This is a genomic window from uncultured Allobosea sp. (genome assembly GCF_945957345.1).
GTDB lineage: Bacteria > Pseudomonadota > Alphaproteobacteria > Rhizobiales > Beijerinckiaceae > Allobosea.
Window position 1 is genome coordinate 1 of record NZ_CAMFKW010000006.1, and the last position, 54,920, is coordinate 54,920.

General features: G+C 66.5%; 58 protein-coding genes (1 of these 58 running past the window's edge). 26 read left to right on the top strand and 32 right to left on the bottom strand.

What is annotated here, in order from left to right; translation table 11 throughout:
• Positions 1-163: 163 nt before the first annotated feature.
• The 8 genes from Q0Q36_RS04295 to Q0Q36_RS04330 all read left to right on the top strand — a co-directional run bounded on the left by Q0Q36_RS04295 (position 164) and on the right by Q0Q36_RS04330 (position 5,685).
• A complete protein-coding gene (locus Q0Q36_RS04295) occupies positions 164-712 on the top strand; it encodes an SCP2 sterol-binding domain-containing protein (RefSeq protein WP_293795808.1) in 549 nt (182 codons plus the stop codon).
• On the top strand, positions 703-1,680 hold the full coding sequence (locus Q0Q36_RS04300) for a peptidase U32 family protein (protein ID WP_293795810.1): 978 nt from the start codon (positions 703-705) through the stop codon (positions 1,678-1,680). Before Q0Q36_RS04295 ends, Q0Q36_RS04300 begins: the two co-directional genes overlap by 10 nt.
• A gap of 13 nt (positions 1,681-1,693) precedes the next feature.
• Positions 1,694-2,599 (top strand): U32 family peptidase, encoded by a 906-nt coding sequence (locus Q0Q36_RS04305; RefSeq protein WP_293796066.1) that lies wholly within the window; start codon positions 1,694-1,696, stop codon positions 2,597-2,599.
• A 29-nt stretch (positions 2,600-2,628) separates the two neighbouring features.
• Entirely contained in the window at positions 2,629-2,994 is a 366-nt protein-coding gene (locus Q0Q36_RS04310; protein WP_293795812.1) for a hypothetical protein, read from the top strand.
• A gap of 117 nt (positions 2,995-3,111) precedes the next feature.
• A complete protein-coding gene (locus Q0Q36_RS04315) occupies positions 3,112-3,564 on the top strand; it encodes a pseudoazurin (RefSeq protein ID WP_293795814.1) in 453 nt (150 codons plus the stop codon).
• A gap of 62 nt (positions 3,565-3,626) precedes the next feature.
• A complete protein-coding gene (locus Q0Q36_RS04320) occupies positions 3,627-4,832 on the top strand; it encodes an NnrS family protein (RefSeq protein WP_293795817.1) in 1,206 nt (401 codons plus the stop codon).
• A gap of 120 nt (positions 4,833-4,952) precedes the next feature.
• Positions 4,953-5,384 carry an Rrf2 family transcriptional regulator gene (locus tag Q0Q36_RS04325; RefSeq protein WP_293795820.1) on the top strand — a complete coding sequence of 144 codons (432 nt, stop codon included), beginning with the start codon at positions 4,953-4,955 and terminating at the stop codon, positions 5,382-5,384.
• A gap of 130 nt (positions 5,385-5,514) precedes the next feature.
• Positions 5,515-5,685, top strand: a complete 171-nt coding sequence (locus Q0Q36_RS04330; protein WP_293795822.1) for a hypothetical protein — start codon at positions 5,515-5,517, stop codon at positions 5,683-5,685.
• Between the two features lie 69 nt (positions 5,686-5,754).
• On the opposite strand, the gene Q0Q36_RS04335 is transcribed toward Q0Q36_RS04330, so the two are convergent.
• The 15 genes from Q0Q36_RS04335 to Q0Q36_RS04405 form a co-directional block, all read right to left on the bottom strand.
• Positions 5,755-6,447: a Crp/Fnr family transcriptional regulator gene (locus Q0Q36_RS04335; protein ID WP_293795824.1), complete on the bottom strand. Its 693-nt coding sequence runs from the start codon at positions 6,445-6,447 to the stop codon at positions 5,755-5,757.
• A gap of 99 nt (positions 6,448-6,546) precedes the next feature.
• Positions 6,547-6,816 (bottom strand): cytochrome C oxidase subunit IV family protein, encoded by a 270-nt coding sequence (locus Q0Q36_RS04340; RefSeq protein ID WP_293795826.1) that lies wholly within the window; start codon positions 6,814-6,816, stop codon positions 6,547-6,549.
• 1 nt (position 6,817) lies between these two features.
• Positions 6,818-7,369 carry a cytochrome c oxidase subunit 3 gene (locus tag Q0Q36_RS04345; RefSeq protein WP_293795828.1) on the bottom strand — a complete coding sequence of 184 codons (552 nt, stop codon included), beginning with the start codon at positions 7,367-7,369 and terminating at the stop codon, positions 6,818-6,820.
• Positions 7,366-8,253, bottom strand: a complete 888-nt coding sequence (locus tag Q0Q36_RS04350; protein ID WP_293795830.1) for an SUMF1/EgtB/PvdO family nonheme iron enzyme — start codon at positions 8,251-8,253, stop codon at positions 7,366-7,368. Before Q0Q36_RS04350 ends, Q0Q36_RS04345 begins: the two co-directional genes overlap by 4 nt.
• A gap of 58 nt (positions 8,254-8,311) precedes the next feature.
• A complete protein-coding gene (nirK, locus tag Q0Q36_RS04355; RefSeq protein ID WP_293795832.1) occupies positions 8,312-9,439 on the bottom strand; it encodes a copper-containing nitrite reductase in 1,128 nt (375 codons plus the stop codon).
• A gap of 112 nt (positions 9,440-9,551) precedes the next feature.
• Positions 9,552-9,836: an iron-sulfur cluster assembly protein gene (locus Q0Q36_RS04360; RefSeq protein WP_293795833.1), complete on the bottom strand. Its 285-nt coding sequence runs from the start codon at positions 9,834-9,836 to the stop codon at positions 9,552-9,554.
• Complete coding sequence (locus Q0Q36_RS04365; protein ID WP_293795835.1) at positions 9,833-10,375, bottom strand: DUF2249 domain-containing protein; 543 nt, start codon at positions 10,373-10,375, stop codon at positions 9,833-9,835. Before Q0Q36_RS04365 ends, Q0Q36_RS04360 begins: the two co-directional genes overlap by 4 nt.
• On the bottom strand, positions 10,338-11,735 hold the full coding sequence (locus Q0Q36_RS04370; RefSeq protein WP_293795837.1) for a hypothetical protein: 1,398 nt from the start codon (positions 11,733-11,735) through the stop codon (positions 10,338-10,340). Before Q0Q36_RS04370 ends, Q0Q36_RS04365 begins: the two co-directional genes overlap by 38 nt.
• Positions 11,736-11,760: 25 nt before the next feature.
• Entirely contained in the window at positions 11,761-12,069 is a 309-nt protein-coding gene (locus tag Q0Q36_RS04375; RefSeq protein WP_293795838.1) for a DUF2249 domain-containing protein, read from the bottom strand.
• Between the two features lie 102 nt (positions 12,070-12,171).
• On the bottom strand, positions 12,172-12,327 hold the full coding sequence (locus Q0Q36_RS04380; protein WP_293795839.1) for a hypothetical protein: 156 nt from the start codon (positions 12,325-12,327) through the stop codon (positions 12,172-12,174).
• Positions 12,328-12,338: 11 nt separating this feature from the next.
• On the bottom strand, positions 12,339-14,231 hold the full coding sequence (locus Q0Q36_RS04385) for a VWA domain-containing protein (protein WP_293795841.1): 1,893 nt from the start codon (positions 14,229-14,231) through the stop codon (positions 12,339-12,341).
• 9 nt (positions 14,232-14,240) lie between these two features.
• Positions 14,241-15,059, bottom strand: coding sequence for an AAA family ATPase (locus Q0Q36_RS04390; protein ID WP_293795844.1), 819 nt, complete (start codon positions 15,057-15,059; stop codon positions 14,241-14,243).
• Positions 15,060-15,122: 63 nt separating this feature from the next.
• Positions 15,123-16,469, bottom strand: a complete 1,347-nt coding sequence (locus tag Q0Q36_RS04395; protein ID WP_293796068.1) for a nitric-oxide reductase large subunit — start codon at positions 16,467-16,469, stop codon at positions 15,123-15,125.
• A gap of 40 nt (positions 16,470-16,509) precedes the next feature.
• A complete protein-coding gene (locus Q0Q36_RS04400; protein WP_293795845.1) occupies positions 16,510-16,962 on the bottom strand; it encodes a cytochrome c in 453 nt (150 codons plus the stop codon).
• Positions 16,963-17,151: 189 nt separating this feature from the next.
• The gene (locus Q0Q36_RS04405) at positions 17,152-17,862 is read right to left on the bottom strand and encodes a Crp/Fnr family transcriptional regulator (RefSeq protein WP_293795846.1); all 711 of its coding nucleotides are present in this window, start codon (positions 17,860-17,862) and stop codon (positions 17,152-17,154) included.
• Positions 17,863-18,270: 408 nt separating this feature from the next.
• Here Q0Q36_RS04405 and napE point away from each other — a divergent pair, with 408 nt between their 5' ends.
• Genes napE through Q0Q36_RS04435 form a run of 6 tightly spaced genes read left to right on the top strand, consistent with a single transcriptional unit; the run spans position 18,271 to position 22,958 of the window.
• Entirely contained in the window at positions 18,271-18,465 is a 195-nt protein-coding gene (gene napE, locus Q0Q36_RS04410) for a periplasmic nitrate reductase, NapE protein (RefSeq protein WP_293795848.1), read from the top strand.
• 9 nt (positions 18,466-18,474) lie between these two features.
• Complete coding sequence (gene napF / locus Q0Q36_RS04415) at positions 18,475-18,984, top strand: ferredoxin-type protein NapF (protein ID WP_293795850.1); 510 nt, start codon at positions 18,475-18,477, stop codon at positions 18,982-18,984.
• A complete protein-coding gene (locus tag Q0Q36_RS04420; RefSeq protein WP_293795852.1) occupies positions 18,977-19,264 on the top strand; it encodes a chaperone NapD in 288 nt (95 codons plus the stop codon). Before napF ends, Q0Q36_RS04420 begins: the two co-directional genes overlap by 8 nt.
• On the top strand, positions 19,261-21,762 hold the full coding sequence (napA, locus tag Q0Q36_RS04425) for a periplasmic nitrate reductase subunit alpha (RefSeq protein ID WP_293795855.1): 2,502 nt from the start codon (positions 19,261-19,263) through the stop codon (positions 21,760-21,762). Before Q0Q36_RS04420 ends, napA begins: the two co-directional genes overlap by 4 nt.
• The gene (locus Q0Q36_RS04430) at positions 21,729-22,232 is read left to right on the top strand and encodes a nitrate reductase cytochrome c-type subunit (RefSeq protein WP_293795858.1); all 504 of its coding nucleotides are present in this window, start codon (positions 21,729-21,731) and stop codon (positions 22,230-22,232) included. The genes napA and Q0Q36_RS04430 overlap by 34 nt, the downstream gene beginning before the upstream one ends.
• Before the next feature lie 12 nt (positions 22,233-22,244).
• Positions 22,245-22,958: a NapC/NirT family cytochrome c gene (locus Q0Q36_RS04435; RefSeq protein ID WP_293795860.1), complete on the top strand. Its 714-nt coding sequence runs from the start codon at positions 22,245-22,247 to the stop codon at positions 22,956-22,958.
• A 72-nt stretch (positions 22,959-23,030) separates the two neighbouring features.
• Here the strand turns inward: Q0Q36_RS04435 and Q0Q36_RS04440 are convergent, their stop codons facing one another.
• The 9 genes from Q0Q36_RS04440 to Q0Q36_RS04480 all read right to left on the bottom strand — a co-directional run bounded on the left by Q0Q36_RS04440 (position 23,031) and on the right by Q0Q36_RS04480 (position 33,505).
• Positions 23,031-23,780, bottom strand: a complete 750-nt coding sequence (locus Q0Q36_RS04440) for a 5'/3'-nucleotidase SurE (RefSeq protein ID WP_293795862.1) — start codon at positions 23,778-23,780, stop codon at positions 23,031-23,033.
• Between the two features lie 2 nt (positions 23,781-23,782).
• Entirely contained in the window at positions 23,783-24,928 is a 1,146-nt protein-coding gene (locus Q0Q36_RS04445; protein ID WP_293795864.1) for an MBL fold metallo-hydrolase, read from the bottom strand.
• A 10-nt stretch (positions 24,929-24,938) separates the two neighbouring features.
• Entirely contained in the window at positions 24,939-26,030 is a 1,092-nt protein-coding gene (locus Q0Q36_RS04450) for an ABC transporter ATP-binding protein (protein WP_293795867.1), read from the bottom strand.
• The gene (locus Q0Q36_RS04455; protein WP_293795869.1) at positions 26,018-27,730 is read right to left on the bottom strand and encodes an iron ABC transporter permease; all 1,713 of its coding nucleotides are present in this window, start codon (positions 27,728-27,730) and stop codon (positions 26,018-26,020) included. The genes Q0Q36_RS04450 and Q0Q36_RS04455 overlap by 13 nt, the downstream gene beginning before the upstream one ends.
• Before the next feature lie 16 nt (positions 27,731-27,746).
• Positions 27,747-28,751: an ABC transporter substrate-binding protein gene (locus Q0Q36_RS04460; RefSeq protein ID WP_293795871.1), complete on the bottom strand. Its 1,005-nt coding sequence runs from the start codon at positions 28,749-28,751 to the stop codon at positions 27,747-27,749.
• Between the two features lie 132 nt (positions 28,752-28,883).
• A complete protein-coding gene (locus Q0Q36_RS04465; RefSeq protein WP_293795873.1) occupies positions 28,884-30,119 on the bottom strand; it encodes a dihydrolipoamide acetyltransferase family protein in 1,236 nt (411 codons plus the stop codon).
• Positions 30,119-31,141: an alpha-ketoacid dehydrogenase subunit beta gene (locus Q0Q36_RS04470; RefSeq protein WP_293795874.1), complete on the bottom strand. Its 1,023-nt coding sequence runs from the start codon at positions 31,139-31,141 to the stop codon at positions 30,119-30,121. Before Q0Q36_RS04470 ends, Q0Q36_RS04465 begins: the two co-directional genes overlap by 1 nt.
• Entirely contained in the window at positions 31,131-32,072 is a 942-nt protein-coding gene (locus Q0Q36_RS04475) for a thiamine pyrophosphate-dependent dehydrogenase E1 component subunit alpha (RefSeq protein WP_293796069.1), read from the bottom strand. The genes Q0Q36_RS04470 and Q0Q36_RS04475 overlap by 11 nt, the downstream gene beginning before the upstream one ends.
• Positions 32,073-32,143: 71 nt before the next feature.
• The gene (locus tag Q0Q36_RS04480) at positions 32,144-33,505 is read right to left on the bottom strand and encodes an SAF domain-containing protein (RefSeq protein WP_293795876.1); all 1,362 of its coding nucleotides are present in this window, start codon (positions 33,503-33,505) and stop codon (positions 32,144-32,146) included.
• A 154-nt stretch (positions 33,506-33,659) separates the two neighbouring features.
• Here Q0Q36_RS04480 and Q0Q36_RS04485 point away from each other — a divergent pair, with 154 nt between their 5' ends.
• The 12 genes from Q0Q36_RS04485 to Q0Q36_RS04540 all read left to right on the top strand — a co-directional run bounded on the left by Q0Q36_RS04485 (position 33,660) and on the right by Q0Q36_RS04540 (position 47,816).
• Positions 33,660-34,676, top strand: a complete 1,017-nt coding sequence (locus Q0Q36_RS04485; protein WP_293795877.1) for a sugar-binding transcriptional regulator — start codon at positions 33,660-33,662, stop codon at positions 34,674-34,676.
• 4 nt (positions 34,677-34,680) lie between these two features.
• Positions 34,681-35,037, top strand: a complete 357-nt coding sequence (locus tag Q0Q36_RS04490; protein ID WP_293795879.1) for a hypothetical protein — start codon at positions 34,681-34,683, stop codon at positions 35,035-35,037.
• Between the two features lie 656 nt (positions 35,038-35,693).
• Complete coding sequence (locus tag Q0Q36_RS04495) at positions 35,694-36,635, top strand: ABC transporter permease (RefSeq protein WP_293795881.1); 942 nt, start codon at positions 35,694-35,696, stop codon at positions 36,633-36,635.
• Positions 36,635-37,516, top strand: a complete 882-nt coding sequence (locus Q0Q36_RS04500; RefSeq protein WP_293795883.1) for an ABC transporter permease — start codon at positions 36,635-36,637, stop codon at positions 37,514-37,516. Before Q0Q36_RS04495 ends, Q0Q36_RS04500 begins: the two co-directional genes overlap by 1 nt.
• Before the next feature lie 11 nt (positions 37,517-37,527).
• A complete protein-coding gene (locus tag Q0Q36_RS04505) occupies positions 37,528-39,129 on the top strand; it encodes an ABC transporter ATP-binding protein (protein WP_293795884.1) in 1,602 nt (533 codons plus the stop codon).
• A 37-nt stretch (positions 39,130-39,166) separates the two neighbouring features.
• Positions 39,167-40,753 carry an ABC transporter substrate-binding protein gene (locus Q0Q36_RS04510; protein WP_293795885.1) on the top strand — a complete coding sequence of 529 codons (1,587 nt, stop codon included), beginning with the start codon at positions 39,167-39,169 and terminating at the stop codon, positions 40,751-40,753.
• Positions 40,754-40,825: 72 nt separating this feature from the next.
• Entirely contained in the window at positions 40,826-41,992 is a 1,167-nt protein-coding gene (locus Q0Q36_RS04515; protein WP_293795886.1) for a Xaa-Pro peptidase family protein, read from the top strand.
• Between the two features lie 680 nt (positions 41,993-42,672).
• Positions 42,673-44,118 carry a UbiA family prenyltransferase gene (locus tag Q0Q36_RS04520; protein WP_293795888.1) on the top strand — a complete coding sequence of 482 codons (1,446 nt, stop codon included), beginning with the start codon at positions 42,673-42,675 and terminating at the stop codon, positions 44,116-44,118.
• A complete protein-coding gene (locus Q0Q36_RS04525; protein WP_293795890.1) occupies positions 44,115-44,546 on the top strand; it encodes a GtrA family protein in 432 nt (143 codons plus the stop codon). The genes Q0Q36_RS04520 and Q0Q36_RS04525 overlap by 4 nt, the downstream gene beginning before the upstream one ends.
• Positions 44,540-45,862 carry an FAD-binding oxidoreductase gene (locus Q0Q36_RS04530; RefSeq protein WP_293795891.1) on the top strand — a complete coding sequence of 441 codons (1,323 nt, stop codon included), beginning with the start codon at positions 44,540-44,542 and terminating at the stop codon, positions 45,860-45,862. Before Q0Q36_RS04525 ends, Q0Q36_RS04530 begins: the two co-directional genes overlap by 7 nt.
• Positions 45,859-46,596, top strand: coding sequence for an SDR family oxidoreductase (locus Q0Q36_RS04535; protein WP_293795892.1), 738 nt, complete (start codon positions 45,859-45,861; stop codon positions 46,594-46,596). Before Q0Q36_RS04530 ends, Q0Q36_RS04535 begins: the two co-directional genes overlap by 4 nt.
• A complete protein-coding gene (locus Q0Q36_RS04540; RefSeq protein WP_293795893.1) occupies positions 46,593-47,816 on the top strand; it encodes a glycosyltransferase family 87 protein in 1,224 nt (407 codons plus the stop codon). Before Q0Q36_RS04535 ends, Q0Q36_RS04540 begins: the two co-directional genes overlap by 4 nt.
• A 181-nt stretch (positions 47,817-47,997) precedes the next feature.
• On the opposite strand, the gene Q0Q36_RS04545 is transcribed toward Q0Q36_RS04540, so the two are convergent.
• The 8 genes from Q0Q36_RS04545 to Q0Q36_RS04580 all read right to left on the bottom strand — a co-directional run.
• Positions 47,998-48,771 (bottom strand): amino acid ABC transporter ATP-binding protein, encoded by a 774-nt coding sequence (locus Q0Q36_RS04545; RefSeq protein WP_293795895.1) that lies wholly within the window; start codon positions 48,769-48,771, stop codon positions 47,998-48,000.
• Between the two features lie 144 nt (positions 48,772-48,915).
• Positions 48,916-49,752: a transporter substrate-binding domain-containing protein gene (locus Q0Q36_RS04550; RefSeq protein WP_293795896.1), complete on the bottom strand. Its 837-nt coding sequence runs from the start codon at positions 49,750-49,752 to the stop codon at positions 48,916-48,918.
• Between the two features lie 46 nt (positions 49,753-49,798).
• Positions 49,799-50,449 (bottom strand): amino acid ABC transporter permease, encoded by a 651-nt coding sequence (locus Q0Q36_RS04555; protein ID WP_293795898.1) that lies wholly within the window; start codon positions 50,447-50,449, stop codon positions 49,799-49,801.
• Positions 50,450-50,458: 9 nt separating this feature from the next.
• On the bottom strand, positions 50,459-51,127 hold the full coding sequence (locus Q0Q36_RS04560) for an amino acid ABC transporter permease (protein WP_293795899.1): 669 nt from the start codon (positions 51,125-51,127) through the stop codon (positions 50,459-50,461).
• Positions 51,128-51,238: 111 nt separating this feature from the next.
• On the bottom strand, positions 51,239-52,000 hold the full coding sequence (locus Q0Q36_RS04565; protein WP_293795901.1) for a 3-ketoacyl-ACP reductase: 762 nt from the start codon (positions 51,998-52,000) through the stop codon (positions 51,239-51,241).
• A gap of 1 nt (position 52,001) precedes the next feature.
• Positions 52,002-52,775: an enoyl-CoA hydratase/isomerase family protein gene (locus Q0Q36_RS04570; RefSeq protein WP_293795903.1), complete on the bottom strand. Its 774-nt coding sequence runs from the start codon at positions 52,773-52,775 to the stop codon at positions 52,002-52,004.
• Positions 52,772-54,364, bottom strand: a complete 1,593-nt coding sequence (locus Q0Q36_RS04575; protein WP_293795904.1) for an acyl CoA:acetate/3-ketoacid CoA transferase — start codon at positions 54,362-54,364, stop codon at positions 52,772-52,774. Before Q0Q36_RS04575 ends, Q0Q36_RS04570 begins: the two co-directional genes overlap by 4 nt.
• Before the next feature lie 25 nt (positions 54,365-54,389).
• Positions 54,390-54,920, bottom strand: the 3' portion of a protein-coding gene (locus tag Q0Q36_RS04580; RefSeq protein ID WP_293795906.1) for a LacI family DNA-binding transcriptional regulator. Its footprint extends 522 nt past the window's final position; 531 of the gene's 1,053 nt are visible here — the last part of the coding sequence; the start codon falls outside the window, past its right edge; the stop codon is at positions 54,390-54,392.

Here is a 54,920-nt window from a genome sequence, read left to right on the forward strand (position 1 = left end):
ATGGGTGAGGAAGGCGCTGAGATCGCGGAAGCGGGGCAGGTCGCGGATCGGCAAGTGCAGGGGCTCCGGTTGCCGGACCATCGCTGCTGTGATTGCAGCCGTCTTTGCGCCTGCGCAACGAGTGCGGCGTCTGCCTGCCTAATCTTGGGACCGGAGGTGAGTGATGCCGGAACCGGAGACGACAGGATTGCTGGCGATGCCGCCGCGATTGCCGCCATGGCTGTCGCGCGCGATGGAGCCTCTGCCGCTCGCACCCTTGCAGCCGGCTCTGGCGCTGATGCTTGCCTGTGTCGGCCGCAGCTATCCCGATCTCTACGATCGCCTCGGCGAGCATGCCGAGAAGCGCTTCGGCGTCGATCCGACGGATCTGCCCCTGGCCTTCGTGCTTGAGCCGCGCCCGGGCCGGCCAGTGGCACGCGCCGTGCGGACCCTGCCGGCGGGGCTCGATACCTGCATCCGCGGCCCGCTCGCGGGGCTGATCGGCATGGCCGAGGGCACGCTCGACGGCGATGCTCTGTTCTTCTCGCGAGTTCTTTGGGTGGAGGGCGACGTCGCGGCTTCGCTTGCGTTGCGCAACGCGATCGACGACGCGCGCATCGATTTCGGCAAGCTGCTCCTGGGCGGTTTCGGGCCGCTTGGCGCCCGTCTTGCCGAATTCATACGGGTTCGCATGCGCGCGCGACCCGTCGCGGGAGGCTCCTCATGGAACTGATCTGCCCGGCAGGAACGCCGGCCAGTTTAGAGGCCGCCGTCGAGGCGGGAGCCGATGCGGTCTATTGCGGCTTCCGCGACGAGACCAACGCGCGCAATTTCCCCGGCCTGAATTTTTCGCGCCATGAATTGAGAAAAGGCATCGCTTTAGCCCATCGCCACGGCGTCAAGGTGCTGGTCGCGATCAATACCTTCGCGCGGGCCGGCTCTTTCGGGCTTTGGCAGGCGGCGATCGACGACGCCGTCGCGGCCGGGGCTGACGCCCTGATCCTTGCCGATCTCGCGACGCTCGACTATGCCGCGCGCCACCATCCGACGCAGCGGTTGCATGTCTCGGTCCAGGCTGGGGCCGCCAATCCCGATGCGATCCGCTTCTATGCCGAGAGCTTCGGTACCCGCCGGGTCGTACTGCCGCGCGTGCTCAACGTCATGGAGATTGCCTCGATCGTGCGTGAGAGCGCCTGCGAGACCGAGGTTTTCGTCTTCGGCGGCCTCTGCGTGATGGAGGAAGGACGCTGCTCGCTTTCTTCCTATGCCACCGGCCAGTCGCCGAACATGAACGGCGTCTGCTCTCCGGCAAGCCATGTCGCCTATACCGAGCGCGAGGGGCAGATCGTCTCGACGCTTGGCGGCTTTACCATCAACAGTTTCGGCAAGGACGAACCGGCCGGCTATCCGACCCTGTGCAAGGGCCGCTTCAATACCCCAAAGGGCTCGGGCTACATCTTCGAGGAGCCCGTCAGCCTCGATGCGGCGGTGATGCTACCGGCGCTCCGCGAGGCCGGCGTCACCGCGCTCAAGATCGAGGGCCGACAGCGGGGCCGTGCCTATATCGCCGGCGTCGTCCGTTCCTTCCGCAACATCCTTGCCGCGCTCGACGAAGGGCACCGGGCGCCGATTTCCGGTCTTGCCGCCATGGCGGAAGGACAGGCGAGCACGGTGGGCGCCTATCGCAAGGGTTGGCGCTGAAGGATTGATGACGATGCAGATCACCCTCGGTCCCGCGCTCTATCATTGGCAGCCGGAGCGCTGGCGCGATTTCTATTTCCGGATCGCCGACGAGGCTCCGATCGACACGGTTGTGGTCGGCGAGGCCGTCTGCTCCAAGCGCATGCCTTTCAAGCAGGACGACATCCCGGCCGTTGTCGAGCGGCTGGAGGCGGGGGGCAAGCGCGTGCTGCACGCGTCGCTGATCCTGGTCTCGCTGCCGCGCGAGCGCCGCCAGACCCGTGAACTGATGCAGGCCGCCGAGGTGGAGGTCGAGATCAACGACCTGACCTGTCTCGCCTCGCTCCGCGAAAGGGCCTTCGCAGTCGGCCCCTTCGTCAATGTCTACAACGAGGCGACGGCGGGCTTCCTGGCTGCGCGCGGCGCGACGCGCATCTGCCTGCCACCGGAATTGCCACTCCCTGCTGTGGCGGCGATCGCTGCTGCGGTGCCGCAAATCGCGGTTGAAGTCTTCGCTTTCGGCAAGGTGCCGTTGGCGATCTCGGCGCGCTGCTATCATGCCCGTGCGCACAAGCTCACCAAGGACAATTGTCGCTTCGTCTGCGAGAGGGATCCTGACGGCATGCCTGTCAAGACGCTCGACGGCGCCGGATTTCTTTCGGTGAACGGAGTGCAGACCCTTTCGGACAGCTGCGCCAGCCTGCTGTGCGACCTTCCTGCGCTGGGTCGAGCCGGAGTGGCTTCGCTGCGTCTGTCCCCGCAATCCTGCGACATGGTGGCGGTCGCGCGGTTGTTCCGTGAGGTCATCGATGAGCGGATTGCTCCTGCGGATGCTGAAAGACGGCTCGGGGAAATCTATCCGGATGTGCCGTTCTCCAACGGGTTCCTGCATGGAGCCCCCGGCCACATTCGATGGGAAGCGAGCGGCGCGCTGCGCTGAAGCACTGCCAATAGGGGGAGGAACCTCTGATGACGGCATGGCATGACGGAGATCAAGGTTTCGGGGGAGAGGCCGCAGCGAGTTCGGCAAGCCAGTTGATCGGTCGTCTGCGACGGGTTCTGCGTCCGGAAGAGTTGAATTGCGACTGCCGCGAGACGCTGAACGGAGCGCTCGCCCGCTTCGACGAGCAGGAACGCCGCCGTGAGGTGCGCCGGAGGCTTGCCGCCGCGCGCGAGCACAAGGAGCGCATCACCTCGATCCTGCATTTCCTGTCTGAGCTCGACGCGCTGACGGAAGCCGAAAGCGACCGGACCGTTTTCGAGGAATTCGCGCTGCTGTTCGTGGAGATCGCGCGCAGCGGGGAGGCCGCGGTCTCGGCGCTGCGCGGCCTGTAGGGCCCGTCCGCTCTCTCCTCGCTCTTTGCGCTGGCGCAACAAGCCGGCGGCCCGCTCCCGCTAGTGTTGCGGTGCAGCGAGAAACCGATGCGTTCGCTGCGGTGATGGAGAAGTCAGATGTTCAGGACCATTCTTACCGGCGCGCTGATGGCGCTGGCGATCGCCGGCGCCAATGCGGCCGAGGTCGAAGTGAAGATGCTCAACAAGGGCGCTGCCGGCGCCATGGTGTTCGAGCCTGCACTCGTGAAGATCGCGCCGGGCGATACCGTGAAATTCGTGCCGACCGACAAGAGCCACAATGCGGAGAGCATTCCCGAGATGCTGCCGGCTGGGGCGGAGCCGTTCGCGGGCAAGATGAGCGAACAGATCGAGGTCACCTTCAAGGAAGCCGGTATCTACGGCATTCGGTGCAAGCCGCACTACGGCATGGGCATGGTCGCGATGGTGGTGGTCGGAGAGCCGACCAATATCGACGCCGCCAGCGCCGGCGCCGCCAAGGCTCCCGGCAAGGCGAAGCAGGTTTTCGCCGATCTCATCGCCAAGGCCGGCCAGCTCGCCAAGGCGCAGTAGTTCGACACCCGGCAAATGGGGCGCTGCCGGATCTTGCCCGGCCGCCGGAAGGACGGAAGCCCATGGCACCCATACCGCGACTGCGGGCCTATGACGGGCCCGCGCTTCTGTCCTACGGCTTTCGGCCGTTCTTCCTTCTGGCGGCGCTCCAGGCCGGCCTGACCATCCTGGTCTGGCTGCCTTTCGTCGCCGGTCGCCTCGCCGTTCCGACGGCGTTCGCGCCGGTGGACTGGCATGTTCACGAGATGCTCTTCGGCTACCAGTCGGCTGCGGTCGGCGGCTTCCTGCTGACCGCGATCCCGAACTGGACAGGTCGCCTGCCCGTGCAGGGCAGGCCGCTTCTCGTCCTCGTCCTCGCCTGGCTCGCCGGGCGCTTCGCCGTCTCAGCTTCCGCCTCTATCGGCTGGCCGATGGCCATGGTGATCGACGCGCTTTTCCTCACGCTGCTCGCCGGGGCAGCGGCGCGCGAGATCGTGGCGGGGCGCAACTGGCGCAATCTCAAGGTCGTGGCGCTGATCGGGCTGCTGCTGGCGGCGAATCTCGCGTTCCATCTGGAGGCGGGGCTGACCGGAAGCGCCGATTTCGCCCGCCGTTTCGCGATTGCCGTCGTGCTGATGCTGGTGATGCTGATCGCCGGGCGCATCGTGCCGAGCTTCACGCGCAACTGGCTGGCGCAGCGTGGTGCGGGGCGCATGCCGGTTCCGTTCGGCATCTATGACAAGGCCGTCCTCGCCATCAGTGCCCTCACGCTCGCCGGCTGGGTCATCGTGCCGGATAACGCCGCGACCGGTGTCGCTCTGATGCTTGCCGCGGGGCTCCACCTCGTGCGGCTGGCGCGCTGGGCCGGCGATCGGACTCTGCGCAATCCCCTGCTCGTCATCCTGCATGTCGGCTATCTCTTCGTGCCGGTCGGCTTCGCGCTGACGGCCGCGGCGAGCTGCGGCTTGATCGCCGCTGCGGCCGGAAGCCATGCCTGGACAGCCGGAGCCTTCGGCACCCTGACGCTTGCCGTGATGTCGCGCGCCAGCCTTGGCCATACCGGCCGCGCGCTCATCGCGACGCCCGCGACGCAGCTTTGCTATGGGCTCGTCGTCATCGGGACCGTGGCGCGCCTCTGTTCCGCGCTCGGCCATGGCCCGGCGATGCTGCTGCATGTGGCCGGATTGAGCTGGTCGCTGGCGTTCCTGGTCTTCGCATCGGCCTATTGGCGCGTGCTGACGGGCGCGCGCATCGCTGCGAGAGCGGCGTCGCCCGCTCAGCGCGCCTGATTCCAGGGCAGCCTGGTGCGTCGCGCTGGGGAGCATTACCTGCCGGTCGGGGCGATCGCGCCGTATCCCCGCCAAATTGCTGGGAGAAGGCTGGAGCCCGGCAGGGGATGGATGTCCGGAATGCGGTTGACACAGTTCAGCGAATACGCGCTGCGGCTCCTGATCTTTGCCGCCGCCCATCCGGGCCGTCTGGTCACCGTCGAGGAAGCTGCGGCCTCCTACGATATTTCGCGCGCGCATCTGATGAAGGTGGCGAACCTCCTGGTTCGCCATAGCTTCCTCAAGGGGGTGCGCGGCCGCTCGGGCGGGCTGGCGCTGGCGCTCGACCCAGGGGAGATCTCGCTGGGCGCGGTCATCCGTGCGACGGAGCCGGGCTTCTCCATCGTGGAGTGCTTCGGGGAGGCGGAGGGGCGCTCGCTGCTCAGCCTGGACCGGTGGCGCGGCATCCTGTCCGGGGCGGTGGAGGCTTTCCTGGCCGAGCTCGACAGGTATTCGCTGCGCGATCTCGCTGCCGATCCGGAGCGTTTCGGCATCGACCGCCCGGCCGCCTGAGCGGCTCCATGTGATATGCGACGGTTGCCAGATGATTGCGTCGACGCAAAAAGCGGCCCAGCGGAACCTGTTAGACCGAGGCCGTCTTTCGGATGGTCCCGCCAGGGGAGCTGTGCCGCATTCCGGTGAGATGACGGCTCTCCTGCCGCGGGCCGTTGCAGGGAAGGCTGATGAAGCCGGCCTCTCCACCTTCGGCGCGCTATGGCAGGATCGCGTCCGCCGCATGCTCACCGAGCATGCCGACGATCCTAAGCTGATCCATCTCCACGACTGGGAGCAGGACGACGCCTCCAAGGCCTGAGAGGCGTGTGGCCCGGCCGGCTCGTTCATGGCGTTCCGCAGGCCGCAATGATCCTGGCCGGCCGCGCCGCTATTTGATGGTCTCGGCCAGCCGTTTCAGGCCTGGGGCGTCGCAGACCACCAGCTTCTGCCGGCCGCCCTCCACCAGCCCCTGCGTCTCCCAGGCGCTGAGGATGCGCGAGACCGTGTGCAGGGTTGTCCCCGTCATTTCGGCGATGTCGCGGCGCGAGATCGGAAAGTCGACGCGGGTGCCGGTTTCGTCGGGCTTTCCGGCCTGGTCGATCAACCTCAGCACGGCATGGGCGACGCGGCGCTCGACCTCCTCGGTCGACATCTCGCGGATGCGGGTATGAGCTTCGTCGAGGCGCTGGCCGATGGTCCGTATGGCGTTCATCGCCAGGTGCGGATTGTCTTCGACGAAGCTGTCCCAGGATTCGCTCGGCCATGCCGCGACAAGGCTGTCCACGGCCGCCGTGGCGGTTCCCGGATAGTCGGGGCGGCTGAGCGCGCGGGTGAAGCCGAACAGGTCGCCGGGATGGACGACCCTGACGATGATCTGCTGGCCGTCGCGCGTCACCTGCGTCACCTTCAGCCGGCCATGCAGCAGGAGATAGAAGGCCTTTGCCGGATCGCCCTGCTCGAAGACCGCCTCGCCCTGGGGGATGCGCCGTGCGCTGGATTGCGCGGTCATGCGGTCGAGCTGGGCATCGCTCATGGCCGCGAAGAGCGGGATGCTGCGCAGCACGCTGCGATCCAATGCCACGATGCTGTTTCCTATGGTGCTTTGAAAAGTGCTCGCGCCCGGCTCTTGCGCGGGCGGGGCGCACGATAAGACCGCAATCGTCGTGGCGGTTCAAGTGCGTCACGATAGCCCGGCCAGCGCGATCCGGGCGCCCGCCAGCAGGCAGACGACCGTGGCATAGGCGATAAGCGCGCCAGCAAGCACGGGGCTTTCGCGCCGCAGCCGCATGAAGCCCAGCACGATGAGCATCGCTTTCGTCAGACTGAGGGCCGCGATCGCGGGACCACGAAGGCCGGAGGGCAGGACGGAGGCTGCAACGAGGCTCAGGCCCGTTGCTACGAATAGACTGGCAAGGACGGCCGGGAGGGGGAGAACAGGGGGAAAGCGCATGTCAGCCGAGGTAGACGACGGGGAGGATCAGCAGCCAGACGAGGTCGATCAGGTGCCAGATCGTCGCGACGCCGGCGACATGGCGTGGAGTCGGCCGAAAGGCGACCAGCAGCAGCAAGCCGGAGACAAACAGGACATGGGCGAAGTGGAAGCCGACGATGAGCATGTAGAGCTCGCCCAGGCGCCCTTCCATCGCCGCCAGCGCCGGCAGCTCATGGGTGAACGCCGCGATCTTGAGGGCGCAGAAGATGAAGCCACCGAGAGCCGCGGCAAGGAGGTTGCCACGTGGTTGCCGCCCAAAGGCGGCCCTGGCCGCGAAGAAGCCGCTGGAAACGAGGACGACTGTCGCCATGCCTGCGAGAGGGAGATCGAGCGTCTCGCGCAGTGCGGCCAGCGCCACCGGATCGAGCCATTCGAGCAGTAGGAAGGCGCCGAGCAGGACGCCGAAGACGATGAGCTCGCTCCAGACGAGAATCCAGAGCAGGAGCTCCATGCCGGCTTCGGGAACCGGCTTCGCGCCATCAAGGCTGCGGTTCGTGACCGCGACGGTCATGCCGGCAGAAGCCGGTTCAGACCGGCAGGCAGGCGATCGCGCCAGCTCCGCTCGCGAACCAGCCGGAAGCCGAGATTGTCGGGCGGTGTCGCCACCGAGCAGCCGCCGGCCTTCGGGTTGCGGATGAAGAATGTCATCGGCGCCCTGTGCTGGCCTTCGACGAGATAGATGCCGCAATTGCTGGTCTCGCCGGTCGTGCGGCCGGCCGCATCCAGCGCGACGCGGCGCAGGCAGGTCTGCGTCCATTCCCAGACATTGCCGGCGATGTCGTAGATGCCGTGCTCGTTGGCACCGAAGCTGCCGGCAGGCCGTGGGGCGGGATCGCTCGCCGCCTTGCGATTGGCTTCACGCTCGTAATCGGCGAGCCAGCGCCGGGCCGGGTTATCGGCGTCGACGTCGAGGCCGCGGGCATCGTCGACCAGTCGCGAGCCGGCGGCATGGGCCCATTCCCGGTCGGTCGGCAGGCGCCAGACCATGCCGGTTGCGCGCGTGAGCCAGGCGGCATAGTCGCCGGCATCGGCATGGCTGACGCCGGTCACGGGCAGGTCGCCGCGCGGCGCGGGGTTGTCGAGGCGCTTGCAGGCGCCGGCGGCGATGCAGCGTGCGTAATCGGCTGCGCTGACCTGATAGCGCATGATCTCGAGCGGCTGCGTGATTCTGATCGTGACGCGCGGTGCGTCGACCGGGCGGCCGGCGCGGCTGTATTCGCCATCGAGGCGGTGCAGCAGCGTCGTGGGTGGAACGAGCGCCGTCTGCGGCAGGGGAAAGGCGGGCGCGGGCCGGCGGATCGGCGCGGCGAGCATAAGGGCAGCGGCTCCAGCGAGGAGCATGAGGCCGAGCGAGGTCGTGAGCCCGGGCAGCGTCGGGCGTAGCGTGGTGGCCATGGTCGGAAACCTTGCGGGAGAAGGCCTCCCCGCGGCATGGCGGGGAGGCGGAGGCAGGTCAAATGCCGGCCGGAGCCCGGATCTGCTTCATCAGGTCGTCGTTCCACTCACCCTCGACCTTGAAATGGCCGGCTGCTCCGAGCTCGAAGGCCTCGATCAGGTTGTGATTGACATAGGCGTAGATGCCCGGCTGCAGGAAGGTGTAGAGCGCGGCGCCCGCGCAGCCGCCGGGGATGAACCAGGTCTCCAGGTCGCGCTCCGGCGCATTGCGGAACTTGCCGGTGGCCCAGACATAGTCGCCGTGCCCGCCGATCAGGTGGGGCCGCGTGTCGCGGTTGGCCTGAGAATGCACGATCAGCACGGTTTCGCCGACCTTCGCGGTGAGGGCGTTCTTGCCGGTGAGCGCGCCGACCCTGCCGTTGAACACGATGTGGCTCGGCGTCAGCGTCCGCATCGCCTTGATGACGTCCTCATGCGCCTCGCCGGGACTGGCATAGCGCTTGAACTTGCCGTTCTCGTCGCGCGGCACATAGAAGTCCTGCTCGCCGACATAATAGACCTTGTCGTATTTCAGGGCCTTGCCCTGGCCGTCTTTCAGCCCGTCGCGCGGCAGTACCATGATGGCGCCGTTCATGCCCGCCGTGACGTGCCAGGGCACCATGCCGGGAGGGGCGCAATGATAGACGAACACGCCCGGCCGGGTGGCCTTGAAGCGCAGCACGACCCGCTCGCCGGGACTGACTTCGGTCAGACCTCCGCCACCGAGCGCTCCGGTCGACGCATGGAAGTCGATATTGTGCAGAAGCTCGTTGGTGTCGGCGTTGATCAGCGTCAGCTCGACATAGTCGCCTTCGTGCACGACCATCAGCGGGCCAGGCACCGTGCCGTTGAAGGTGAACGCGAAGGTCTCGGTGCCGGCATCGTCGAGGACGATCTTCTTCTCGTGGATCGTCATCTCGAATTCGACGACCTTGGGGCCGCCGGTCGCGACCTGCTCATGCGCCTGCACGAAGGGTGGATCGACCAGTTTCGCCTTGACGCGCGGCAGCTTGGCGATGTCCGCGGCGGTGGCCCTGGTCATCACCGCCTGCGTCTGCGCCGGTGCCGAAGCGGCCTGGACGATCGCCCCGGTGGCCGCCGCTCCCGCCAGAATGCTGCGGCGGGTCAGTTTGAGCTCCTCGCCCATGACTTGTCTCCTTGTCCAAGACCGGAATTCGACCGGTCATGAAGACTTTAGGAGGCTGGAAAAATCGGTCTTTGTTGCAGGGCAACATTCCGTGCGATCGCTGCCAAATTCGTCATTCGGCGGCGATCATCGCCGGCTCCCAGGCCGGCTCGTAGGTCAGGTTGACGGCGACGGAGCGGACGCCCTCGACGGCGCCCGCCGCCATGGCGACCGCCTGCTTCAGGAAGCCGGCCAGCGGGCAGCCACGGGTGGTCGTCGTCATTGTGATCGCGACGGTGCCGTCCGGCGCGGCTTCGATCGCATAGATCAGGCCGAGATCGACGACGCTGCGTCCCATTTCGGGGTCGAGCACGTCGCGTAGCGCGATCTCGACGAGGCGTTCCAGGTTGGCACTCATCCGTGTGCCCTCCCGCCACCATGGCGCACGAGCAGGCGATAAGCCGCCCCGGATGCATCGAAATTGCCGGCCCATTCGTGCTGGCGCTTGGCCAGTTCCGGGAAGAGGAAGACCGGTTCACGCGAGAGCAGCGCGAACAGCACGTCGCCGGGCTTCAGGTCCTCGAGCGCTTCCAGAATGCGGACCATCGGCTCGGGTGGCTCGAGATCGACGAGATCGAGCTCCTCGATGGGATCGCCCCAGGACAGGGCGGAGGGGCTGCTGCCGGTGGCGAGCCCGGCTTCGGTCTGCATCCCGGCTACGGGCGAGAACAGGACCTCCCAGTCGCCGCCGTCGAGCGCGCGGTCGCTGGCGGAAAAGCCGCGATTGGCCATGACCGAGAAGAGCGGCACCGGCCGGAACGGCGCGATGAGGCGCAGCGACTGGCCTGGAGCCAGCGCGCCGACGGCGTCCATGATCGCCTGGAACGGTTCCTCGCCGGCCCGCAGCAGTGGGCGCACGTCAAGCTCGCGGATGAGCGAGGCTTCTGGCTTCGACATGAACAGGTCTCCTTTCCTCGGCCCGCGTGGCCAGCAATTGCGGGCGTTCATGCGCCGGCGGCCGGTCGGCAGCCTTGATCTCGGACAAGCGGCGGATCTGGACGAGTTCGACCATGAGGCCGGCGGTTCCGATCAGACAGAGCACCATGGCCAGACGGAAGCCGGCGGCCGCCTCGATGGCGAGCGTGGCCGCTCCCAGCAGGACCCCGCCATAGGAGAGCAGGAACCACCTGCCGGTGCGCGGCATGGCGACGAGATCGCCGACGCGCGGCGCCGGGCCGCGTCCCAGCCGGGGAGCGTAGGTTTCGAGCCAGGTCACGAAGGAGACGATCTTCACGAGCTGCGCCAGCGTCAACCCGCCGAGCCAACCGAAGGCGATGAGGAAGACGAGGGCCGCGACGGGGCCGTCGCCGGCATGGGCAAGGATGGCGGCCGGCAGCAGCGCCAGACCGAAGCCGAGCGCGATGAAGGCCGGGATGCTGGCGAGCATGTTGATTTCGAGCGCCTTGCGCCGACGCGCACGATAAAGCGCGAGGATATCGCGGCCATAGAAGAGGCCCGCCGCGGCAAGCACGACGAGCACCGCCGCGATCCACCTGGCTCCCGGCTCGAAGCTTGCGAAAGGGGCGACGAGCCCGGCGAAGGCGAGGGCGAGGCCGAGGCCGGAGACCAACAGCACCGGCCGCACGCGGCGGGCCGGTGGCTCCGGAGCTATCATGAACATCACGAAAAGTCGGTAGCTGACGCCGAAGGCAATGAGCCCGAGCCATCCGCCGAGACCGAGCAGGGCATGGAAGGGCAACCCGCCGGGAAGCAGTGCGACGGGCCCGAGCCAGCCGCTGCGTCCCGACAGAATCGTGGAGAAGGCCGTGCCACTGAGTGCCGTGATCGCGAGGCAGGCGAGGCCGGTGAGAACGAAGCGGGCGAACAGCGCCACGGGCCGCGTGCTCAGCAGCGTCGCCACGAGCATGAAACCCAGCAGGGAAAAGCCGCAGAGCAGGAACACGGCGCCCAGTGGCATCAGGTCGAGCGGAGCGTCGATCCAGCCGGCGAGGGTGGCAAAGCCGGTGCAGAGCAGGACCAGCCCGATGGCGAGCATGAACAGCGCCGGCAGGGCAAGCTTTGGGAAGGCGAGGGGCCGGGAGACCAGCACCGGCACGAATTGCAGCAGCGCCCCGGCCATGGCGAGGCTGAGCCAGCCGATCGCCACGAGATGGACGAGGATGAGCGTTGCGGGCTCGGAGAGGCCGGCGGCGGGATAGCCTATGCCGGCGACGGCGAGAGCCTCGGCTGCGAGCAGGAAGGCGAGCGCGGCCGCGAAATAGCTCATCGTCCAGCGGGACAGCGATGCCATCGGCATGGCTGCGGTCTCCCGGTTTCTCGGCTCAGTGGCCGCAGGTGCAGGAGTGGCCTTCGCCATGGCTGCCGCAATCGGCCGCATGGCTATCGTCGCCGGTTTCGTTGCGGCCGATCTCGACCTGCCAGATTTCCGGACCCTGCACGATGTAGTCCCAGGAATAGGCGCCGGGATAGCGCGCCTCGATCTGCCGGCGCAGCGGTGCGGGGTCATGGTCGTTGACGATCCGGAAGGCGTCGCCGGGGGAGAGCCGCTCCATGATGCCGAAGATCGTGGCATGGCGCACGACGGGCGGGATCGAGCGCACGTCGAGCGGTTCGAGAGGCTGGGTGGTCATGGTTAGGCTCCGGTTGCGGCCTCGATGCGGGCGGCTCTTCAGCCTAGCGGAGGTACTCCGGCGGCAATTTGCCGAAGCGCAAACAACGCGGTGTTGCCGGCGTCATTGTTCGAGGAAGAGCATGACGGCGATGGCGAGCGACATCAGTATCGCCGCGGCGACGCCTCCCTTCTGCAGCACGCCCATCCGATAGAACAGCAAGGCCATCACGATGATGGCGGGCGTGGCGACGACAAGACCCATCTGGGCTTCGGTCATGGCGTCCCCCCTCAGGCGGCCAGTGCGCGGTAGATCGCCGGCAGGGCGGCCGGGAGACGCTCGAGCTTCGAGACCAAGGCATGGCCATTGCGGCCGAAGAGATGCGGGATATAGGCGCGCGACTCGCGGTCGACCGTGACGGCGAAGACGCAGATACCGGCGCGGCGCGCCTCGATCACTGCCATGCGGGTATCCTCCATGGCGAAGCGCCCCTCGTAGTGATCGATGTCGTTGGGCTTGCCGTCGGTCAGGACGAGCAGGAGCTTGCGGCGATCGGGCCGAGCCTTCAGCCCGGCGGCGGCATGGCGGATCGCGGTGCCGATGCGGGTGTAGTAGCCCGGCTTCAGCGCGGCGATGCGCGCTTCGACCGCCAGCCCCATCGCCTCGTCGAAGCGCTTCACCGTCTCGATCCGGACCCAGTCGCGCCGGCGCGAAGTGAAGGTCAGGATCTCATGACGGTCGCCGCAGGCGGCAAGCCCGTGGGCGAAGACGGTGAGCGCCTGTTTCTCGACATCGAGCACGCGCAGGTCGTCGAACCAGGAATCGGTCGAGAGCGAGACGTCCATCAGCGTCGTCACGGCGAGGTCATGCGCCTGAGGCCGGCTCGCGAGATGGATGCGGTCGCTGCCAGAGCCGCCCGCTGCGAGATCGGTCTGGCGGCGCACCACTGCGTCGAGGTCGAGATCGGGGCCATCGGTCTGGCCGCGCTGCGGTTCGCGCAAGGGACGCAAGGCCTCGAACTGGCGGCGGACCTGGCGCACCAGCGCGCGCGTCGCGGCGTCCTGCGTCGGGGGCGCCAGCTCCTGTTGCGCCATCGCGGCCAGCACCCGGCAATGATCCTCGCGATATGAGGCGCTGCGGAAGTCCCATTCCGGATAGGTCAGGGCGCCAGCGAGCGCGGTTTCGTCCATCGCCTCCGGCGGCAGATCGAGGTCGAAGCGGAAGCGCGAGGCGGGGCGGCCCTTGCGCTCGCTCAGCACCATGTCGTCGAGCTCGTCGGCGGCTTCGGGATCGTGCTCCTCGCTGTCGTCGGAGGGGCGGTCGACCGCAACCATCTCCGACATCGCCAGGATCTTCTCGAAGCGATTGAGGATAAAGGGGCTGCGCTCGCGCCATTCTTCTGCCGTCTCGTCGCGGCTGGCGGCACAGGCTTTCATCTGCTCTTCGGCTTTGGCCGAGGCCGGTGGCGGCTGGTCCTCGTCGCGGCGGCGCGTGCGAGCCGGTGCGGCGGCGCTGGCCAGCGGCCAGAGCGGCACACCGAGCGCGGGCAGATAGCCGGGTGGCGCCTTGAGTGGCCAGTTGTCGGCGGCGATATCGACCGCCCGGCTATCCAGCAGCGCGCGAATCAGCGCCTCGACCTTGGCCTCGGTGACAGGCAGCCCGTCACGGCGCCGGCTCGCAAGCAGGGCGGAGGCCAGCCGGCGATAGACCGGGGCGAGCCCGGGAAAGGCACCGAGAACCACCGCGACCAGGGATTGGGCCGCAGTGATCGCGGCGAGATCGCGATGGAGCGGATCGGTTTGCGTGAGAGGCCGCGGAGGCATCGCGGCCAGGCAGGCGGCGAGCCAGATATAGAGTTCGTGGTTGAGCCGGGCTTCCGGGAAGAGGGCGATCTCAGCCGGCAATTGCAAGCTGTCGGGCGTGCGCAGTGCTTGCGCCAGCCGCTCTTCGCCGAGGCCGACGCGCTGGCGCAGGTTGAGACGGTGACCGGCTGCGCGCTCGCGGGCCGGGACGATCCTGACGCCGGGCTCGCCGCCGAAGCCGCGGAAGCAGACGGCGAGGGTCGGCACCATGCTGGCGAGCCTAACGGCAGCCTGCGGGTGATGCGGCAGGCTCGCAGTGTCGCCGACCAGCCTGTGCCAGAAGCGGCCGACCGTCTCTTCCAGCTCGAGGAAATCCAGCATCGCAGCCTCCTAGATGAGGACCGCGCGGGCGATCTCGATCAGGCCGGCGCGAACCTCCGGCTCGTCGGTCAGCGGCTCGATGATCGCGGCCATCACCGCCTCCTGCCGGGGCAGGCCGGCGGCGATCAGGCTCGCGGCATAGACGACGAGGCGGGTCGAGACGCCTTCCTCGATATCCTGCCCCTTGAGCGTGCGCAGGCGCCTGGCGAGATCGACCAATGGCGCGACCGCGCCCTCGTCGAGGCCGCTTTCCTGCGCGACCACGGCGATCTCCTGCTCGCGCGGCAGAAAGTCGAAGCTGATCGAGACGAAGCGCTGCCGCGTCGAGGGCTTCAGGTTCTTCAGCAGGTTCTGGTAGCCCGGATTGTAGGAGACCGCGATCATGAAGGAGGAGGGGGCGGCCAGCAGCTCGCCGGTGCGCTCCAGGGGCAGGATGCGCCGGTCGTCGGTGAGCGGGTGCAGCACCACCGCGACGTCCTTGCGAGCCTCGACGATCTCGTCGAGATAGCAAAGTCCGCCCTCGCGCACGGCCCGCGTCAGCGGCCCGTCGACCCAGACGGTCTCGCCGCCCTTGAGCAGGTGGCGGCCGGTGAGATCGGCGGCGGAGAGGTCGTCATGGCAGGCGACCGTGAAGAGAGGCAGGCCGAGCCTGGCGGCCATATGGGCGACGAAGCGGGTCTTGCCCGAGCCGGTCGGCCCCTTCAGCAGCAGCGGCAAGCGCCGTTCCCAAGCCTTCTCGAACAGGAAGCGCTCGTTGCCGGACGCGGTATAGGCGGGGATGTCGATGGAAGCGGGCGCCGGAAGCGGCGGGCGCGGGATCATGTTCATCGCGAAAATCCGTGGAGCAGGGAAACGGAAGCCCGCCAGCCCGATGGCCGGCGGGCGGAAGCGTCATTCCGCCGGCTGGGCGAGCGCGATCGGATCGGCGTTGCGTTCGCGGCCAGGGACCAGCACGGCCCAGACGAACATCAGCGCCGAGATCACCACCACGACGCCGGAGCCGAGCCGGATCCAGTAGAACAGGGCGATCTGGTCCTGCACTTCCATGAAGCTCTGGCCGAGTACCCGCTGGAGATGGGCCTGGACCACGCCGGCAAAGGTCAGCGCGAAGGTCATCACCGACATCGCCGTGCACATCAGCCAGAAGCTCGCGATCGAGAGCCACTGGTTGTAGGGCGCGCGGCCCTTCAGCTCAGGGACGGCATAGGCCATTACGGCGAGGTTCAGCATCACATAGGCGCCAAAGAAGGCGAGGTGGCCATGGGCGGCGGTGAGCTGCGTGCCGTGCGTGTAGTAGTTCACCGAGGAGAGCGTGTGCAGGAAGCCCCAGACGCCGGCGCCGAAGAAGGCCATCACCGAGCAGCCGATCGACCAGAGCAGGGCGGCCTTGTTGGGATGGTTGCGCCCGGCCTTCCAGGTCATCTGGACGGTGAAGATCACCATGGTGAAGAAGGGCGCGACCTCCAGCGTCGAGAACAGCGAGCCGATCCACTGCCAGTATCCGGGCGCGCCGATCCAGTAATAGTGGTGGCCGGTGCCGAGGATGCCCGAGAACAGGGCGAGCCCGACGATGACATAGAGCCATTTCTCGACGACCTCGCGGTCGACGCCGTTGAGCTTGATCATCAGGAAGGCCAGCACGGAAGCCATGATCAGCTCCCAGACGCCCTCGACCCAGAGATGGATGACGTACCACCAGTACATCTTGTCCAGCGCGAGATTGGCCGGGTTGTAGAAGGCGAAGAGAAAGAAGATCGCCAGACCCCAGAGGCCGAAGAGCAGGATGTTGGTGACCGTGGTCTTGCGGCCCTTGAGCGAGGTCATGGTGATGTTGAACAGGAACATCAGCACGACGAGCACGATGCCGATCTTGATCGCGAAGGGCTGCTCGAGGAATTCGCGCCCTTCATGGATGTGGAAGAGGTAGCCGACCACGGTGACCCCCGCGGCGATGAAGAAGATCCAGAACTGCGCTACCGCGAGCTTCGGGCTGTAGAGCTCGGTCTGCGCTTCCTCCGGCAGCAGGTAGTAGGTCGAGCCCATGAAGCCGAGCAGCAGCCAGACGATCAGCGCGTTGGTGTGGATCATCCGCACGATGTTGAAGGGCAGGACGACAGAGAGCGTGTTGGGCAGGACATAGATCAGCCCCGCCACCAGCCCGAACGTGACCTGCGCGACGAACAGCGCGAGCGCGCCGTAGAAGTAGAGCATCGCGACGCTCTGGGTCTGGTATCTCAAGGTATTGTAGCCTGGCATGGCTCTCTCCTGTCGCGATGTCTCAGCCGGCATCGTTCGGCGGCCAGTTCTGGGTCTTGATCCGGCTCGTCCATTCCAGGAAATCGGCGAGATCGTTGAGTTCCTGTTCGGTCAGGTTGAACTGCGGCATCTGGCGCCGCCCCTCGATTCCGCTCGGCTGCGCCGCCATCCAGGCCTTCAGGCTCTCGCGGGCGCCGGCCGGGTCCTTGTCGCCGCCGTAGCGCTTCCAGACATTGCCGAGTTCGGGGGCGAAATAGGCGCCTTCGCCGAGCAGCGTGTGGCAGTTGATGCAGGCATTGCGCTCCCAGACATGCTTGCCGCGTGCAACCGCCGGGGTCAGCGTCGCCTCGTCGGTCGACTGCGTCCGCATGAACCAGTGACTGTGGGCGGTGAGCCCGACGAAGATGGCGAAGAAGAAGATCGACCCGCCGTAGAAGACATTTCGGGCTCCCGCCTTTGTCAGACGTTCGGCCATGCGTTCACCCTTCCGTTGCGCCTGGGGAGGCGTCGCCGGCAGCGCCGGCTCTGGACCCGCCGCTCAGGCAGGGATGACCGGTCTTATCGGGCGTGGGGGCAGGCCTCTTTGCGCTTCGGCAAACAATTCGCCGACGCATCTGGGCTCATGGATCCGAGCCTGGCCGCGTCGCGCGGCGCGGCTTCGCTATCAGCTGGTTTCCGGGGCGGCAGCGCGGGCCGTTGCGAGGTCGACCAGAGCCGGTACATTCCGGACCAGCAGTTCCCGCCTGCCGCCGCCGATGATGCGCTGCCGTTCCCAATGCGTGAGAATGCGGGATGCGCTGTGCAGGGTCGTTCCCGTGAGCGCTGCGATGTCCTGCCGCGTAATCGGGAAATCGACCCGAATGCTGTCCTCCTCATGCCGCCCTGCCTGATCGATCAGACGCAGGATGAGATGGGCGATGCGGCGGGGGACATCGAGACAAGCCATCTCGATGAGCCTGTCCTGAGTGACGGCCAGGCGGCGCTCGATAACCTGTAGCAGGCCCATGGCGAGGCCGGGCATGTCGAGCAGGAACCGGCTCCAGCTTGCCATCGGCCAGACGGCGAGCGTGCAGTCGCGCAGGACGGTGGCGGTGGTGGTCTGTCGGCGTCCCTGGGCGTCGCCCGTCGGCCCGAGAGGCTCGCCCGGGTGCTCGATCTGTAGGATTACGGCATCGCGATGCGCGCCGGCCCGCGAGAGCTTCACATGCCCGGAAACGATCAGGAAGAATTCGTCGACCTGCGCTCCTTCGGAAAACGCGCTCTCGCCTCTTGCCAGACAGCGCAATGACGCCGCCGAGGCGATGTCGCGTCGCTCTGTGTCGGACAGCGCCGCAAAGATCGGCAGCCTTCTCAGATTCTGGTCGGCGAATGTCATGACCGCGCGATGGGGATGTCCGGCGCCGCCAGGGGCGGCCGGATGCCGAGGGCAAACCAAGGCGAGCTTTCCGTGTTTCGGACCGCTGCCCGTGACCTCAGCTAGTCGATTCCGTCTGAGGCGTGTTTGCGCTGCAACAAACTCGGCGGTCGAAAGCTGCTCCAGGAATCGCTTTGCGCCATACGCCTGTCGGGCAAGCTACCGCACCACAGGCCGTGGCGGGAGAAGGGCGTCGCTTTCGAAGAATTCGAGCGGTTCAATTTGCGCTACATCAAACTCAGCTCACAAAACGGGCGGGTCAGCGCTTGAGAGTCTGTACAGCGGCGAAGGGCTCCTTATTCTCCTTTCTCGATCTCTAATCTGGCGACGGCGCGATAAGTGATCGCCCGTCTTGGAGAAGGAAAAGAGATGGCGACGGAGACTGCGGGGGCGAGTGGCCCGGAAGCCGCTCCGGACCGGCCGACGAAACGGGCCGAGTTACTGGCTTTCCTGACGCTGGCCGTACTGATCTGGCCGATCGTCGCCGTGGGTGTCGTCGGCGGATACGGCTTCCTGGTGTGGATGTCCCAGATCATCCTGGGCCCGCCCGGGCCGCCGCATTGAGGCCGGGCGATGGAACGCTCCGTCATCGATCGCGGGCGCCGTAATTTCCTGACGGGCCGGCGTCTTTCACGACCCGACAGGCCGCGCCCGCCCTGGGCCCGCGCGGCTTCCGTTGCGGCCGCCTGCACCGGTTGCGGTGCCTGCGTGCCCGCCTGTCCGCAGGGGATCATCGCGCTCGACGAAACCGGCCGGCCCGCCCTCGATTTCTCGCGAAACGACTGCAGCTTCTGCGGCGCCTGCGCCGAAGCCTGCCCTGAGCCGGTCTTCGACCGGGCCATTCCGGCCTTCGAGCATCGGGCCGTCATCGGCGCGGATTGCTTCGCCAGGCGGGGCATCGTCTGCCAGAGCTGCGGCGATGCCTGCCCGGAAAGCGCGATCCGCTTCAAGGCCCGGCTCGGCGGCCCGGTTTTGCCGGAGCTGGCGACGGACCGGTGCAGCGGTTGCGGCGCCTGTGTCGCCGCCTGCCCGGCGCAGGCCGTCACCGTCAGCATGCCAGCGCTGGAGGCCGCCCATGCTTGAGCGTCCTCGTCCGCGCTTCCATCATATTTCGAGTGCCGTCGTCTCGGCCCTGCCGGCCAAGGTCGAGGCCGTTCTCGCCCGCATCGCAGAGCTTCCCGAGACCGAGATCCACCGGGTCGAGAACGGCAAGATCGTGATCGTGCTGGAAGGCTCCAGCACCGGTGTGATCGGCGACCGGCTCGCCGCCATCAGCCTGATCGACGGCGTGCTCTCGGCCAACATGGTGTTCGAGCAGATCGAAGACCTCGAAACCCTCGACGACCCCGGAGTGATCCCATGACCCTGTCCCGTCGCGAGATGCTGAAGGCGCAGGCGGCCGGCGTCGCCGCGCTCGCCGCCAATATGAGCGTGCCGGCCGAGGCGCAGCCGGTGACCGGCGGCGTCGATACCCTGCAGATCAAATGGTCGAAGGCGCCGTGCCGCTTCTGCGGCACCGGCTGCGGCGTCATGGTCGGCGTCAAGGAGGGCAAGGTCATCGCCACCCATGGCGACATGAAGGCTGACGTCAATCGCGGCCTGAACTGCATCAAGGGCTATTTCCTCTCCAAGATCATGTACGGCAACGACCGCCTGACCCAGCCGCTGCTGCGCAAGAAGAACGGCGTCTACGCCAAGGACGGCGAGTTCACGCCGGTCTCCTGGGACGAGGCCTTCGACACCATGGCCGCCAAGGCCAAGGCGGTCCTCAAGGCCAAGGGCCCGACCGCGCTCGGCATGTTCGGCTCCGGCCAGTGGACGATCTTCGAGGGCTATGCCGCGACCAAGCTGATGCGGGCCGGCTTCCGTTCCAACAATCTCGACCCGAACGCCCGCCACTGCATGGCCTCGGCGGCCTATGCCTTCATGCGCACCTTCGGCATGGACGAGCCGATGGGCTGCTACGACGATTTCGAGCATGCCGACGCCTTCGTGCTCTGGGGCTCGAACATGGCGGAGATGCACCCGATCCTGTGGACGCGGGTGACGGATCGCCGGCTCGGCCAGCCGCATGTGAAGGTCGCGGTGCTCTCGACCTACACGCATCGCAGCTCCGACCTCGCCGACATTCCGATCGTGTTCAAACCGGGCACGGACCTTGCGATCCTCAACTACATCGCCAACCACATCATCACGACCGGCCGCGTGAACACCGATTTCGTCGGCAAGCACACGACCTTCGTGAAGGGGGCGACCGAGATCGGCTACGGCCTGCGGCCCGACGATCCGCGCGAGGTCAAGGCGAAGAAGGCCGCCGACGTCACCGCGACGACGCCGATCGATTTCGAGGCCTATGCCGCTTTCGTGAAGGACTACACGCTGGAGAAGGTCTCGGCCCTGACCGGGGTCGAGCCCGGCTTCCTGCAGCAGCTTGCCGAGCTCTATGCCGACCCCAAGCGCAAGGTCACCTCGTTCTGGACGATGGGCTTCAACCAGCATGTGCGCGGCGTCTGGGCGAACCAGCTCGTCTACAACCTGCATCTGCTGACGGGTAAGATCTCCGAGCCCGGCAACAGCCCGTTCTCGCTGACCGGCCAGCCCTCGGCCTGCGGCACGGCGCGCGAGGTCGGCACCTTCGCCCATCGCCTGCCGGCCGACATGACGGTGACCAACCCCGAGCATCGCAAGCATGCCGAGGAGATCTGGCGCGTCCCGAACGGGATCATCCCGGAGAAGCCCGGCTATCACGCGGTCGAGCAGGACCGGATGCTCAAGGACGGCAAGCTCAATTTCTACTGGATCCAGGTCAACAACAACCTGCAGGCTTCGCCGAACAGCAGCAACGAGGCCTATCCCGGCTATCGCAACCCGGACAATTTCATCGTCGTCTCCGATGCCTATCCGACGGTCACGGCGATGGCCGCCGACCTGATCCTGCCGGCCGCGATGTGGGTCGAGAAGGAGGGCGCCTACGGCAATGCCGAACGGCGCACCCATGTCTGGCACCAGCTCGTCCAGGCGCCTGGCGAGGCGCGCTCCGATCTCTGGCAACTGATGGAGTTCTCGAGGCGCTTCACCACCGACGAGGTCTGGCCGGCGGAGATCCTCGACGCCAACCCGAACTACAAGGGCAAGACGCTGTTCGACGTGCTCTATCGCAACGGCAATGTCGACAAGTTCGCGGCGAGCGAGATCGACCCCGAATACGACAATGTCGAAGCCAAGCATTTCGGCTTCTACGTACAAAAGGGGCTGTTCGAGGAATACGCCACTTTCGGCCGCGGTCATGGCCATGATCTCGGGCCTTATGATCTCTACCATCAGGTGCGCGGCCTGCGCTGGCCGGTGGTCGACGGCAAGGAAACGCTCTGGCGCTATCGCGAGGGGCTCGATCCTTATGTGAAGCCGGGCAAGGGTGTCGAGTTCTACGGCAACAAGGACGGCAAGGCCCGCATCATCGCGGTGCCCTACGAGCCGCCGGCGGAATCGCCCGACGGCGAATACGACCTCTGGCTGGTCACCGGCCGCGTGCTGGAGCACTGGCATTCCGGCTCGATGACGATGCGTGTACCCGAGCTCTACAAGGCCTTCCCTGGCGCGCGCTGTTTCATGCACCCGGAAGATGCCCGCAAGCGCGGGCTCAACCAGGGTGCCGAGATCACGGTGATCTCGCGCCGCGGCGAGATGCGCACCCGCGTCGAGACGCGCGGGCGCAACCGCATGCCGCCCGGCGTGGTCTTCGTGCCCTGGTTCGACGCCAGCCAGCTCATCAACAAGACGACGCTCGACGCCACCGATCCCATCTCCAAGCAGACGGATTTCAAGAAATGCGCGGTCAAGATCGTTCCGGTCTCGGGCTGATGCGCTCGCGGACCTTCTTCGGGGCCGCCCTCGCGGCCGGCCTCGTCCTCGCCTTCGGCGCCGCCGTCTCGCAGGAGGGCGCGCCGGTGAAGATAGTGCCGCGCCTGACGGGCACGGCCGACCCGATGGCACTCGAGCGCGTGCCGGCGCTCGGCCGGCCGGTCGTCGACGACGTCCGGCGGATGCGGAACTATCCGGAGCAGCCCCCGGTGATCCCGCATGCGATCGACGGCTACCAGCTCACCCTCAACACCAATCGCTGCATGGACTGCCACAAGCGCGAGTTCACGGAAGGCTCGGGAGCGCCGATGATCAGCGTGACCCATTTCCAGGACCGCGACGGGCAGGTGCTCTCGGACGTGACGCCGCGGCGCTATTTCTGCACTGCCTGCCATGTCCAGCAGACCGATGTCGCGCCCCTGGTCCCGAACCGGTTCCAGGATGCCAAAGACATCGGCCGGAAGCCCTGAGGCGCGTGCATCATGGCCAGGCTCAAATCCCTCATTCTCTGGTGCTGGGGCGTCGTCGTCAGGTTCTGGCGCATCATCAGCCGACCGAGTGCCTATCTGCCGCTCGGCCTGCTGACGCTCGGCGGCTTCGTCGGCGGCGTGCTCTTCTGGGGCGGCTTCAACACGGCGCTGGAGATCACCAATACCGAGAAGTTCTGCACGTCCTGTCACGAGATGCGCGACAACGTCTATCAGGAGCTGCAATCGACGGTGCATTTCTCCAACCGCTCGGGCGTTCGCGCGACCTGCCCGGACTGCCACGTCCCGCATAACTGGACGGACAAGATCGCCCGCAAGATGCAGGCGTCGAAGGAAGTCTGGGGCAAGATCTTCGGCACGATCTCGACGCGCGAGAAGTTTCTCAACCACCGGCTGGAGCTCGCCAAGCACGAATGGTCGCGGCTGAAGGCGAACGACTCGCTGGAGTGCCGGAACTGCCATTCCGCGGTCGCGATGGATTTCACCAAGCAGACCCGCCGCGCCGCCGAAATCCACGGGCGCTTCCTGACCACAGGCGAGAAGACCTGCATCGACTGCCACAAGGGTATCGCCCATCTGCTGCCGGACATGAGGGGAATCGAACCCGGCTGGAAGGATGCGCCGGAGCTGCAGGGCAAGGGCAGCGCCTCCTGGCACGGGCCGGAGCGCGCGATGCGGACCTATCTGGCGGAGATCGAGACGCGGTGAGGGGAGATACCGGGAACCGTCTGAGAGCGGATACCGGTTTCGATGGCCGATCCAGGCCGGTGGTGAAACCGGCTAGGGTGCGGCATTGAGGTCCATGACAAAATTCTGAGGCAGCGGGGCTCCGTCGGACCAGCAATGGCGGACGATAGCGATGCGGCCTGCATCGATCAGGCTGTTCTCGTCGCCGGCCCTGTGGCTATGCGGTCGTCCGCGGCGGATGCGCCAGACGATACGATCGCCGTCTTCCGTCTTGATATCCGCAGCTCCAGCGATCTTGTCGCGGCCGATGGAGGCGAGTCCGGCTTCAGCCGGCAGCTCCCTGGGCAGGTTGACGCTGAGAAAGGCGCCTTCACGCACCCAGTCCTGGCGCTTGGCCCAGAGCCGCTCGATCAGCTTGGCCAGTGCAGCAACATCCTGCTCCTCGGACGTGCCGCCCTTGGTGCGTGAAAAGCCGATCGCCGGAATGTCCCAGAAGCTCGCCTCGCGCGCGATGGACAGCGTGCCGGAATAGGCGGCGTCCTCTGCGGCATTGCGCCCGTCATTGACGCCGGAGAGCACGAGGTCTGGCAGGCCGCCATGGCGGAAAAGCACCGTCATCGCCGCAACGACGCAATCGGCCGGCGTTCCGTCGAGCGCGTAGACCTGTTCCTCACGCCGTGTAAGCGTCAGATCGCGGTCGAAGGAGAGATGGTGGCTCGCCGCCGTCCATTTCCGTTCCGGCGCAACCACCCAGATGTCGGAGGCGACACGCGCAGCCGCGTGGCGCAGAAGGGCGATGCCGGGGGCGTCGATACCGTCATCGTTGGCGATCAGGATTCGCATGGTCAGATCTCGATGGTGTCGCCGGGCGTGAGGCCGATGACGAGCTTTGGAATATCGGCTGCGAGCATTGCGGCAGTCGCGGCATCACAGGAATGGGCGATGATGCGATCGGCGCCGCTTGCCGAGGCGAGCGTGACGTTCTCAGGCAATGTCGGATGGGTCGGGAAGCGCAGCCATTCGGCTTCGCCAGCGGCGAGCATGAGATCGGCCGGGCTGCCCTTGGGGATGCCGCCGGTCAGCAGGACCGGATGACGCTCACGGTGAGCCTGCGCGAGTGCGGCCTTGGAAGGCCCGGCGAGCCCCATGCCGTCATCGACGAGCAGCGCGGCCCGCGGCAGTGCCTGTCCTTCCTCCCAGAGCAGGGCCTCGGCAAATCGTGCCGAGAGGATATCGGCGGCGCCGGGCTTCAGCCAGGCTGCAGCCGAGATTTGTTGGGCCAGCGCTTCGCGCATCGCAGGATGGATCGCGATCGGCGTGTCGATCAGCCCGATCAGTTCAACGGAGCGGCCGGAGAGCGGCGTCGGCAGGACGGCGCCCTGCGGATGATCGGCGAGCCAGCGCTTGATAGCGGCGCCGCGCTCGGCGGCAGGGATGCGATCGGGGCCGTAGGAAGCATCGACCAGCAGCAGGTCGCAGGGCGGCAGCGCGTCCATGGCGAAGACGGGGCTCGCGGGTACGACATCGCCGCAATAGCTGAGGCTGCGTCCCCCTGCGCTCAGATGGCTCCAGATACCGCCGACGACATGACCGCTGCGGCCGGTGCGGATGGCGATCGAGCCGATGGCGAAATCCGCACCTGGCGCGACGATCTCGACGGGAGCCTGTCGAGCGAGGTCCCGCTCCTTCGGCGTGGCATAGGCGGCGAGCGTCGCGTCCGCCTCGGCAGCGGATTCGGCGGTCATCAGGATGCGGCCGGAAAAGCCGTTCGCAAGGCACCAGCCGAGCGCCGCGACATGGTCCTCATGGGCATGCGTGACGATGATCGCGTCGATGCGCTCGAGCTCCGCTCGCGTGATCGCCGGATAATAGGCTGTTCCGCGCGCGCTGGTATCGACGCCGACATCGAGGAGGAGCCGGGCCCCGCCATGCTCGACGCCGACGCAGGTCCGGCCCTTCTCGCCGATCCCGCCATGAATGCTCAGTCTCATGCCGCCGGTCTCACGCAGCCTTGTCCAGGGAGACGCTCTCCGGGATGACCCAACCGTCCTGGATCGCGATCCGGATCGCGTCACCGGGCTGCGCCGGGGCGGGCTCGGTGGCATCGAGATGCAGCAGCGCACCGCTCGCAGCGTTGGAGCGGGCCTCGAGCCTGTAGTGCCCGCCCTGATAGGACAGGCGCTCGACGGCAGCTTGAAGTCCCGGTTCACCAGCGTGTGCGATCCCGATATCGCGCGCGCGCAGGCACAGCCTGGCCTCATTCGTGACCGGCTGGTCCGGTCGGCAGCGCACGACGGCCTCGACGCCGAGCACGCGGACCTTGCAACGGCCGGCCTGTGGTGGGGAAAGGATTGCCGCCGGCAGCACCATGCCCTCGCCGATGAAGCCGGCGACTGTCGTGTTCGCGGGTTCGCGATAGAGGACCGAAGGCGTGGCAAGCTGGAGCAGGCGGCCGCGATCCATCACCGCGATGCGGTCGGCCAGCGCCATCGCCTCGGCTTGATCATGGGTGATGTAGACCATGGTCGTGCCGGTCCGCTCATGAAAGCGCGCGAACTCGTCCTCCATCGAGGCGCGCAGATGCACGTCGAGATTGGCGAGCGGTTCGTCCAGCAACACCAGCGAAGGCTCGGTCACGAGACAGCGGGCGAGCGCAACACGCTGGCGTTGGCCCCCCGACAACATGCCGGGCCGGCGCTCGGCAAAGCCGTTCAACCCGACGAGATCCAAGGCTGCGGCGACGCGGCGCGCCCGCTCCGGATCGCGTATGCCGGCGACGATCAGGCCGTAAGCGACATTCTCGGCGACGGTCATGTGCGGCCAGAGCGCATAGGACTGGAAGACGATCCCGAGCTTGCGATGCTCGGGTGGGACATGCCGATCCCGGGAGGAAACGAGCCGCTCGCCGATGCGGATGACACCGCCGTCGAGCTTGTCGAAGCCCGCAATCTGGCGCAGCAGCGTGGTCTTGCCACAGCCGGACGGCCCGAGAACCGCGAGGAACTCACCGTCCGCGACATCGATCGAAACGTCGTCCAGGGCGATGTAGGAGCCGAAGCGCTTTTGCGCCCGGTCGATGGTCAGTCGCGCCACGGCAGGACCCCCTGGGGCAATTTTTGAGCAAAAAGTGTCGTTGTTGCCATCAGGCCTACAGTGACGAGCACCGTGATGGTCGCCAGCGCCGAGGCGTAAGTGGAATCGCCGCCTTGCTCGAAGGAGAACACGACCACGCCGAGCGTTTCCGCTCCGGACGACCAGAGCAGCGCCGAAACCGTCAGTTCGTTGAAGGCGGTAAGGAAGATCAGGAGCGCGCCCGCAATCGCCGCCGGAGCGACCAGCGGAAAGATGATGGTGACGAGGCGGCGCGGCAGGCCTGCACCAGCGACCTGCGCGGCCTCCTCCAGCGTCCGATCGATTTGCAGATAGCCACTGATCACCGGCCTGAGGCCGAGCACGAGAAAGCGCGCGAGATAGGCGAAGACGATGATCCAGACCGTGTTGTAGAGCGAGACGCCGACCAGCGGCAGCGGCTTGAGGAAGAGCAGGATCGCCGCGATGGCGAGCACGACGCCGGGCATGGCGTAGGGCAGCTCGGCCGCGAGGTTGAGCAGGCGCAGCGCACGCGATTTCTTCCAGACGATGAAATACCCGAGCGGAATGCAGATCAGCACGATCAGGATCGCGGCGCCTGCCGACATCAGGAAGCTGTTGACGAAGGCACGCCTCGAGGCCGCGTGCTCGAACAGGACATAAGCGTAGTTCGCGAACGTGACGGTAGCAGCGTTGAGCGGGACGCCGAAAGCCGGGATCAGCGAGGTCGTCAGCAGGCCGAGCAGGGGCAGCGCGAGCACGAGGACGGCGAAGGTCCAGAGCAGGATCTCCACCGGCACCCGCCAGCGCCCGAGTTCGAAGGGGCGTGCGGCGCTCGAGGTTGTGGTGATGCGGAAGTCACGGCGGCGCATCATGAAGTCCTGCAGCAGGATGCCGACCATGGCGATGACGCCGATCAGCAGCGACAGGATCGCGACCTCGGAGAGCACGCCTGGGCCGAGACCCGCGAGGCGCTGGTAGATCAGCGTCGGCAGCACGAGAAAATTGCCGGGGATTCCGAGGAAGGCCGGGATGCCGAAATTGCCGAGGCAGGAAACGAAGCAGAGCGCGATGCCGGCGACCAGCGGCGGCGTCATCAGCGGCAGCACCACCGTGCGCAGCACCGTGAGCGGCCCCGCCCCGGCCGCAAGCCCTGCCTCGATCAGCTCTTTCGGCAAGGCGCGCAGGCCGGCGCGCAGGGTCAGGAAGACCAGTGGCGCATATTGCAGGCCAAGCAGCAGGATAATGCCTTCGCGCGTATAGAGCGGATTGCGGCTGCCGAGCGGCGGGGCCATGCCGATCAGCTTGAGCAGCGTGCTCGACGGGCCGAAGAGCTGGAGCCAGGCCAGCGCGGTGACCTGCGGCGCGATCATCAGCGGCAGGACGAAGCAGAAGGTGAAGGCGTTGCGGGCGCGAATGTCGGTCAACGTCGCCAGCAAGGCCACCGTTCCGCCGATCAGGACGGAGAGCACCGTCCCGGATATCGCGACGACCAAGCTGTTCCATGTGGCAGTCCACGTCGCGGAACTGCCCAGCGCCTTGCCGAGCGCGGTCGTAGACAATTGCCCGCCGGGCGCGAAGCCCTCGACGACAAGGCGCCCGATCGGCAGCAGGGAAAGCAGCGCGACGAGGCCGACCAGCCCCCAAAGGAGGCCCGCCTCCTCGACGCGCGTGCGCAGCGTCGCGGTGTCGACGAAGGACATGCGCACCTGGCTGGGCTCAGTTGCCGAACATGGTGGCGAAGCGGGCCTTGTCGGCCTCGGTCGCCTTGACCACGGCCGCGATGTCAGAGGCCATGACGTTGATCTTGGTGCCTTCCGGCAGCCAGGACGGCGAGCCGATGCTGGGCTTGGCCGGGATATAGCCCATCCAAAGCGCCAGCTTCTGCCCGGCATCGGAGAGAATGAAGTCGACGAAGGCCTTGGCGGCCGCCTCGTTCTTGGTCGACTTGATGATGGCGACGGGTTCGGTCACGGCCGGGGCGCCTTCCTTCGGGAAGACGAAATCGATCGGGGAGCCCTGCTTCTTGGCGTTGTAGGCCATGAAGTCGACGAGCACGCCATAGGCCTTCTCGCCGGTTGCAACGGATTTCAGGACCGCGCCATTGCCGCGCACGGCGACAGCCTCGTTGGCTTTCAAGCCTTCGAACAGCTTCCAGCCGAGGTCGGGGCGCGCCGTCATGGTCGAGAGCATGATCGCGGCCGCGCCGGAATAGAGCGGGCTCGGCATCGAGATCTGGCCCTTGTAGGAGGGCTTGTCGAGATCGGTCCAGGAGGTCGGCTTCTCCTTGGCTGCGGTGTTGTAGGCGATGCCCGTCGTGATCAGCTTCGAGCCGAAATAGGTCTTGTCGGCGTCGAAGGAGCCGGGCTGGAAGCCGTCCGTCTTGGCGCCGGGATAGGCGAGGAGCTGGTTCTGGCTCTTCAGGATTTCCATGCTGGCGGCATCGGCGATCAGGAGCACGTCGGCGCCGGGCTGGCCGGCCGAGATCTCGGCGGCCAGCTTGCCCATCACCTCGGTCGTGCCGGAGCGGAAGATGTCGATCTCGATATTGGGATAGGCCTTCTTGAAGGCTGCCGTGGTCTGGGCGGCGTCCTTCTCGGGCTGCGAGGTGTAGAGCACGAGCTTGCCCGAGGGCGCCTGGGCGTAAGCGGGTGCGGCGGCCAGCAGGGCGGCGGCCGTCATCATCAATCCGCGCCGGGCGAAGCGGCGGCGTGTCAGAGTCATGGTTTCGTCTCCTCCGTTGTCGCGATGTCGACCTTTACGCCAAATGCGCCGGTCGATCTTCGTGTCAGATCGTCATGTCGGATCATCTTTAGCCGATCGCCCGCGACGCGGTGCGACCGGCGGCATCTTCCTTCACAGAAGCAGCTCGGGGTTTTCAAGAGCCTCGCGCAGATCGGCCATGAAACGGGCCGCCGCGACGCCGTCGACGATGCGGTGATCCGAGGACAGCGTGAAGTTCGCCATCGGCCTGAGCACGATCTGGCCATCGCGCCCGACCGGCTTGTCGACGGTGCGGCCCACCGCGAGAATCGCGCCCTGCGGCGGATTGATGATCGCGGTGAACGAATCGACGCCGTACATGCCGAGATTGGAGATGGTGAAGGTGCCGCCGCCGAGCTCGGCCGGAGTCAGCGTGCGCTTCGCCATGCCCTCGCGCAACCGGGCGAATTCGCGGGTCATGGCCCGCATGTCCATCGCGCCCGCATCGCGCAGCACGGGCACGACGAGGTCGCCGTCGCGCTCCATGGCGATGCCGATATCGATCCGCTCGTGGAAACGGGTCGCCTCGCCCTCGGCCGAGGCATTGATGACCGGGTGGTCGCGCAGGATGCGCGCGGCGACGCGAGCGATCAGCACGGTCAGGCTGGGCTTGGGCGCACCGATGCGCTCGTGGCGCTTGGCGAGGCGGCCGAGCAGGTCGCGCGCGGCGCTCATTTCGATCTCGGAGGTGAGATAGAAATGCGGGGCGGTCCGCATGCTCTCGGAAAGCCGGTTCGCGACGATGCGGCGGATGGCGGAGAAGGGTTGCAGGCGGCCTTCGGGAACGCTGGCCGCAGGAGCCGGGGCGGAGCGGGCGTCCTGCGCCGGAGTGCAGCACGGCCGCTGTTCCAGATGGCGCTTCACATCCGCTTCACTGACGCGGCCGCGCGGGCCGGTACCGGTCACCGTCTTGAGATCGAGCGCGTTCTGGCGGGCGATGCGGCGAGCGAGGGGGGTCGCGCGCAGGCCTGACGAGGCCGGTGCGACCGCATTCACCGGAGCGGCCGAGGCCTCTGCTTTCGGAAGCGATGTGGCAGCCGCCACGGTAGCCGCAGCGGCTGCCGGCTCGGACGGTGCGGTGGCGGCCTCACCGTCGAGGTAGATCCATGCAACAGGAGTTCCGACCGAGATCGGCACGCCGGTCTGCGCCTTGATGTTCCGGATCGCGCCGCTGGCGGGCGCCTCGACCTCCATCACGGCCTTGTTGGTGCCGATCTCGAAGATCGTGTCGCCCTGGCGGACCTGATCGCCTTCCTTGACATGCCAGGCCTCGATCGTGCCCGTCTCCATGTCCATGTCGACCTTGGGAAGGATGACCTCGATGGGCATCAGGCTTCCCCGCGACGGACGAGATTGGTGGCGGCGGTGACGATGTCGTCCTCCTGCGGGACGGCCGCCTTCTCCAGCACCGGGTTGTAGGGGATCGGCGCATCGGCGCCGCCGAGCCGGATGATCGGCGCATCCAGGAAATCGAAGACCTCGCTCTCGGCGATCATCGCCGAAATCTCGGCGCCGATGCCCATGGTCTTCACGCCCTCGTAGACGACGAGCAGGCGATGCGTCTTGCGCACGCTCTCGGCGATGGTGGTGAAGTCGATCGGGCGGATCGAGCGCAGGTCGATCACCTCGGCCGAGATGCCGTCGCCGGCCAGGCGTTCGGCCGCGGCCTCGGCCTTGCGGGCCATGATCGAGGAGCCGACGATGGTCACATCCGTGCCCTCGCGGCGGATCGCGGCCTTGCCGATCGCGACGCGATAGGCCTCGGCCGGGACATGGCCCTTGGTCTTGTAGAGCAGCTTGTGCTCGAAGATCAGCACGGGGTTGGGGTCGTCGATCGCCGCGAGCAGCATGCCCTTGGCATCATGCGGCGTGCTCGGCTGAAGGACTTTCAGGCCCGGCACATGGGCGAACCAGGCTTCCAGGCTCTGGCTGTGCTGGGCGGCCGCACCTGTGCCCGAGCCGCCGGGCAGGCGCACCACCATCGGCACGCTCGCCTTGCCGCCGAACATGAAGCGGATCTTGGCCGCCTGGTTGACGAGCTGCTCCATCGCGAGCGTGACGAAATCCGAGAACTGGATCTCCAGCACCGGGCGCATGCCGGTGATCGCGGCGCCGACCGCGGCACCCGCAATGCCGAGCTCGCTGATCGGCGTATCGATCACGCGCTCCTTGCCGAAGCGGTAGACAAGGTCGCCGGAGACGCCGAAGGCGCCGCCATAGACGCCGACATCTTCGCCGAACAGGAAGACGCGGCTATCGGCCTCCATCGCCTGTCCGAGCGCCTCGCGCACGGCCTCGGCATAGGAAAGCTCGCGGATCTCGCTCACGGCTTCGAGCGTGTCAGAGGGCATAGACGTCACGGGTCAGGTCTTTCGGATCGGGGTCCGGGCAGGCGCGGGCGAATTCGACGGCGGCGTCGATGTCGCGCTGGGCGTCCTCTTCGAGCTTCATCAGCGCGGCCGCATCGAAGCGGTCATGCGCCTTGAGCTCGTCCTCGAGCCGCCGGATCGGGTCCTGGTTGCGCCATTCCTCGATCTCCTCCTTGGAGCGGTAGAGATTGCGGTCGCTCTTGGAATGGCCGCGCCAGCGATAGGTCTTGCACTCGATCAGCGAGGGACCCTCGCCGGAGCGGGCGCGGGCGATCGCGACCTTCGCCACGGCGGCGACGCCGGCGAGATCGTTGCCGTCGAGGCAATGGCCGGGCATGCCATAGGCCGCCGCGCGGTCGGCGACGTTCGGCACCGCCATGGCGCGGCCGATATCCATCGACATGCCGTATTTGTTGTTCTCGCAAACGAAGACGACCGGCAGCTTCCAGATCGAGGCCATGTTGAGCGCCTCGTGGAAGGCGCCTTCGTTCGAGGCGCCGTCGCCGAAGAAGACCATGCAGACGCGGCCGTTCTTCTGCGCCTTGATGCTCATCCCGACGCCGACCGCGATCGGCAGGCCGCCGCCGACGATGCCGTTGGCGCCGAGATTGCCGCCCTCGACATCGGCGATATGCATCGAGCCGCCGCGACCCTTGCAGTAGCCGGTCTCCTTGCCGAAGAACTCGGCGAACATCAGCTTGGGCTCTGCGCCGCGGGCGATGCAGTGGCCATGGCCGCGATGGGTCGAGAGGATGTAATCGTGGGCTTCGAGCGGCAGCGTCGTGCCGACGGCGCTGGCTTCCTGCCCGATCGAGAGATGCATCGTGCCGTGGATCAGGCCGCGCATGTAGCTCGCCTCGGCGGCCTCCTCGAACTTGCGGATCAGGTGCATGCGGGTCAGCGCCTGCGCCATTGTCGCGTCGTCCAGCGCAGCGAGTTCCGGCCGCTGGTTCGGCTTCTGGTCAGCGCTCATGGGTTCAGCGCTCATTCTTGGGCTCCGGAGGTCAGCGCGGCGATCATTGCGTCCTGGGCGCGGCGCACCTCGACGATCTTCAGCCGTTCGTCGGGCGTGGCGTCGGCCAGCGTGATGAGTTCGCCCTTGCGGACGGGCCGGGTCATGGTCGCGCCCTGGGCGAGGCCGATCGGCAGCGCCTTGCGCGCCTGCGCATCGGCGCGGGAGAGAGCGAAGCCGCGATAGCCGTATTCGCCGATGGCATCGAGCGTCTCGCCGATGGCGAGATCGCGCTTGGCGACGCAGCCGACCTCGGAAGTCGGCACCGGCAGCGGGCGCATATGGCTCTGGTTGAAGATCACGGCGGCAGCGGCCGAGAGCGGCACTTCCAGGCTCGTCAGGTGATAGGGCCGGAAGAAGGAATAGTACGGGCCGGGGCCGAGATGCAGGTCGCTCATCCGCTCGCGGACGCGGGGATGGCGCATCTCGGCGACGGCGAAGACGCCGGGCGCGACGCCCTTTGCCACCGAGAAATCGACCACCCCCTTTTGCGAGAGCAGGCCGCCCTCTTCCTGCGGGCAGAAATAGTTCTGCAACTCGTCCTTGGGCGCGGCCGGGCCGTGCATGCCCGGGATGTCGGGCACGAAGCCGCAGGCATTGGCGATGGCGACCATCTCGACCATCGTCTTCGAGCCGTCGACGAACTCGACGAGCATGCGGGGGTTCATGTTCCGGCGGGTAGCTTCCTCGACATAGTCGGCCGGGACGGCGTCGATGCGGAACGGGTTGTTCTTGCCCTTGCCGGCAGCGACGACGGGATAACCCATGGCGCGGACGAAATTGATCAGTTCCATTGCGGCGGCCGGCTCGTCGCCGGCACCGAGCGTGTAGACGACGCCGGCCTTGGCGGCCTCGACCGCGAGATAGGAGCCGATGGTGATGTCGGCCTCGACATTCATCATCACGATATGCTTGCGCGCGGCGATCGCGGTCAGCGCGACGCGCGAGCCGGCCTCGGGATTGCCGGTGGCGTCGATGATGACGTCGACATGGGACGAGCGGCAGATCAGGTCGAGCGAGGTCGTTGCGGCGATGCGCCCCTTGCGGCGGGCGGTGTCCAGCCCAGCCTCGTCGGTGACGTTGTCGACCTCGCCCTTTCGCCCTGCGAGTGCGGCGGCCTCCGCGACGCGGTCCGGCGCGATATCGGCGACGGCGGCGATCTCGATGCCGGTCATCTGGGAGATCTGGACGACGATGTCGGTGCCCATCTGGCCGGCGCCGATCAGGCCGACGCGGACCGGCTTGCCTGCCTTGCCACGCAGTTCGAGCGCTTCGGCCAATGACAGGCCGGCAGCGGGCGCCGCCAAAGGCGGTTGCGTCAGGATCGCGGCCATCTTTGTGGCATCTCCCTAAGGACATATGTTCTTTTGGTGGAACAAAAGATCGGATCTTTCGTTCTGTCAAGCGCGCATATGTTCAAGTCGGTTGCTTTTCCCGCTTCGATCCTGCGATGCTGCGAAAGAGGTTGTGCAGCTTGGCGGCGGAACGTTGGAAGACATCATCGAGCCCGGACATTTTCACCGCGAGGAACCGATCGCAGACGCCAAGGTCCGCGCGGCATGGCTCTATTATGTCGAGGGGTTGACGCAGGAGCAGATCGCCGAGGTGCTGGGCCTCAGCCGAATCAAGGTGGTGCGGATGCTGGCTGCGGCCCGCGCCGAGGGGCTGGTCAAGATTCGGATCGACGCGCGGTCCGCCCGGCAGGCCGGGCTGGAGCGCGGGCTTGTCACCCGGTTCGATCTCGACGAGGCGGTGGTGGTGCCCGCGACCCGCGATCCCGCCCATGTCTCGGCGATGGTCGGCTATGCGGCGGGACTGTGGCTCTCCGACAAGCTGACCGACGGGACGGCGCTGGCCGTCGGCTGGGGCCAGACGCTGCACCAGGCCCTACGCGGGATCCAGCCGCGCCAGCTGGAAAAGATGTCGGTGGTATCGCTGCTCGGCGGCCTGACCCATTCGCGCAGTATCAATCCCTCGGCGGTGGCGCGACGGGTTGCCGACATGTTCGGCGCCGATTGCTTCCAGCTCACCGCGCCGGTCTTTGTGTCCGATGCTGCACTCCGGGACGCGCTTTGGCGGGAGCCGCCGTTGCGCGAGCTGCTGGAGCGCGCGCGCGCCGCAGATATCGCGCTGGTCAGCGTCGGCGACCTTGTCGCCGACTCGACCCTGTTCCGGGAGGGGCTGCTACCCCAATCCGATCTGACGTCGCTGCAGAATGCCGGCGCCGTCGGCGATCTGGTCTGCCACTTCATCGACGCCGAGGGCGAACTGGTCGATCATCCCGTCAATCGACGGATCATGGCCGTGAGTCCCGCCGATCTCAAGGGGATCGCTCTGGTCGCGATTGCGGCGGGCGGTGCTCACAAGGAACAGGCGATCCGCGCCGCCCTGCTGGCGAGCAACGCCAGGGTTCTGATCACGGATGAAAGCGCTGCCGAAGCCCTCCTGGCCGAGAGCGCGTTCGCGCGCGGCGGGGAACGGCGGCTGCAAGCACAGGGGAGTTAGGAACATGGCCAATAATCTCGAACTGTTCGCCCGCAACTCGCTCCAGTTCCGCCCCTCGGACATCAGGCTGATGCTCGAGCGGGTGCATTCGCACCTCGTAAAGCCCCGGATGTCGTCGGAGGAACTGCTGGACGTCGTCAAAGGATTGGGCTTCGAGACGGTGGAAGCTTTCGGAGAGCACATCGGATTGGAGGCCCGGACTGCCGAGAGCTGGGCTCGCTACGGGCTGTCCCGGGACGCGGCGCAGTTGCTGCTCGCCCTTCTGAACTACCGCCACCGCCTGCTCGATGCGATGGACGATTTCGAAAAGACCACGCAGATTCCCCTGGACGGTTTCTTCGAGGCCCAGAAGCTACCCTGAGTTCTGAAAGATCGGCTCCGCTCATTCTGCTGGTGCCCCGCTCCGGACAGGCGGGGTGACGATGATCGCGGGCGAGGGCGCTGCCGATATCCAATCCACCAGGCCGGTAGCGTTGCGCCGTCGGTACCAGTGGTCAGCCAGGTGCGAACGGGGCGCGTTGCTCGCCTTCGGTTCGCAATTCCGGCATGCCTCGCCGGGCGTCACGCGCAATCGCCTCGCGGCCGTCGGATGCGCCGCCTCCGTGAACATGGTGCGCTGAACGCGGCCGCGACAAAGTGGCTCGTCTCCTGCGTCGGGCAGGCCGCCGGTCATGCCGGCTACGGCGCTCACTTGTCGATCGTCGTGAGGGCCCGACTCGAAGATGTCCGTGCGGCCGAGCCCGGTCGTCGTCGCCCGAGGCGCGCTGTAGCTCGTCTCGACTGCTACGTTATCGGGCTCGGCGCGCCAATACGGCCTGGATCCCGCAAATCCCTCCGATCGAAGCTATGCCGCCGGCGCTCGGCTCCGATCGCTGGAGGCGGGGACAGGCCCGGGATTCGAGCGATCTAGGGTCGCTTGCACCCGTGAGACATTTAGGTTGCGTTGATCACAATAAGTGCATACAGAATGGAATATAGATTGTATGCATTGAATGTTCACAATCAAGGCTCGTCGCCATGCTCGCATTCCTCGCCAAGCGGATGCTCGCGGTCATCCCCGTGATGGCCATCGTCGCGGTCGTCGTCTTCCTCCTGTTGCGCTTGAGTCCGGGTGACCCGGCTTTGGTCATTGCCGGCGACAATGCCGATCCTGAAGCGGTGCAGCGCATCCGGGTCGCGCTCGGGCTCGATCAGCCGCTTGTGACGCAATTCTGGGTCTGGCTGCGGCACATGCTGTCCGGCGATCTCGGCACCTCGATCTTTTCGAAGCTGCCGGTGACGGACCTGATCCTGCAGCGCGCGGAACCCACCCTGTCGCTTGCGCTGGCGACGATGGTTTTCGCCATCGGCGTCGCCATTCCGCTCGGCACCATCGCGGGCGCCACCGCCGGGAGCTGGCTCGACCGCTCGCTGATGGCGGTCTCGGTGGTCGGCTTTTCGCTGCCGGCCTTCGTGCTCGGCTACTGCATGATCTATGTCTTCGCGCTGCAGCTCGGCTGGGCACCAGTGCAGGGCTTCACCAGCATATCGAAGGGCTTCCTGCCCTTCCTGCACAGCATCGCGCTGCCGGCGCTGACGCTGGGCCTCGCCTATATGGTGCTGATCGCCCGCATCACCCGCGCCAGCGTGCTGGAGATGATGGGCGAGGATTTCATCCGCACGGCCCGCGCCAAGGGCGTGGTCGAGCGGCTGGTCGTCACGCACCATGCGCTGCGCAATGCCGCGATCCCGATCCTGACCATCATCGGCATCGGGGTCGCCCTGCTGATCAGCGGCGTCGTGGTGATCGAGACCGTGTTCAACATCCCCGGCATCGGCCGGCTCGTCGTCGATGCCATCCTGAAGCGGGACTATCCCGTGATCCAGGGCGTCATCCTGCTGTTCTCCGCCGTCTACGTCCTGATCAACCTGGCGATCGACGTCGGCTACGCGTTTCTCGATCCGAGGGTGCGCTACTGATGACCCTGCTCTCCCCCGCTCAGGCCGACGAGGGGCCGCGCAATCCCTTCCTCGGCCTCGCCGCGCAGGCACTGCGCAACCCTTCCGTGCTGATCGGCGGCTTCATCGTCGCTGCGATCGTGATCATGGCCGCGGCGGCGCCGCTGCTGGGCACCGTCGATCCCGTGCGCATCAACCCGGCGATCCGGCTGAAGCCGCCTTCCGATCTGTTCTGGTTTGGCACCGACCTGTTCGGGCGCGACATCTACAGCCGCGTCGTCTATGGCGCGCGCAGCTCGCTCATGGTCGGCGTCAGCGTCGCCGCCTGCGCCATCGTCTTCGGCGTCGCGATCGGCCTCGTCACCGGCTATTTTCGCAGGCTCGACGTCGTCGTCATGCGCGTCATGGACGGGCTGATGGCGATCCCGACCTTCCTGCTTGCGATCGCGCTGGTCTCGCTCACCCGTGCCAGCGTCGGCACCGTCGTCGCAGCCCTGACCATTCCCGAGATCCCCCGCGTCGTGCGCCTCGTGCGCAGCGTCGTGCTGACCGTGCGCGAGGAAGCCTATGTCGAGGCGGCGATCTCGGTCGGCACGCCGACGCCGCTGATCCTGCTGCGCCATATTCTGCCCTCGACCATCGCGCCGCTGCTGGTGCTCGGCACCTATGTCTGCGCCCAGGCGATCCTGGTCGAGGCGGCGCTGAGCTTCCTCGGCACCGGCCTGCCGCCGGAAATCCCGAGCTGGGGCAACATGATCTCGGAGGGGCGCACCTTCTTCCAGGTGATGCCGCGCCTCGTCTTCCTGCCGAGCCTGTTCCTGGCGCTGACCGTGCTCGGCATCAACCTGCTCGGCGACGGCCTGCGCGACACGCTCGACCCGCGCATCGCCAAGCGGATGTGAGGGGGATCGCCATGACCGCTGCGCCTCTCGCCAACCTCCCCATCGTCGAGATCCGCGATCTCGCCGTGCCGCTGCCGGATGGCGGCGACCGGCGCAACGCGGTCGACGGCGTCTCCTTCTCCGTCGCCGAGGGCGAGATCGTCTGCGTCGTCGGCGAGTCCGGCTCCGGCAAGTCGATCACCGCCCAGGCGATCATGGGTCTCCTGCCCAAGATCTTCGTCAAGCCGAAGGGCGCGATCCTGTTCGAGGGCGAGGACCTGCTCAAGGCCACGCCGGCGCGGATGCGCAGCCTGCGCGGCAGCGGCATCGGCATGATCTTCCAGGAGCCGATGACCGCGCTGAACCCGGTCCACACCGTCGGCGCCCAGATCGACGAGGTGCTGCGCGCTCATCTCACGCTGCCGGCGCAGGAGCGTTTCGCCCGCGTCGTCAAGGCGATGGAGGAGGTCGGCCTGCCCGATCCCGAGCGGATGTACTATTCCTTTCCGCACCAGCTCTCCGGCGGCCAGCGTCAGCGCGTGCTGATCGCCGCCGCGCTGATCCTGCAGCCGCGCCTCCTGATCGCCGACGAGCCGACGACCGCGCTCGACGTCACCACCCAGAAGCAGATCCTCCAGCAGATCCGCGACCTCCAGCGCAGCCGCGGCATGGGCGTGCTGTTCATCACCCATGATATCGGCGTCGTCGCCGAGATCGCCGACCGGGTCGTGGTGATGAAATCCGGCAGGATGGTCGAGACCGGCAGCGTCGAGCGCATCCTGACCGCGCCCGAGGCCGATTATACCCGCATGCTGATCGCTGCCGTGCCGACGCTGGAAGCGGCCCGGCCGGCCGGGCCCGTCCATGGCCCGCTCGCGCTCTCCGTCAAGGACATCGCCAAGACCTACACCATCCGCAGCGCCTTCGGCGGCATGCGCGAGATCGCGGCCTTGAAGCCGACCTCGCTGACCCTGCATCGTGGCGAGACGATCGGCGTGATCGGCGAGTCCGGCTCCGGCAAGTCCACGCTCGCGCGCTGCATCACCAAGCTGATCGAGCCGAGCTCCGGCGAGGCGACGCTGACCGGCGACGGCGCGCAGAAGCCCTTCCGCCGCCGCATGCAGATCGTCTTCCAGGACCCCTTTCGCTCGCTGAACCCGCGCCGCACGGTCGGCCAGTCGATCATCGAGGGGCCGATGAATTTCGGCACGACCAAGGCCGAGGCCTGGGAGAAGGCGCGCGAATTGATGGCGCTGGTCGGGCTCGATCCGGCGGCGCTCAACCGCTACCCGCACCAGTTCTCCGGCGGCCAGCGCCAGCGCATCTCGATCGCCCGCGCACTCGCCATGGAGCCCGAGATTCTGGTCGCGGACGAAGCCGTCTCGGCGCTCGACGTCTCCGTGCAGGCCCAGGTTCTGAAGCTGATCGACGACGTCCAGAAGCGCTTCAACCTCGCCATCCTGTTCATCACCCATGACCTGCGCGTCGCCGCCCAGATCTGCGATCGGCTGCTGGTGATGCATCGCGGCGAGCTGGTCGAGCAGGGCAGCGTCCGCGCCGTCTTCTCGGCGCCGTCCCACGACTACACGCGCCGCCTGCTGGATTCGATCCCCGGACGACGCGCCGCTGCCTGAAGCACAGCAACAATATCCGCAAAAAGGGAGAGCCCGGATGTTATCGCGCCTCAATAAGACATGCCGTGCCCTGCTGGCCTCCGCCTGCCTGCTCGCCGGACTCGGCGTGGCCGAGGCCACGACGTTGCGCTTCGTGCCCCATGCCGACCTGCAGGCGCTCGACCCGATGGGCTCGACCGCCGACATCGTGAAGATGCACGGCTTCCTGATCTACGACACGCTCTACAGCCTCGACGCGAACTTCGTCCCGCAGCCGCAGATGGTGAAGGACCTGAAGATCTCGGACGATCGCAAGACCTATCGTTTCACCCTCCGCGACGGGCTGAAATGGCATGACGGAAAGCCCGTGAAGGCCGAGGACGCCACGGCTTCGCTGAAGCGCTGGATGGCGCGCGACGCCGCCGGCCAGCTCATGGGCCGCGTTCTCGTCGAGATGAAGATCGTCGACGACAGCACCTTCGAGCTCGTCTTCAAGGAGCCTTACGGGCTCGTGCTGGAATCGCTCAGCAAGGTCGCCTCGAACATCCCCTTCATCATGCCGAAGCGGGTCGCGGAAACCGACCCGTTTAAGGAGATCCAGGATTATACCGGCTCCGGCCCCTATCGCTTCGTCGCCAAGGAATGGGTGCCCGGCAACAAGGTCGTCTACGAGAAATTCGACGGCTACGTGCCGCGTTCCGAGCCGGCCAGCGCCTTCGCCGGCGGCAAGGTCGCCAATGTCGACCGCATCGAATGGCTGATCATCCGCGACCAGCAGACCGCGATGGCGGCGCTGCTCAGCGGCGAGATCGACGTCTGGGAAAACCCCTCGCTCGACCTGCTGCCGGTGCTGCAGGCGGCGCCGAACCTCGCGACCCAGGTCATCAACAAGACCGGCAAGCAGGCGCAGCTCTATTTCAACCACACCCAGCCGCCCTTCGATAATCCGAAGGCGCGCCAGGCGATGTTCTGGCTGACCAAGCAGCAGGACTACCTGCAGGCGATCAACGGCAACCCGGATTTCTACCGGACCTGCGCCTCCTTCTTCGTCTGCGGCACGCCGATGGAGACCGATGCCGGCCTCGAAGCCCTGAAGGCGCCCGATCCGGCCAAGGCCAAGGCGCTGTTCAAGGAAGCGGGGTGGGATTTCGCCAAGCCGATCGTCGTGCTCGACCCCACCGACGAGACCACCGCCCATCCCGCCACGGTCGTGACCGTGCAGGCGATGCGCGATATCGGCCTCAAGGTCGATGTCCAGGCAATGGACTGGGCGACGCTGCTCAAGCGCCGCAACTCCAAGGAGCCGACCAGCAATGGCGGCTGGAACATCGTGCATTCCTATACCGGCGGCCAGGTCGTCACGACGCCGGTCTGGAGCATCGCCTTCTCCGGCGCCTGCGAGAAGGGCCTGTTCGGCTGGCCCTGCGACCAGACGATCGAGGACCTGCGCCTGAAATGGGCGATGGTCGACGGCGTCGAGGCCAAGAAGGCCGTCGCCGCCGAGTTCTCCCGCCGCGCTTTCGAGACCGGACACCATGTCCCGCTCGGCCAGTGGACGACCTATCTCGCCCGCTCGAAGAAGGTCACCGGCCTGCTGGAGACGCAGGACGTGCCGGCCTTCTGGAACATCAAGAAGGCCGACTGAGTCTTCCGCCCCTATCCGGCTGCGGCGCCCCGGCTGCCGCAGCCTCTCCCTTCACCGCCAAGAGACCCGACCATGACCGAGACCTTCGACCGGCTGGCTTTCGCGCCGGAGGAATATCTGGCCCGCCGCGATGCTTTGCGCGCCCTGATGGCCGAGCGCGGCATGGCAGCCGTCGTGCTCACTACGACCGAGAACACCTATTACCTCACCGGCTTCGGCTCGCTCGCCTATGGCGCGACGGCGCTGGTGATGCGCGCCGACGGCAAGGCGGCCTGGGTGATGCGCCGCACCGAGCTCAGCAATATCCGCGCGCTCAAGGACCAGCTCTGGGCCAATGAAGGCCTCGGCGTGACCGACGGGCAGGTCCATGCCGAGGTGCTGGAAGGGGCAATCGCCGATCTCGTCGGGCCGAACGCCGTGATCGGCGTCGAGTTCTCGGCCGTGCAACCGATCCTGCGCAGCTTCCTCGGCCCGCTTGGCGGCGGCAGCCGCAAGGTCGTCGATGCCACCGGGCTGGTCGAGCATCTGCGCCGGATCAAGAGCCCAGCCGAGATCGCGCTGCTGAAGCGGGCCGGCGCGATCGTCGCCCAGTCCTGCCGCGACGGCTTCGCGGCGCTGCACGAGGGCATGACGGATAGCGCGCTCGCCGCCGTCGTCACCGACAGCCTGCTGCGCAACGGCAGCGACCGCGTGGCGCAGATGCCGAATGTCTGCGCCGGTCCGCGCACGGCGCGCGCGCATGTCACCTGGTGCGGGGCGCCGATCCGGCGCGGCGAGGTTATCAATGTCGAGCCTGCGGCCTCGGTCTTCGACTATCACACGCCGCTCTACCGGATCTATTCGCTCGGGCCGCCGCAGGACATCGTCCGCCGGATGTTCGACACCTGCCGCGAGGCGCTGGACGAGGGCTATGCCCGGGTCCGGCCCGGCATGACCTCGCACGAGGCCGCCCGCATCTTCGAGAGTGTGATCGAGAAGGCGGGCTTCGCCGAGAACATGGTGACGCGCCCGGCCTACAGCATCGGCGCGGCCTTCCCGCCGGGCTGGGGCGAGGACAGCGTCATGGCGATACGCCGGAACAGCGAGCAGGTGCTGGAAGAAGGCATGTGCTTCCATGTCGTGCCCTGCCTCTACATGGACGGCGTCGGCTGCGTTCCCGCCAGCCTGCCCTCCGTGCTGACCGCGAGCGGTTTCGAGCCGCTCGCCGACGGTGAGGTCACGCTCGACATCAAGGACTGAGTCCTCTGCGTGCATGATCGCAATGGCACGGTTGGTTCGCTGATCTCCATGGCAGCGAGGCGGACCCGCCGCGAGCGGCCCGGACGATCCGCTCGCCAGGCCGTCGATGCAGCGACAAGTGCGCTGTTCGAGAAGTGGCAAAGGGCGGAACCGTCGGGGGCTCCGGCCATCGGCGATGAGCTTCACCGGGTTGTATGCCTGCGCGCCCCGGCGGATTGCTCTGAGGCCGGCATCAACCATGTCGCAATACACCGGTTCTGTTGGAGAAGTCGCCGTTACCGCCAGACCGACGCCTGATTTCGTCGCCTTCGGACGGAGGGTGATGCAATGACGGCAGGCGGCAGACGGGGCAGGACGCTTCGTTCTACGGATTCATGTCGCCACGTCTTAGGAGGAGGATTACGATCGACGTCGCCTCCGCTCGGCAATCCGACGTTCTCGGCGCTTGTTTTCAGATTTACGCTGGCAAACAGGCTGCCTTGAGGCCAGAGCGATGATCTGAGCGATCCGAGCTTAGCCTGCGGATATTGGGATACGCTGACAAAAAAGCTGTTTTCAAAATGCGATAACGTTCGCATTCGGCGGGTTACATTTTAAGCATTCTTAAGGTCGTCGCCTCCATGCTCCGATGAGCCTATCCACATTGCCCATGGCGGTGCTGGAGAGTTCTGGAAGCGCCGATGACCATCGCAAACTGGAATCCCGCCAAGATCACGCTGGTCGTGGATCTCGACGATGCGCTGATCCGGTCGGATTCGCTCTTGGAGACGTTCTGGTCGGCCTGTTCGGCGAGATGGTACACGCCCCTGGTCGCCGCCTCGGCGCTCATGCGAGGCCCGCTGGCGCTGAAGCAGCGGCTCGCGGAGATGTCCAATCTCGATCCGGCCAGCCTTCCCTATGACGAGGAGGTGCTCGGCATCATCCGGCGCTGGCGGGAGCATGGCGGCCGCATCGCGCTGGTGACGGCTGCCATCCAGGCGACGGCCGACCAGGTCGCGGCCCATCTCGGTCTGTTCGACGAGGTTCATGGCTCCGGCAACGGGGTCAACCTCAAAGGCAGCGACAAGGATCGCTTCCTGCGCGAGACATTCGGCGCGGCCGGCTACACCTGCATCGGCGATACGACGGCTGGCCTGTCGAGCTGGACGGCCACTGCACAGGCGGTGTCGCTCGATCCGGGCCAGGCTGCCGCACGAGCGCGGTTTGACGGGGCCGAGCAACCGGCGGTGCATCGTGCAGCTGCAACGGCGAAAACGCGCGATTACCTGCGCGCCTTGCGCCCGCACCAGTGGCTCAAGAACCTTCTCGTCTTCGTGCCGATGCTGGCGGCCCATCAGCTGACACTGCCGATGATGCTGCAATCCCTGCTGGCATTCGTGGCCTTCAGCCTGGTGGCGTCGAGCACCTATGTGCTGAACGATCTGCTCGACCTCGCCGCCGACCGGGCGCATCCGCGCAAACGGCGCCGGCCCTTCGCGTCGGGCGCGGTCAAGATCAGTCACGGCACCTGGATGGTGCCTGTGCTCGGGTTGCTCGGCGGTGCCGTCGCCCTGATGAGCAGCCCGGCCCTGTTTGCCCTGCTGCTCGGCTACTCGGTGCTGACGACGCTCTATTCGCTTTGGCTGAAGCGGATGGTCGTGATCGATATCTGCCTGCTCGCGGTGCTTTACACCATGCGAATCCTGGCCGGTTCCGTCGCGACGGGCATTCCGGCATCCGTGTGGCTGCTCGCGTTCTCCACCTTCTTCTTCTTCTCCCTTGCCAGTATCAAACGTCAGGCGGAATTGGTCGACGGGATCGCGTCAGAAACGGTGCAGGCCCGAGGCCGAGGCTATCGCACCGACGATTTGCCGATCGTGAGCAACATGGCTGTGTCCTCCGGCCTTGTCTCGGTTCTGGTTCTGGCGCTCTACGCTAATTCGGAGCCGGTTCGGCTGCTCTATAACACGTATGAGTTTCTGTGGGGCGTGTGCCTGGTGCTGCTGTTCTGGAACAGCCGCATCGCGATCCTCACGCATCGCGGGCAAATGCACGACGATCCCCTGGTTTTCGCAGCCTATGACCGCGTCAGTTATGGCTGCGCCGCCGTCATCGCAGCGCTCGCCCTGGCGGGCACCTGGTGGTGAGCAGCGTCGCGTTCGTTTTCCGCTACGTCGCCTTCGCGCTCGTGGCGACCGCAGGCAATCTCGGCACGCAACGCCTGGTGCTGCGGTGGGGCGACGAGGCCTTCGTCTACTACCTCGCACTGCTGGCAGGAACGCTGGTGGGGCTCGTGCTGAAGTATTGCCTCGATAAGCGCTGGATTTTCGGCGATGTGACGAGCGGAATTGCGGAGCACGGCCGGAAGTTCAGCCTCTACACGCTGATGGGAGTAGCGACCACCGCGATCTTCTGGGGAACCGAGACCTTGTTCTGGCTGGCCTGGAACGCCGAGGCCGCACGCGAGATCGGCGCCCTCATCGGCCTCTCCGTCGGCTATCTCGTGAAGTACCATCTCGATCGCCGCTATGTGTTCGTCAGGGGACAGTCGGCGATGGACGGCGCGGCATGCTGATCTCCGGCTGGGGGCGCTACCCGCTGGAGGAGTGTGTTCTCCAGCAGCCACGTTCAGAAACCGACCTCCTCGCCCTTCTTGGACAGGGGCCGTTGATCGCCCGTGGCAATGGCCGGGGCTATGGCGACTGCGCCCAGAATGCGGCCTGCACCGTGGATATGCGGCGCTTCAACCGCATGCTGACCTTCGATCCCGCCACGGGCTGCCTGGCGGCAGAGGCGGGGGTGCTGTTATCCGATGTCATCGCCAGCTTCCTGCCGCGAGGCTGGTTCCCCACGGTCACGCCAGGAACGAAATACGTGACGGTCGGCGGAATGGTCGCGGCCGATGTCCATGGCAAGAACCACCATCGCGACGGCTCGTTCGGCGCCTTCGTCGATTGGCTGGACGTTCTGGGTGCGGATGGCCAGGTTCGGCGATGCAGCCGCGATCAAAATGCCGAACTCTTCGCCTGGACGATCGGCGGCATGGGGCTGACCGGCGTGATCCTGCGCGCGGCGTTCCGGCTGCGCCGCGTGGAGAGCGCCTGGATCAGGCAGACAATCCTCCCGTCGCCCAACCTCGAGACCGCCATGCGGATATTCGAGGACCATGCGGCAGCGAGCTATTCGGTGGCCTGGATCGACTGCCTTGCGGGCGGTTCTGCATTGGGGCGCTCGATCATCGCGCTCGGCGAACACGCCATGGCCGCGGAACTGCCGGCGCCCTCGCGCACACACCCTTACGACGTACCGGCCAAAAAGAAGCTTCGCATTCCCTTCGACATGCCTGCGGTGCTGATGAACAGCTGGACCGTCCGCGCCTTCAATGCCGCGTACTACCATCGCGAGGCCGGCAAGCGAGGCGAGAGACTGGTCGATTGGGACAGCTATTTCTATCCGCTCGACGCTCTCGCCGACTGGAATCGCATCTATGGGCGCCCGGGCTTTCTGCAGTTCCAGTGTGTGCTCCCGCTCGCCGGCGCGCATCGCGGCCTCACGGCTCTGCTGCGGGTGATCGCCGAAAGCGGGCAGGGTTCCTTCCTGGCCGTTCTCAAGCGTCTGGGGGGAGGGCAGGGCGGCGCGTTCTCTTTCCCGCTGGAAGGTTACACGCTGGCACTGGATTTTCCGGTGTCCAGCCGCTCGCTCGCTCTCATGGAGCGGCTGGACGAGATCGTTCTCGCCCATGGAGGGCGGTTCTACCTGGCGAAGGACAGCCGGCTCAGCGCGCGGACATTGCGCGCCTCCGACGACCGCGTCGCGCAACTTGTCGAGATGCGGCGTGGCCTTGCTGCCACGTCGTTCCGGTCGAGCCAATCAGAGAGACTGCAGCTATGACTTCCGAACCCGTGCTTGTCGTCGGGGGCCGCTCCGATATCGGATTGGCCATCGCCCACCGCTTCGCTGCCGCGGGCCACGCCGTGCAGCTCGCGGCGCGCAATGTCACGACGCTTGCGGTCGACAAGGCCGATATCGAACTGCGCCATGGCGTGGCCGTGACGCTCTGCGAACTGGACATTCTGGCGACGGAATCCCTTCCGGGTTTCGTGGACCAGCTCGCGCCCCTGCCGGCGGTCGCGGTCTGCGTCGTCGGCCTGCTCGGAGACCAGGCTGCGGCGGAAACCGACCTGAAGGCTGCGGCGCTGGTCATGCGCAGCAATTACGAGGGGCCGGCGTTGCTGACAGGCTTGCTCGCAAACCGGTTCGCGAAGCGCGGACACGGCACGATCGTCGGCATCAGCTCCGTCGCGGGCGATCGCGGACGGGCGCGCAACTACGTCTATGGTTCGGCCAAGGCGGGATACACTGCGTTCCTCTCCGGCTTGCGCAACCGGTTGGCAAAAACTCCGGTCCACGTCATGACGGTCCTGCCGGGCTTTGTGCGCACGCGCATGACGGAAGGGATGGCCCTTCCGCCGCGCCTTGTCGCTGCGCCGGAGGACGTGGCAGAGGCGATTTTCCGGGGCGTCGCGAAACGCAAGGACGTCCTCTACACGAAGCCCGTATGGCGGCTCGTCATGGCGGTGATCCGCGCTCTTCCCGAGAGCGTCTTCAAGAGGACAAACCTGTGAGCGACGCGACACGGATGTCGCAACTCGTCACAAGCCGCCTGATGCTCAAGGCCATTGTCGCGGTTTGCGCGTTGCTGGCGCTCGTGTCGGCAGTCCTGTTTCAGGCGCCGGGCCTGCTGGGGCGGGACAAGGCGGTCACGGATTTCGACGCCTTCTACATTGCCGGCACCATGGCGGGGCAAGGCAGGGCGGCCCAGTCATACCGAGCGGCCGAAATGATGGCGGAGCAGCGGGCGATCGACGGCAAAAACAACTTCATGCCCTGGACCTATCCGCCGCCCTATACCCTTTTCATGCAGGGCCTGGCACGACTTCCAATCGGCGCCGCCTATCTGCTGTTCATCACGCTGAGCTTCCTCCTTTATCTGGCGGTGCTCAGGCGGATCGCCGGTGCATACTTGCCGGGCGTGCTCATCGCGATCGCGCCGGCGCTGCTCCTCACGGTCCGGATCGGACAGAACGGCTTTCTCACGGGGGGGCTGGTCGGCTGGTTCCTGTGGGCATTCATCCGCCAGCGTGCCGTTGCGGGCGTGCCGCTCGGGCTGATGGTCCTGAAGCCGCATCTGGCCTTCGGAATCGCTTTGCTCGCGCTGCTGGGGCGGCGCTGGAAGGCCATGGCGATCGCCGCCGGCATCGTCGTTGCGGCATTGCTGGCTGCCACGGCTTCATTCGGCTGGGGGATCTGGGCGGCCTTCCTGGGAGGGGTGCGGGAAGCTGGCGAGTTTCTGGCCGAGGGATATTATCCGCTGTTCCGGATGACCTCGGTTTATGCCGGCGTTCGGGCGGCGGGCGGATCGGCACCCCTTGCACTGGCCTTTCACGCGGCCGGTGCCCTGGCTGCCGCTGGATTCTTCCTCTACGGATGGTGGCGCGGCTGCGAAACGCGCTTTCTGGCGGCTATCGCCTGCGTCGCTTCGTTGTTCATCAGCCCTTACAGCTACGATTACGACCTGATGATATTCGGCGTTGCCCTGGCCTTCGTGTTGCCCGATCTGGTGGAGCGTGCTCGACCGCACGAGCTGGCGGGGATGCTGTTGTTGTCCTGGCTGGTCACCGGATATGGTCTTGCGATGAATGTGTTGAATGATGTTGCCAATAGCGGCATTGCAACGCTCAAGTCACCGAGCGACTTCTTTTCCGTGTCCGGGATTCTGTTTCTTATATTGGTTGCCTTGGCCTACATGACCTTGCGTCGTCCGCTCGTGTCGGCGCAGGGCTAAGGCGGAATTTCTCATCTGAGCGCTTCCGGGGCAATTCCGCAGTTTCCCGAATTGCGGAATTGCTCCGGGTCCCTGTTGCATCACGTTGTCTCCAAGCGACCCGGCATCCACGCCGCGCGACGAAAATCGGACCGAAAAGTGGAATCCACTTTTCGGACGAATCCGATGCGATAACGATGATCTAGGCGTGATGCAGGATCTGACCGAGGAACTTGCGCGTGCGCTCGCTCCGCGGGGCCGAGAAGAATTGCTCAGGCGGCGCCATCTCGACGATCTCGCCGGCATCCATGAAGATCACGCGGTCGGCGACCTTGCGGGCGAAACCCATCTCATGGGTGACGCAGATCATGGTCATGCCGCTCTCGGCGAGCTCGACCATGGTGTCTAGGACTTCGCTGACCATCTCGGGGTCGAGCGCCGAGGTCGGTTCGTCGAAGAGCATGATCTTCGGGTTCATGCAGAGCGATCGCGCGATCGCGACGCGCTGCTGTTGGCCGCCCGAAAGCTGGATCGGGTATTTATGGGCCTGCTCGGGGATATGGACGCGCTCCAGAATCTTGCGGGCCGTCGCCTCGGCCTCCGCCTTGGGCGTGCCGCGCACCTTCATCGGCGCCAGCGTACAGTTCTCCAGCGCGGTCAGATGCGGGAACAGGTTGAAGCTCTGGAAGACCATGCCGATCTCGCGGCGGATGTCCTCGATGCCCTTGAGCTTGGCGTGGACGGTGGTGCCGTCGATGACGATTTCGCCCTTCTGGTGCTCTTCGAGCTGGTTGAGGCAGCGGATCAGGGTCGACTTGCCGGAGCCCGAAGGACCGCAGATGACGATGCGCTCGCCGCGCGACACTGTGAGGTCGATATCGCGCAGGACGTGGAAGTCGCCATAGAACTTGTCGACCTTGCGCATCTCGATGATCGGGGCGCCGATCTCGGCTTCGGTTGAGGCGATAGCGGCCATCTGGAAAACCGTTCTGGACTGGCTGTTGGAAGAAGAGCCCGGCCTATGACCGGGCGCTTCCGCTTTACGGGAACCAACGCGATCGCGCCGGCTCATACGTCATCCCGGATCAAATCCGGGATGACGCCGTCGTTGCTTGGGCAATCAGAATTTGCCGGATTCGAACACCGGCATCGGCGGCAGCTTCGGAAGCGGGATTCCGAACCACTTCTGGTTGATCTTGGAGAGTTCGCCATTGCCGTCGATCTCGGCGATGAACTTGTTGGAGAACTCGGCCAGTGCCGTGTCGGACTTGCGGAAGGCCATGCCGTTGGCCTGTTCCTTCAGCGTGATCTTCGGCTCGATGTTCAGCTGCGGATAGTCCTTGTTGAGCTGGGCAAGGATGGTGTTGCTGGCACCCATGGCCTGGACCTGGCCCGAGATCAGCGCCTGCAAGGTGGTGGCGTCGTCGTCGAAGCGCTTGAGCGGGGTGCCCTGCGGGGCGACGGCGCTGATCGCGATGTCCTGGGTCGAGGCGCGCGCGACACTGATGGTCACGTTCTTCAGGTCTTCCGGCGTCTTGATGTTGAGGCTCTTGGGCGCCAGCACATAGATGGTCAGCGTGCTGTAGGGGTTGGAGAACAGCACCTGCTTCTGGCGCTCCGGGGTGATGCCGAAGGTCGCGATCAGCAGGTCGACCTTGTTGGTCAGCAGATAGGGGATGCGGTTCGGGCCGGTGACCGGCACGAGCTCCAGCTTGACGCCGAGCGACTTGGCCATCAGCGCCGCGACATCGGCATCGTAGCCCGCCGGCTGCTGATTGGCGTCGGTGCCGCCAAAGGGCGGGTAGTCGGTGAGCACGCCGACCATCAGCTTGCCGCGGGCCTTGATCTCGTCGGGCGTGGCGGCTTTGGCCGGCGCGGCGTGGAGCGCGGCGGCGGCCAGGCCCGCGACGGCCAGCGCGCCGAAGCTGCGGCGGCAAATCGATTTAAACAGCGACATGGACGTTCTCCTCTGAGGGGTAGGCTTGGTGTTGCATCGACGCTTTTTATCGCGCGGCGACGAGGAGCTTCCGCTCCATCCTCTTGCTGTAGGCCGAGAGCGGCCTGCAGATGACGTAATAGAGCAGCGCGACCAGCGCGAAGATCGTGAAGGGCCGGAAGGTGGCGTTGTTGATGACCTGCGCCGCGCGCGTCAGCTCGACGAAACCGATGATCGAGGCGAGCGAGGTGCCCTTGATGAGCTGCACCAGGAAGCCGATCGTCGGGGGAATGGCGATGCGGACCGCCTGCGGCGCCAGGACGAGCACCATCTTCGGCCAGTAGCGCAGGCCGAGCGAGGTCGCCGCCTCCCATTGTCCGCGTGGCACGACCTCGATGGCGCCGCGCCAGATCTCGCCGAGGAAGGCGCTGGCATGGAGCGAGAGGCCGAGCGCGGCCGCCGTCCAGGGATCGACCGACCAGCCGAACAGCCCCGGCACGAAAAAGGCGAGGAAGAGCTGCATCAAGAGCGGCGTGCCCTGGAAGACCTTGATGTAACCGGCCGAGGCGACCCGCAGCCACTTATACTCGCCGGTGCGGGCGAGCGCGATCAGTGCGCCGCCGATCGCGCCGCCGAGGAAGGCGACGAGCGAGAGCAGCAGCGTCCAGCGCACTGCCATGATGATGTAGATGATATCGGCTGATCCGAGCGTGCGCATCGTCTCACCTCACCGGGTTGGCTTGCGCAGGAAGGTGCGCTCGATGCCGGCGAAGACCGACCAGAAGAAGACGGAAAGGCCGAGATACATGCAGGTGACGATGAAATAGACCTCGAAGCTGCGGAAGGTGCGCGACTGGATATCGCCTGCCACCGCGGTCAGCTCGCTCGCCGCGATCGCCGAGCAGACGCTGGTGTTCAGCATCAGCAGGATGAACTGGCTGGTCAGCGAGGGATAGATCGCCTGGATCGCAGGTTTCAGGATGATGTAGCGGAAGATCTGGAGCGGGCGCATGCCCAGCGACTTGCCGGCCTCGATCTGGCCCTTCTGGATGCTCTCGATGCCGGCGCGGATGATCTCGATGCCGTAGGCGCCGACATTCACCACCAGAGCCAGCAGCGCCGCGCCGTTGGATGAGAATTTCAGGCCGAGCGATGGCAGGCCGAAATAGATCATGAAGATCTGGATGAGGAACGGCGTGTTGCGGATCAGCTCGATATATTCGTCGATGATCCAGACCAGCCATTTCGGCCCGGATGTCTTGCCGAGCGCGCCCGCGATCGAGACCACCATGCCGATCGCCATCGCCAGCGCCGAGAGCACGAGCGAATTGAACAATCCCTGCAACAGCTCGGGCCACGCCGCGAAGACGTCGGCGAAGTCGAATTCATAGCTCATGCGGACCGCCCGTTCCGGGCCGCGAAAGCCGAGCCGCTTTCATGTGCCTTCCCCATCCGTTCCTCCTGGCCGGCTGGATCGCCGGCTTCTTCGCCCCGCCGCCGAGAATCCCTACAATCGCGGAATCAGCAAGCCGCCATCGACATTGATCACCGTTCCCGTTGCATAGGCGAATTGTCCGCTGGTCAAGGCGGCGACCGCGGCGGCGACGTCCTCGCCTTCGCCCCAGCGTCCGGCGGGGATCAGCCCGTCGGCGATGCGCGCATCGTATTTGGCCGCGACCTTCGTCGTCATGTCGGTGCGGATCACGCCGGGGCGTACTTCGAAGACCGGAATGCCCTCCGGCGCGAGCCTGACCGCGAGCGCCTTCGCCCACATCGAGAGGCCGAGCTTCGAGACGCAATATTGCGCCCGATCGATCGAGACGAGCTCGGTCGAGGCCGAGGTGATGAAGACGATCGCGGGACGCTCCGGCCGGTCCGCCAGCATCGCCCTGGCGACTTCCTGGCTGAGGAAGGCGGCGCCGCGCAGGTTGATGTCCATCACGAGGTCGAAGCTCTCCTCGGTGATCTCCAGTATGTCGCCGCGCACGGGCGCGCCGATGCCGGCATTGGAGACGAAGAGGTCGAGCCGACCGAAAGCTGTCTTCACGTCCGCGACGAGGCCGGCATGGCTCGGGACCGCCGCGACATCGTGCCTGAAAAACCGGGTCTTCGCGCCGGCTGCCTGGAACAGCCTCGACGCTTCGGCGACGGCTTCGTCCTCGGCGATGTCGGTGAAAGCGATGTCGTAGCCGGCCTTGGCCAGCGCCACGCCGATCGCACGGCCGATGCCGCGCCGTGCGCCGGTGATGAGGGCAACGGGGCGCGTCATCTCATTCTCCCCGGTAAGTCGGCGTGCGCTTTTGCTGGAAGGCGGAGACACCCTCCTTCACGTCGTCGGTATAGGAGACGAGCGAGCTTGCCAGAGTCTCCATGATCGCGCCGCTATCCTCGTCCTCGGCGGCGTTGATGAGTTGCTTGACGACAAGGTTCGCAACCGGGCCGCGCTGGCAGATGCGCTCGGCCAGGGCCTGCGCCGCTGCGAGCGCGCCGCCCTTCTCGACGACCTGGTCGACGATGCCGAGCGTCAGCGCCTGCTCGGCGGTGACGATCTCGCCGGTCAGCGCGAGGCGGCGCGCCACCTGCCCGCCGAGCCGCCGGACCAGCCGCTGCGTGCCCGACCAGCCGGGGATCATGCCGAGCCCGGTTTCGGGCAGGCCGATCTTGGCCTGGACCTCGCAGATGCGGATATCGGCGGTGACGGCGAGTTCGAGCCCGCCGCCGAGCGCATGGCCGTTCATCGCGGCGATGACCGGCGGCTTCATCCGCGCGAGCTTGTCGAAGACGCGGTGGCCGGAGCGGACCCAGCCTTGCCCCATTTCCAGTGGGGACAGCCCGCCCCAGGCGACGATGTCGCCGCCGGCGCAGAAGGCCTTGCCCTCGGCGGTCAGGATGACGGCGCGCACCGAACGATCGGCATCGATGGCATCGGCGAAGCGGCCGAGCAGGCCGACCATGACGTCGTCGAGTGCGTTGAGCTTTTCCGGGCGGGCGAGCGTGATCGTCGCGATGCCGGCGGCGATGTCGAGGCGGACGGGATCGCTCATGCCGCTCTCGCGGGGAGTTCGAGGCCGATGAGCGCCTCGTCGAAGAGCGCGGCGTCCATCAGCTTCAGCGGCTTCGGCACCAGCAGCGGGAATTCGCTCTGGGCGAGGATATCGCGCTCCAGATCGACGCCCGGCGCGATCTCGGTGACGACGATGCCCTCGGCCGTGAGCTTCATCACGCAGCGCTCGGTGACATAGGTGATGTCCTGGCCCTGGGCGATCGCGCGAGGGCCGGAGAAGGAGATATGCTCGACCGCCTCGACCAGCTTCTTCACCTTGCCTTCCTTCTCGATGACGAGTTTGCCGTCCGTGATCGCCAGCTTGGCAGCGGCGCTGAAATAGCCGGAGAAGACGATGCGCTTGGCCCGCGCGGTGATGTCGATGAAGCCGCCGGCGCCGGCTGTGACATGAGGACGCACGCCGAGCTTGGAGACATTGACGCAGCCCTGCCGGTCGATCTGCAGGAAGGAAAGCAGCGACATGTCGAAGCCCGCTCCCTGGAAATAGGTGAACTGGTAGGGGGAGGGGACGATCGCCTCGGCATTGGAGGCACAGCCGAACTGGAATTCGAGCAGCGGCACGCCGCCGACGGCGCCCTGCTCGATCACCCAGGTCACGGCGCCGTGCTGGCCTTCCTCGATCAGGATGCGCGGGACATTGGCGGAGATGCCGAAGCCGATATTGACGGCATCGCCATGGCGCAATTCCTGCGCGACGCGCCGTGCGATGACCTTGGCGACGTCGAAGGCCGGGGTCTCGAAGCTCGACAGCGGCCGGCGCACCTCGCCGGAGATGGCGGGATCGTAGACGGTCTGCGTTGTCTGCATCTGGTCGGGCGCGACCACGATGGCATCGACGAGGATGCCCGGCACGAAGACGGCCTGGGTGTTGAGGCTGCCGGCCTCGACCACGCGCTTCACCTGCGCGATGACGATGCCGCCATTGTTGCGCACGGCCAGCGCCTGATCGAGCGGGCCGAGCAGGCCGCCCTCATGTTCGTAGGAGAGGTTGCCGCGCTCGTCGGCCGTGGTGGCGCGAATGATCGCGACCTTCGGCACGATGCTGCGGAAATAAAGCCAGTCCTCGCCGTCGAACTCGACGCGGCTGACGATCGGCTCGGCCATGGCGCGCGCGTTCATGGCGCAGCCCTGATGCCTGGGGTCGACGAAGGTGTCCATGCCGATCTTGGTCAGCACGCCCGGGCGCTTGGCCGCGGCCTCGCGATGCATGTCGAACAGGATGCCGCTCGGGATGTTGTAGGCCGGGATCTCGTTGCCCGCGACCATCTTCCAGATCGCGGGCGGCTCGGCGGAGGACGGGCCGGAGGGGTAGGAGCCGCCCATGATCCGCGCCAGCAGGCCGGGCTTGGCGATATGGTCGACGCCCTTGACGCCCCACATGTCGCCGGCTGCGATCGGGTGCAGCGTCGTCAGGTTGCGCGGATGCCCTGACGCATCGAAGCGCCGGCCGATCGCTGCCAGCACAGCGTCCGGGCAACCGAGCCCGGATGAGGAGGAGACCGTGACGATCGCATCGTCCGGGATCAAGGCAGCGGCTTCGTCGGCGGAGAGGATGCGAGGAAAGGCCATGATCGCTTGTCTCTTCGGAAAGGGTTCATCCGGCGGCTGCGAGCGCGCGTTGATAGGCGCCGCAGGATTCGCGGATGACGAGATGGGCGGGGCCGATGAAGCTCTCGGCCTCGGCGGCGGGGTCGTTGATCTGCTTGAGCAGGAGGGCGGCGGCGCGCTCGCCGAGGCCGACGGGATCGACCGCGACGGTGGTCAAAGCCGGGGAGACATGGCGGGCCTCGCTGGTGTCGTCGAAGCCGACGATGGCGATGTCGCGCCCGACGACGAGGCCGTGGCGCGCGGCGGCGAGCATCGCGCCGATCGCGGTGACGTCGTTGTAGCAGACGACCGCGGTCGGCCGGTCGGCGAGCGAGAGCACCGCGCTCATCGCGCCGAAGCCGCCGTCGCGCGTCGGCATGCTCTCGAGGTTGAGCGCCGGGTCGATGCTGCGGCCGGACGCTTCCATCGCCGCGAGGAAGCCGCCATGCCGCTCCTGCCGGACGACCATCGAATGCATGCCGCCGAGAAAGGCGATGCGCTCATGGCCGAGATTGATCAGGTGGCGGGTGACGCGGCT

Bases quoted from the DNA above. Each gene is read 5' to 3' on its own strand.
- Q0Q36_RS04295 (WP_293795808.1), top strand. From the start codon at position 164: ATGCCGGAACCGGAGACGACAGGATTGCTGGCGATGCCGCCGCGATTG.
- Q0Q36_RS04300 (WP_293795810.1), top strand. From the start codon at position 703: ATGGAACTGATCTGCCCGGCAGGAACGCCGGCCAGTTTAGAGGCCGCC.
- Q0Q36_RS04305 (WP_293796066.1), top strand. From the start codon at position 1,694: ATGCAGATCACCCTCGGTCCCGCGCTCTATCATTGGCAGCCGGAGCGC.
- Q0Q36_RS04310 (WP_293795812.1), top strand. From the start codon at position 2,629: ATGACGGCATGGCATGACGGAGATCAAGGTTTCGGGGGAGAGGCCGCA.
- Q0Q36_RS04315 (WP_293795814.1), top strand. From the start codon at position 3,112: ATGTTCAGGACCATTCTTACCGGCGCGCTGATGGCGCTGGCGATCGCC.
- Q0Q36_RS04320 (WP_293795817.1), top strand. From the start codon at position 3,627: ATGGCACCCATACCGCGACTGCGGGCCTATGACGGGCCCGCGCTTCTG.
- Q0Q36_RS04325 (WP_293795820.1), top strand. From the start codon at position 4,953: ATGCGGTTGACACAGTTCAGCGAATACGCGCTGCGGCTCCTGATCTTT.
- Q0Q36_RS04330 (WP_293795822.1), top strand. From the start codon at position 5,515: ATGACGGCTCTCCTGCCGCGGGCCGTTGCAGGGAAGGCTGATGAAGCC.
- Q0Q36_RS04340 (WP_293795826.1), bottom strand. From the start codon at position 6,816: ATGCGCTTTCCCCCTGTTCTCCCCCTCCCGGCCGTCCTTGCCAGTCTA.
- Q0Q36_RS04345 (WP_293795828.1), bottom strand. From the start codon at position 7,369: ATGACCGTCGCGGTCACGAACCGCAGCCTTGATGGCGCGAAGCCGGTT.
- Q0Q36_RS04350 (WP_293795830.1), bottom strand. From the start codon at position 8,253: ATGGCCACCACGCTACGCCCGACGCTGCCCGGGCTCACGACCTCGCTC.
- nirK (WP_293795832.1), bottom strand. From the start codon at position 9,439: ATGGGCGAGGAGCTCAAACTGACCCGCCGCAGCATTCTGGCGGGAGCG.
- Q0Q36_RS04360 (WP_293795833.1), bottom strand. From the start codon at position 9,836: ATGAGTGCCAACCTGGAACGCCTCGTCGAGATCGCGCTACGCGACGTG.
- Q0Q36_RS04365 (WP_293795835.1), bottom strand. From the start codon at position 10,375: ATGTCGAAGCCAGAAGCCTCGCTCATCCGCGAGCTTGACGTGCGCCCA.
- Q0Q36_RS04370 (WP_293795837.1), bottom strand. From the start codon at position 11,735: ATGCCGATGGCATCGCTGTCCCGCTGGACGATGAGCTATTTCGCGGCC.
- Q0Q36_RS04375 (WP_293795838.1), bottom strand. From the start codon at position 12,069: ATGACCACCCAGCCTCTCGAACCGCTCGACGTGCGCTCGATCCCGCCC.
- Q0Q36_RS04380 (WP_293795839.1), bottom strand. From the start codon at position 12,327: ATGACCGAAGCCCAGATGGGTCTTGTCGTCGCCACGCCCGCCATCATC.
- Q0Q36_RS04385 (WP_293795841.1), bottom strand. From the start codon at position 14,231: ATGCTGGATTTCCTCGAGCTGGAAGAGACGGTCGGCCGCTTCTGGCAC.
- Q0Q36_RS04390 (WP_293795844.1), bottom strand. From the start codon at position 15,059: ATGAACATGATCCCGCGCCCGCCGCTTCCGGCGCCCGCTTCCATCGAC.
- Q0Q36_RS04400 (WP_293795845.1), bottom strand. From the start codon at position 16,962: ATGGCCGAACGTCTGACAAAGGCGGGAGCCCGAAATGTCTTCTACGGC.
- Q0Q36_RS04405 (WP_293795846.1), bottom strand. From the start codon at position 17,862: ATGACATTCGCCGACCAGAATCTGAGAAGGCTGCCGATCTTTGCGGCG.
- napE (WP_293795848.1), top strand. From the start codon at position 18,271: ATGGCGACGGAGACTGCGGGGGCGAGTGGCCCGGAAGCCGCTCCGGAC.
- napF (WP_293795850.1), top strand. From the start codon at position 18,475: ATGGAACGCTCCGTCATCGATCGCGGGCGCCGTAATTTCCTGACGGGC.
- Q0Q36_RS04420 (WP_293795852.1), top strand. From the start codon at position 18,977: ATGCTTGAGCGTCCTCGTCCGCGCTTCCATCATATTTCGAGTGCCGTC.
- napA (WP_293795855.1), top strand. From the start codon at position 19,261: ATGACCCTGTCCCGTCGCGAGATGCTGAAGGCGCAGGCGGCCGGCGTC.
- Q0Q36_RS04430 (WP_293795858.1), top strand. From the start codon at position 21,729: ATGCGCGGTCAAGATCGTTCCGGTCTCGGGCTGATGCGCTCGCGGACC.
- Q0Q36_RS04435 (WP_293795860.1), top strand. From the start codon at position 22,245: ATGGCCAGGCTCAAATCCCTCATTCTCTGGTGCTGGGGCGTCGTCGTC.
- Q0Q36_RS04440 (WP_293795862.1), bottom strand. From the start codon at position 23,780: ATGCGAATCCTGATCGCCAACGATGACGGTATCGACGCCCCCGGCATC.
- Q0Q36_RS04445 (WP_293795864.1), bottom strand. From the start codon at position 24,928: ATGAGACTGAGCATTCATGGCGGGATCGGCGAGAAGGGCCGGACCTGC.
- Q0Q36_RS04455 (WP_293795869.1), bottom strand. From the start codon at position 27,730: ATGTCCTTCGTCGACACCGCGACGCTGCGCACGCGCGTCGAGGAGGCG.
- Q0Q36_RS04460 (WP_293795871.1), bottom strand. From the start codon at position 28,751: ATGACTCTGACACGCCGCCGCTTCGCCCGGCGCGGATTGATGATGACG.
- Q0Q36_RS04465 (WP_293795873.1), bottom strand. From the start codon at position 30,119: ATGCCCATCGAGGTCATCCTTCCCAAGGTCGACATGGACATGGAGACG.
- Q0Q36_RS04470 (WP_293795874.1), bottom strand. From the start codon at position 31,141: ATGCCCTCTGACACGCTCGAAGCCGTGAGCGAGATCCGCGAGCTTTCC.
- Q0Q36_RS04475 (WP_293796069.1), bottom strand. From the start codon at position 32,072: ATGGCGCAGGCGCTGACCCGCATGCACCTGATCCGCAAGTTCGAGGAG.
- Q0Q36_RS04480 (WP_293795876.1), bottom strand. From the start codon at position 33,505: ATGGCCGCGATCCTGACGCAACCGCCTTTGGCGGCGCCCGCTGCCGGC.
- Q0Q36_RS04490 (WP_293795879.1), top strand. From the start codon at position 34,681: ATGGCCAATAATCTCGAACTGTTCGCCCGCAACTCGCTCCAGTTCCGC.
- Q0Q36_RS04495 (WP_293795881.1), top strand. From the start codon at position 35,694: ATGCTCGCATTCCTCGCCAAGCGGATGCTCGCGGTCATCCCCGTGATG.
- Q0Q36_RS04500 (WP_293795883.1), top strand. From the start codon at position 36,635: ATGACCCTGCTCTCCCCCGCTCAGGCCGACGAGGGGCCGCGCAATCCC.
- Q0Q36_RS04505 (WP_293795884.1), top strand. From the start codon at position 37,528: ATGACCGCTGCGCCTCTCGCCAACCTCCCCATCGTCGAGATCCGCGAT.
- Q0Q36_RS04510 (WP_293795885.1), top strand. From the start codon at position 39,167: ATGTTATCGCGCCTCAATAAGACATGCCGTGCCCTGCTGGCCTCCGCC.
- Q0Q36_RS04515 (WP_293795886.1), top strand. From the start codon at position 40,826: ATGACCGAGACCTTCGACCGGCTGGCTTTCGCGCCGGAGGAATATCTG.
- Q0Q36_RS04520 (WP_293795888.1), top strand. From the start codon at position 42,673: ATGACCATCGCAAACTGGAATCCCGCCAAGATCACGCTGGTCGTGGAT.
- Q0Q36_RS04530 (WP_293795891.1), top strand. From the start codon at position 44,540: ATGCTGATCTCCGGCTGGGGGCGCTACCCGCTGGAGGAGTGTGTTCTC.
- Q0Q36_RS04535 (WP_293795892.1), top strand. From the start codon at position 45,859: ATGACTTCCGAACCCGTGCTTGTCGTCGGGGGCCGCTCCGATATCGGA.
- Q0Q36_RS04545 (WP_293795895.1), bottom strand. From the start codon at position 48,771: ATGGCCGCTATCGCCTCAACCGAAGCCGAGATCGGCGCCCCGATCATC.
- Q0Q36_RS04550 (WP_293795896.1), bottom strand. From the start codon at position 49,752: ATGTCGCTGTTTAAATCGATTTGCCGCCGCAGCTTCGGCGCGCTGGCC.
- Q0Q36_RS04555 (WP_293795898.1), bottom strand. From the start codon at position 50,449: ATGCGCACGCTCGGATCAGCCGATATCATCTACATCATCATGGCAGTG.
- Q0Q36_RS04560 (WP_293795899.1), bottom strand. From the start codon at position 51,127: ATGAGCTATGAATTCGACTTCGCCGACGTCTTCGCGGCGTGGCCCGAG.
- Q0Q36_RS04565 (WP_293795901.1), bottom strand. From the start codon at position 52,000: ATGACGCGCCCCGTTGCCCTCATCACCGGCGCACGGCGCGGCATCGGC.
- Q0Q36_RS04570 (WP_293795903.1), bottom strand. From the start codon at position 52,775: ATGAGCGATCCCGTCCGCCTCGACATCGCCGCCGGCATCGCGACGATC.
- Q0Q36_RS04575 (WP_293795904.1), bottom strand. From the start codon at position 54,364: ATGGCCTTTCCTCGCATCCTCTCCGCCGACGAAGCCGCTGCCTTGATC.